This window comes from Meiothermus sp. QL-1, assembly GCF_003351145.1.
Classification (GTDB): domain Bacteria; phylum Deinococcota; class Deinococci; order Deinococcales; family Thermaceae; genus Meiothermus.
Window position 1 is genome coordinate 52,569 of record NZ_QQSV01000002.1, and the last position, 53,864, is coordinate 106,432.

57 protein-coding genes, 1 tRNA gene and 1 pseudogene (2 of these 59 cut by a window edge) are annotated in these 53,864 nt (G+C 65.4%); 28 read left to right on the plus strand and 31 right to left on the minus strand.

All coding sequences use genetic code 11. The annotated features are described in order from the left end of the window. Positions 1–238: the 5' end (the start) of an acyl-CoA dehydrogenase family protein gene (locus DV704_RS02960; RefSeq protein ID WP_114798413.1), read on the minus strand. The gene continues 947 nt to the left of window position 1, outside the view; only the first 238 of its 1,185 coding nucleotides appear in the window; it begins with the start codon at positions 236–238; its stop codon lies beyond the left edge, outside the window. A gap of 155 nt (positions 239–393) precedes the next feature. Between DV704_RS02960 and DV704_RS02965 the strand changes: the two genes are divergently transcribed. After that, entirely contained in the window at positions 394–771 is a 378-nt protein-coding gene (locus tag DV704_RS02965) for a S1 RNA-binding domain-containing protein (protein ID WP_114798085.1), read from the plus strand. Positions 772–774: 3 nt separating this feature from the next. Here DV704_RS02965 and DV704_RS02970 read toward each other — a convergent pair whose 3' ends face one another. Next, entirely contained in the window at positions 775–1,563 is a 789-nt protein-coding gene (locus DV704_RS02970; RefSeq protein WP_114798086.1) for an enoyl-ACP reductase, read from the minus strand. A gap of 130 nt (positions 1,564–1,693) precedes the next feature. Between DV704_RS02970 and DV704_RS02975 the strand changes: the two genes are divergently transcribed. From DV704_RS02975 to surE, 3 genes are all read left to right on the plus strand, one after another. Then, a complete protein-coding gene (locus DV704_RS02975; protein ID WP_114798087.1) occupies positions 1,694–1,912 on the plus strand; it encodes a hypothetical protein in 219 nt (72 codons plus the stop codon). Positions 1,913–1,988: 76 nt separating this feature from the next. Beyond that, positions 1,989–2,195 (plus strand): cold-shock protein, encoded by a 207-nt coding sequence (locus tag DV704_RS02980; protein ID WP_114798088.1) that lies wholly within the window; start codon positions 1,989–1,991, stop codon positions 2,193–2,195. A gap of 277 nt (positions 2,196–2,472) precedes the next feature. Then, the gene (gene surE, locus DV704_RS02985; RefSeq protein ID WP_114798089.1) at positions 2,473–3,237 is read left to right on the plus strand and encodes a 5'/3'-nucleotidase SurE; all 765 of its coding nucleotides are present in this window, start codon (positions 2,473–2,475) and stop codon (positions 3,235–3,237) included. Here surE and DV704_RS02990 read toward each other — a convergent pair. Continuing rightward, positions 3,229–4,650 (minus strand): cell wall metabolism sensor histidine kinase WalK, encoded by a 1,422-nt coding sequence (locus DV704_RS02990; RefSeq protein WP_114798090.1) that lies wholly within the window; start codon positions 4,648–4,650, stop codon positions 3,229–3,231. The two genes, surE and DV704_RS02990, sit on opposite strands and share 9 nt — an antisense overlap. Before the next feature lie 41 nt (positions 4,651–4,691). On the opposite strand from DV704_RS02990, the gene cbiB reads away from it, so the two are divergent. After that, entirely contained in the window at positions 4,692–5,585 is an 894-nt protein-coding gene (cbiB, locus tag DV704_RS02995) for an adenosylcobinamide-phosphate synthase CbiB (protein WP_114798091.1), read from the plus strand. A gap of 24 nt (positions 5,586–5,609) precedes the next feature. Further along, on the plus strand, positions 5,610–6,599 hold the full coding sequence (locus tag DV704_RS03000) for a histidinol-phosphate transaminase (RefSeq protein WP_114798092.1): 990 nt from the start codon (positions 5,610–5,612) through the stop codon (positions 6,597–6,599). On the opposite strand, the gene lon is transcribed toward DV704_RS03000, so the two are convergent. The 7 genes from lon to DV704_RS03030 all read right to left on the minus strand — a co-directional run bounded on the left by lon (position 6,596) and on the right by DV704_RS03030 (position 12,095). Next, positions 6,596–8,974, minus strand: a complete 2,379-nt coding sequence (gene lon, locus DV704_RS03005) for an endopeptidase La (protein WP_114798093.1) — start codon at positions 8,972–8,974, stop codon at positions 6,596–6,598. The genes DV704_RS03000 and lon overlap by 4 nt on opposite strands. A 154-nt stretch (positions 8,975–9,128) precedes the next feature. Continuing rightward, the gene (locus DV704_RS12140; RefSeq protein WP_158539591.1) at positions 9,129–9,269 is read right to left on the minus strand and encodes a hypothetical protein; all 141 of its coding nucleotides are present in this window, start codon (positions 9,267–9,269) and stop codon (positions 9,129–9,131) included. Between the two features lie 96 nt (positions 9,270–9,365). Beyond that, the gene (rplI, locus tag DV704_RS03010; protein WP_114798094.1) at positions 9,366–9,809 is read right to left on the minus strand and encodes a 50S ribosomal protein L9; all 444 of its coding nucleotides are present in this window, start codon (positions 9,807–9,809) and stop codon (positions 9,366–9,368) included. 10 nt (positions 9,810–9,819) lie between these two features. Continuing rightward, complete coding sequence (rpsR, locus tag DV704_RS03015) at positions 9,820–10,101, minus strand: 30S ribosomal protein S18 (RefSeq protein WP_114798095.1); 282 nt, start codon at positions 10,099–10,101, stop codon at positions 9,820–9,822. Further along, positions 10,098–10,919 carry a single-stranded DNA-binding protein gene (locus DV704_RS03020; RefSeq protein ID WP_114798096.1) on the minus strand — a complete coding sequence of 274 codons (822 nt, stop codon included), beginning with the start codon at positions 10,917–10,919 and terminating at the stop codon, positions 10,098–10,100. Before DV704_RS03020 ends, rpsR begins: the two co-directional genes overlap by 4 nt. A 73-nt stretch (positions 10,920–10,992) precedes the next feature. Then, positions 10,993–11,304, minus strand: a complete 312-nt coding sequence (rpsF, locus tag DV704_RS03025; protein WP_114798097.1) for a 30S ribosomal protein S6 — start codon at positions 11,302–11,304, stop codon at positions 10,993–10,995. 116 nt (positions 11,305–11,420) lie between these two features. Beyond that, positions 11,421–12,095 carry a molybdenum cofactor biosynthesis protein MoaE gene (locus DV704_RS03030; protein ID WP_114798098.1) on the minus strand — a complete coding sequence of 225 codons (675 nt, stop codon included), beginning with the start codon at positions 12,093–12,095 and terminating at the stop codon, positions 11,421–11,423. 1,355 nt (positions 12,096–13,450) lie between these two features. Here DV704_RS03030 and DV704_RS12485 point away from each other — a divergent pair. From DV704_RS12485 to DV704_RS03065, 4 genes and pseudogenes are all read left to right on the plus strand, one after another. Continuing rightward, positions 13,451–13,833 (plus strand): annotated as a pseudogene (locus DV704_RS12485) (transposase); the annotation flags it as partial. Between the two features lie 355 nt (positions 13,834–14,188). Then, positions 14,189–15,997, plus strand: a complete 1,809-nt coding sequence (locus DV704_RS03055) for a YCF48-related protein (protein ID WP_147279582.1) — start codon at positions 14,189–14,191, stop codon at positions 15,995–15,997. Between the two features lie 10 nt (positions 15,998–16,007). Further along, complete coding sequence (locus DV704_RS03060; RefSeq protein ID WP_114798101.1) at positions 16,008–16,922, plus strand: tetratricopeptide repeat protein; 915 nt, start codon at positions 16,008–16,010, stop codon at positions 16,920–16,922. 44 nt (positions 16,923–16,966) lie between these two features. Further along, positions 16,967–17,890: a type I phosphomannose isomerase catalytic subunit gene (locus DV704_RS03065; protein WP_233498223.1), complete on the plus strand. Its 924-nt coding sequence runs from the start codon at positions 16,967–16,969 to the stop codon at positions 17,888–17,890. Here DV704_RS03065 and lgt read toward each other — a convergent pair. From lgt to DV704_RS03125, 12 genes are all read right to left on the minus strand, one after another. Next, entirely contained in the window at positions 17,858–18,727 is an 870-nt protein-coding gene (gene lgt / locus DV704_RS03070) for a prolipoprotein diacylglyceryl transferase (protein ID WP_199489936.1), read from the minus strand. The two genes, DV704_RS03065 and lgt, sit on opposite strands and share 33 nt — an antisense overlap. Next, positions 18,720–18,962 carry a glutaredoxin family protein gene (locus DV704_RS03075; RefSeq protein ID WP_114798104.1) on the minus strand — a complete coding sequence of 81 codons (243 nt, stop codon included), beginning with the start codon at positions 18,960–18,962 and terminating at the stop codon, positions 18,720–18,722. Before DV704_RS03075 ends, lgt begins: the two co-directional genes overlap by 8 nt. A 19-nt stretch (positions 18,963–18,981) precedes the next feature. Next, positions 18,982–19,461, minus strand: coding sequence for a DUF456 domain-containing protein (locus tag DV704_RS03080; protein ID WP_114798105.1), 480 nt, complete (start codon positions 19,459–19,461; stop codon positions 18,982–18,984). 23 nt (positions 19,462–19,484) lie between these two features. Further along, complete coding sequence (locus DV704_RS03085; RefSeq protein ID WP_114798106.1) at positions 19,485–20,657, minus strand: DUF1501 domain-containing protein; 1,173 nt, start codon at positions 20,655–20,657, stop codon at positions 19,485–19,487. Positions 20,658–20,664: 7 nt separating this feature from the next. Then, positions 20,665–21,864 (minus strand): DUF1800 family protein, encoded by a 1,200-nt coding sequence (locus tag DV704_RS03090; RefSeq protein ID WP_114798107.1) that lies wholly within the window; start codon positions 21,862–21,864, stop codon positions 20,665–20,667. A 64-nt stretch (positions 21,865–21,928) separates the two neighbouring features. Continuing rightward, positions 21,929–22,005, minus strand: a tRNA-Ile gene (locus tag DV704_RS03095). Between the two features lie 36 nt (positions 22,006–22,041). Beyond that, the gene (locus DV704_RS03100; protein ID WP_114798108.1) at positions 22,042–22,545 is read right to left on the minus strand and encodes a DNA cytosine methyltransferase; all 504 of its coding nucleotides are present in this window, start codon (positions 22,543–22,545) and stop codon (positions 22,042–22,044) included. Positions 22,546–22,555: 10 nt separating this feature from the next. Beyond that, positions 22,556–23,308, minus strand: coding sequence for an ABC transporter ATP-binding protein (locus tag DV704_RS03105; RefSeq protein ID WP_114798109.1), 753 nt, complete (start codon positions 23,306–23,308; stop codon positions 22,556–22,558). Next, complete coding sequence (locus DV704_RS03110; protein WP_114798110.1) at positions 23,309–24,622, minus strand: S41 family peptidase; 1,314 nt, start codon at positions 24,620–24,622, stop codon at positions 23,309–23,311. 91 nt (positions 24,623–24,713) lie between these two features. Continuing rightward, entirely contained in the window at positions 24,714–25,484 is a 771-nt protein-coding gene (locus DV704_RS03115; protein WP_114798111.1) for a succinate dehydrogenase/fumarate reductase iron-sulfur subunit, read from the minus strand. Positions 25,485–25,486: 2 nt separating this feature from the next. Then, a complete protein-coding gene (locus tag DV704_RS03120; RefSeq protein ID WP_114798112.1) occupies positions 25,487–27,316 on the minus strand; it encodes a fumarate reductase/succinate dehydrogenase flavoprotein subunit in 1,830 nt (609 codons plus the stop codon). Between the two features lie 10 nt (positions 27,317–27,326). Next, on the minus strand, positions 27,327–28,079 hold the full coding sequence (locus DV704_RS03125) for a succinate dehydrogenase (protein WP_114798113.1): 753 nt from the start codon (positions 28,077–28,079) through the stop codon (positions 27,327–27,329). A gap of 236 nt (positions 28,080–28,315) precedes the next feature. Between DV704_RS03125 and speD the strand changes: the two genes are divergently transcribed. Beyond that, complete coding sequence (gene speD / locus DV704_RS03130) at positions 28,316–28,756, plus strand: adenosylmethionine decarboxylase (RefSeq protein ID WP_199489924.1); 441 nt, start codon at positions 28,316–28,318, stop codon at positions 28,754–28,756. On the opposite strand, the gene DV704_RS03135 is transcribed toward speD, so the two are convergent. Further along, the gene (locus DV704_RS03135; protein ID WP_114798115.1) at positions 28,753–29,559 is read right to left on the minus strand and encodes an IclR family transcriptional regulator; all 807 of its coding nucleotides are present in this window, start codon (positions 29,557–29,559) and stop codon (positions 28,753–28,755) included. The genes speD and DV704_RS03135 overlap by 4 nt on opposite strands. Before the next feature lie 115 nt (positions 29,560–29,674). On the opposite strand from DV704_RS03135, the gene aceB reads away from it, so the two are divergent. The 5 genes from aceB to rnhA all read left to right on the plus strand — a co-directional run bounded on the left by aceB (position 29,675) and on the right by rnhA (position 34,841). Beyond that, entirely contained in the window at positions 29,675–31,249 is a 1,575-nt protein-coding gene (gene aceB / locus DV704_RS03140; RefSeq protein ID WP_114798116.1) for a malate synthase A, read from the plus strand. 149 nt (positions 31,250–31,398) lie between these two features. Further along, positions 31,399–32,946: a polysaccharide biosynthesis tyrosine autokinase gene (locus DV704_RS03145; RefSeq protein ID WP_114798117.1), complete on the plus strand. Its 1,548-nt coding sequence runs from the start codon at positions 31,399–31,401 to the stop codon at positions 32,944–32,946. A 39-nt stretch (positions 32,947–32,985) separates the two neighbouring features. Next, a complete protein-coding gene (locus tag DV704_RS03150) occupies positions 32,986–33,765 on the plus strand; it encodes a PaaX family transcriptional regulator C-terminal domain-containing protein (protein WP_114798118.1) in 780 nt (259 codons plus the stop codon). 57 nt (positions 33,766–33,822) lie between these two features. Continuing rightward, positions 33,823–34,365, plus strand: coding sequence for a peptide-methionine (S)-S-oxide reductase MsrA (gene msrA / locus DV704_RS03155; RefSeq protein WP_199489925.1), 543 nt, complete (start codon positions 33,823–33,825; stop codon positions 34,363–34,365). An 8-nt stretch (positions 34,366–34,373) separates the two neighbouring features. Continuing rightward, a complete protein-coding gene (gene rnhA, locus DV704_RS03160; RefSeq protein WP_114798120.1) occupies positions 34,374–34,841 on the plus strand; it encodes a ribonuclease HI in 468 nt (155 codons plus the stop codon). On the opposite strand, the gene DV704_RS03165 is transcribed toward rnhA, so the two are convergent. The 3 genes from DV704_RS03165 to DV704_RS03175 form a co-directional block, all read right to left on the minus strand. Then, entirely contained in the window at positions 34,838–35,107 is a 270-nt protein-coding gene (locus DV704_RS03165) for a hypothetical protein (protein ID WP_114798121.1), read from the minus strand. The genes rnhA and DV704_RS03165 overlap by 4 nt on opposite strands. Further along, positions 35,107–37,104, minus strand: a complete 1,998-nt coding sequence (locus tag DV704_RS03170; protein WP_114798122.1) for a GGDEF domain-containing phosphodiesterase — start codon at positions 37,102–37,104, stop codon at positions 35,107–35,109. The genes DV704_RS03165 and DV704_RS03170 overlap by 1 nt, the downstream gene beginning before the upstream one ends. Positions 37,105–37,179: 75 nt before the next feature. Then, positions 37,180–38,064: a diacylglycerol kinase family protein gene (locus DV704_RS03175; RefSeq protein WP_114798123.1), complete on the minus strand. Its 885-nt coding sequence runs from the start codon at positions 38,062–38,064 to the stop codon at positions 37,180–37,182. A gap of 61 nt (positions 38,065–38,125) precedes the next feature. Between DV704_RS03175 and DV704_RS03180 the strand changes: the two genes are divergently transcribed. Continuing rightward, positions 38,126–38,989 carry a GNAT family N-acetyltransferase gene (locus tag DV704_RS03180; protein ID WP_114798124.1) on the plus strand — a complete coding sequence of 288 codons (864 nt, stop codon included), beginning with the start codon at positions 38,126–38,128 and terminating at the stop codon, positions 38,987–38,989. On the opposite strand, the gene DV704_RS03185 is transcribed toward DV704_RS03180, so the two are convergent. Then, positions 38,986–40,062 carry an enolase C-terminal domain-like protein gene (locus DV704_RS03185; protein WP_114798125.1) on the minus strand — a complete coding sequence of 359 codons (1,077 nt, stop codon included), beginning with the start codon at positions 40,060–40,062 and terminating at the stop codon, positions 38,986–38,988. The two genes, DV704_RS03180 and DV704_RS03185, sit on opposite strands and share 4 nt — an antisense overlap. A 1-nt stretch (position 40,063) precedes the next feature. After that, a complete protein-coding gene (locus DV704_RS03190) occupies positions 40,064–40,813 on the minus strand; it encodes a hypothetical protein (RefSeq protein ID WP_114798126.1) in 750 nt (249 codons plus the stop codon). A 183-nt stretch (positions 40,814–40,996) separates the two neighbouring features. Between DV704_RS03190 and DV704_RS03195 the strand changes: the two genes are divergently transcribed. Genes DV704_RS03195 through lysX form a run of 6 tightly spaced genes read left to right on the plus strand, consistent with a single transcriptional unit; the run spans position 40,997 to position 45,387 of the window. Beyond that, entirely contained in the window at positions 40,997–42,220 is a 1,224-nt protein-coding gene (locus DV704_RS03195; RefSeq protein WP_114798414.1) for a LeuA family protein, read from the plus strand. Positions 42,221–42,245: 25 nt separating this feature from the next. Then, a complete protein-coding gene (locus tag DV704_RS03200) occupies positions 42,246–43,496 on the plus strand; it encodes a 3-isopropylmalate dehydratase large subunit (RefSeq protein WP_114798127.1) in 1,251 nt (416 codons plus the stop codon). Beyond that, positions 43,489–43,980 (plus strand): homoaconitate hydratase, encoded by a 492-nt coding sequence (locus DV704_RS03205; RefSeq protein WP_114798128.1) that lies wholly within the window; start codon positions 43,489–43,491, stop codon positions 43,978–43,980. Before DV704_RS03200 ends, DV704_RS03205 begins: the two co-directional genes overlap by 8 nt. A gap of 21 nt (positions 43,981–44,001) precedes the next feature. Next, positions 44,002–44,313, plus strand: a complete 312-nt coding sequence (locus DV704_RS03210; protein ID WP_114798129.1) for a paraquat-inducible protein A — start codon at positions 44,002–44,004, stop codon at positions 44,311–44,313. A 12-nt stretch (positions 44,314–44,325) separates the two neighbouring features. Beyond that, a complete protein-coding gene (lysW, locus tag DV704_RS03215) occupies positions 44,326–44,490 on the plus strand; it encodes a lysine biosynthesis protein LysW (RefSeq protein ID WP_114798130.1) in 165 nt (54 codons plus the stop codon). 12 nt (positions 44,491–44,502) lie between these two features. Next, the gene (gene lysX / locus DV704_RS03220; RefSeq protein ID WP_114798131.1) at positions 44,503–45,387 is read left to right on the plus strand and encodes a lysine biosynthesis protein LysX; all 885 of its coding nucleotides are present in this window, start codon (positions 44,503–44,505) and stop codon (positions 45,385–45,387) included. Here the strand turns inward: lysX and DV704_RS03225 are convergent. Continuing rightward, complete coding sequence (locus DV704_RS03225; protein ID WP_114798132.1) at positions 45,340–45,906, minus strand: DUF99 family protein; 567 nt, start codon at positions 45,904–45,906, stop codon at positions 45,340–45,342. The two genes, lysX and DV704_RS03225, sit on opposite strands and share 48 nt — an antisense overlap. Before the next feature lie 36 nt (positions 45,907–45,942). On the opposite strand from DV704_RS03225, the gene argC reads away from it, so the two are divergent. Genes argC through DV704_RS03250 form a run of 5 tightly spaced genes read left to right on the plus strand, consistent with a single transcriptional unit; the run spans position 45,943 to position 50,058 of the window. Further along, positions 45,943–46,980: an N-acetyl-gamma-glutamyl-phosphate reductase gene (argC, locus tag DV704_RS03230; RefSeq protein WP_114798133.1), complete on the plus strand. Its 1,038-nt coding sequence runs from the start codon at positions 45,943–45,945 to the stop codon at positions 46,978–46,980. Positions 46,981–47,024: 44 nt separating this feature from the next. Beyond that, a complete protein-coding gene (panB, locus tag DV704_RS03235) occupies positions 47,025–47,858 on the plus strand; it encodes a 3-methyl-2-oxobutanoate hydroxymethyltransferase (RefSeq protein ID WP_114798134.1) in 834 nt (277 codons plus the stop codon). After that, positions 47,859–48,704, plus strand: coding sequence for a pantoate--beta-alanine ligase (gene panC / locus DV704_RS03240; protein WP_114798135.1), 846 nt, complete (start codon positions 47,859–47,861; stop codon positions 48,702–48,704). A gap of 1 nt (position 48,705) precedes the next feature. Beyond that, positions 48,706–49,224 carry an inosine/xanthosine triphosphatase gene (gene yjjX / locus DV704_RS03245; protein ID WP_114798136.1) on the plus strand — a complete coding sequence of 173 codons (519 nt, stop codon included), beginning with the start codon at positions 48,706–48,708 and terminating at the stop codon, positions 49,222–49,224. 24 nt (positions 49,225–49,248) lie between these two features. Beyond that, the gene (locus DV704_RS03250; protein ID WP_114798137.1) at positions 49,249–50,058 is read left to right on the plus strand and encodes a [LysW]-aminoadipate kinase; all 810 of its coding nucleotides are present in this window, start codon (positions 49,249–49,251) and stop codon (positions 50,056–50,058) included. Here the strand turns inward: DV704_RS03250 and metK are convergent. After that, a complete protein-coding gene (metK, locus tag DV704_RS03255; RefSeq protein WP_114798415.1) occupies positions 50,055–51,227 on the minus strand; it encodes a methionine adenosyltransferase in 1,173 nt (390 codons plus the stop codon). The two genes, DV704_RS03250 and metK, sit on opposite strands and share 4 nt — an antisense overlap. A gap of 80 nt (positions 51,228–51,307) precedes the next feature. Beyond that, positions 51,308–53,864, minus strand: the 3' portion of a protein-coding gene (locus DV704_RS03260; RefSeq protein ID WP_114798138.1) for a GAF domain-containing protein. Its footprint extends 23 nt past the window's final position; the window shows 2,557 of its 2,580 coding nt (coding positions 24–2,580); its start codon lies off the right edge, out of view — the gene reads right to left on this strand; the stop codon is at positions 51,308–51,310.

Consider the following 53,864-nt stretch of genomic DNA (forward strand, 5'->3'; position numbering starts at 1 on the left):
TGCGGGCGAAAGTGCGGGTAGAGAGGCCAGCCCCTCCGTAAGCCTCGGGCACCTGGGCCCCCATAACCCCCAGGTGCCCCAGCCGGCGTACCAGGTCGAAGGGGAATTGGCCGCTTTCATCCCGCTCGGCGGCGGTGGGGGCCACCTCAGCCTGCAGGAATTCGCGCAGAGTGCCAATGATCTGGCGCTCCTCACGGTCGGGTTCGAACCAAAGCTCCCGGGGCCGTTCGGCAATCATGCGTTTTTCCTCCCAAAGCAAGTGTATCACTTTTTTTCCTGGGTGATGTAAATGCGTAACAAAATTGCCGCGCCTCCTCGCCTGGGGGGAAGGGAGTGGTATAGTGAGGGCATCGTGAATCCCCCACAGGGAGTTCGCGCAGCCTCGGAGGTTTAATGGAGTTGCAAGCAGGAGCAGTGGTAGAAGGTCGGGTGACCCGGATTACCGATTTCGGGGCCTTTGTGGAGCTCCCTGGTGGGGAGTCGGGGCTGGTGCACATCTCCCAGATTGCCCATGAGTTCGTGCGCAACGTTCGCGACCATCTGCAGGAAGGGGATGTGGTCTCGGTGCTGGTGCTGGGCCGGGACGAGAAGGGCCGCCTCGACCTATCCATCAAGGAGCTGACCCCAGCACCAGCAGAACCCCCCCGGCCCAAGCGCCTGCCGCGCCAGGCGCCCGAGTTTGAGAACAAGCTCAAGAGCTTTTTGCGCAGCTCCGGTGGGGCGGGCGGAGGAAGGAAGGCGGGTGGCCGCGGAGGGCGCAGGCGCCGCTAGGGCTCAGGCCTCATCGAGGCTCATGCCCATGATGCTGTAGCCCGCGTCCACGTACACCGTCTGGCCGGTGGTGCCGCTGGCCAGAGGGGAGAGTAGGTAAAGCCCCAGGTTGCCCACCTCCTCGTGGGTGATCATGCGCCCAAGGGGGGCAACAGCGCCGTACCTGGCCGTCATCTTGCGGAAGCCGGGGATGCTCATGGCGGCCACCGTGCGCACCGCTCCTGCGCTGATGGCGTTGACCCGGACGTTTTTCTTGCCAAGCTCGTAGGCCAGGTAGCGCACGCTGGCCTCGAGGGCTGCCTTGGCGATGCCCATCACGTTGTAGCGGGGCACCACCTTCTCCGCGGCGTAGTAGGTGAGGGTGACCAGGCTGCCCCCTTCCCGCAGCAAGGGCTCTGCCTCACGCGCCACCGCGACCAGCGAGTAGGCCGATACCTGCAGGGCCGTGTTCCAGTCGGCGGCGGTGGTCTCGATGAAGCGCCCTTCCATGGCGGCCCGGGGGGCGAAGGCGATGGCGTGCACCACGTAGTCGAGCCCACCCCACACCTGGGCCAGGTCGGTAAACATAGCCTTGAGCGCGGCCTCGTCGGTGACGTCCACCTGGTATAGACGGCGGTGGGGCTGGTCGGCGGTGAGCTTCTCCAGCTTCTCCCTAAGGCGCTCGCTTTGGTAGCTGTAGGCCACCTCTGCCCCAGCGGCGTGCAGCTTTTGGGCGATGGCCCAGCCCAGGCTGTGCTCGTTGGTCACGCCCATGACCAGGGCCTTCTTGCCGGATAGGTCGATGGCAACCATGACCCTTGTATCTTACCGGTTGGCCTCGAGGCTCTGCACCGCTTTCTCGGCAAAAGAGCTCTGCAGCGCAGGACATTCCTCCTCTTTACAAGCTTTGTCAGTCAAATGAAACTGGGTAAAGGAGGGGGTTATGCAAACGCTGGAAGGGGTGCGGACGGTGGGCATCCAGTGCGAGTGGGTTCCCGGCACCATGGACCGGGTTTGGGTACACCTGCCCGAGGGCGATGTGCAGGTCTCGCTGGAGCAGCTCCAGAGAATTGCTGGGACGGACGCGGTGCACGAGCTTTACCTGAAGGGCCTGGTGCTGCTCCCCTCAGAGTACCTCGAGTCCTTCACCCGGCTCTATTGACGGAATGCCCGGGCCGTGCTACCTTTGGGTGTCCCCCTAAAACCTACGGGTTTCGGTCGGACGTTGGGAGTAGTGGATGAACAAGGGTACGGTCAAGTGGTTTAACGCGGAAAAGGGCTACGGTTTTATTGCGCAGGACAACGGCCCGGATGTGTTCGTGCATTTTACGGCCATCCAGGGGCAGGGCTACAGGACCCTGCACGAGGGCGACCGGGTCGAGTTCGAGATTGAGCCGGGCCGCAACGGCAAGGGCCCCCAGGCCAAGAACGTGCGCCTGGCCTAGCCGGGTGTGGCTTGCAAGGCCCCCCGAACTGGGGGGCCTTCTTCAGGTCTGAAGAGCGGCACCTGCGCGGGTGCGCCCGCATCTTCAAAGCCCACCTGCCCCGCTGCGTTTTCAAACCGCTTGCTGCCTTGGGCTTTTGGGCCCACGGGGTTGGTGGTCAGCGGAAACCCCCTCCTCCACCTCTATCGCGACCAGCGCAGCCTAGTCTAGCCCACCACCGGCGGCTGGATGAGCTGGTTTGACGGAACTGGTGGGGCCCGGCGTAGTCTGGGGACGTATGCGCATTTTGGTTGCCAACGACGACGGGATATTCTCTCCCGGTATCAAGGCCCTGGCCTTTGCCCTGCGCGAGTTGGGGGAGGTCAGGGTGGTGGCCCCCGATGTGGAGCAGTCTGGGGTGGGGCACAGCATCACCTTTCGCCGGCCGCTGCGCTTCAAGCACACCGCTGCAGCGGGCTTCGGCGAGATTCCAGCCTATCGCGTGGACGGTACCCCAGCGGACTGCGTGGTGCTGGGAAGCCAGCTTTTGGGCCGGCCGGATGTGGTGGTCTCGGGTATCAACATAGGGGTCAACATGGGCCTTGACCTGACCCATTCGGGCACGGTGGCCGCAGCGCTGGAGGGCACTTCGCTGGGCATTCCCTCCATCGCTTTCAGCCTGGACGCCTCAGGGGAGGAGCTGCGTTTCGAGGAGGCGGCCCGTTACGCGGTGCCACTGGTGCGCTGGGTGCTGGAGCACGGGCTGCCGCCCAAGACCCTGCTCAACGTGAACTTCCCTAACCGTACGCCCCTGGGGCTGCGCATCACCCGGCTTTCCACCCACCGCTACGAGGACCAGGTGGTGGCGCGCACCGACCCCGAGGGGCGGCCCTATTACTGGTTGGCCGGTCAGCCCACCGCCGAGATGGAGGAGGGGACCGACTTTTGGGCGGTGCAGCAGGGCTACATATCGGTGACCCCCATCACCCTGGACTACACCGACTACGCCTTTGCCGCCTTGCTCGAGGGCCGGCTCACCCTGGAGGGGCTGTGCTCAGGCTAGCTGGGGGTAGGGTGCGGGGGCCCGCCGAAGCGATACGCTGAAGACCGAGCCCTGGCCCAGCTCGCTTTCCACCCAGACGCTGCCCCCATGGGCCTCCACAATCGAGCGCACGATGGCCAGGCCCAGCCCGCTGCCTCCGCGCTCGCGGTCGCGCGCCTTGTCTACCCGGTAGAAGCGCTCGAAGAGGTGGGGAAGGTGTTCCTTAGGGATGCCCTCGCCGTTGTCCTCCACCCGGAGCACCACCCGTTCTGCCAGGTCGTGCGCCACCAGCCGTATCCGGGTGGCCCGGGCCTTTATGGCGTTGGAGACCAGGTTGGCCAGCACCTGGTGCAGCCGCTCGGCGTCGCCCAGCACCCACAGATTCTCCGGAACCTCCACCTCGATCTGCCCCTCGAAGCTCTTGCTGTACTCCTCCTCGATTTCGTAGAGGACGGTGGGCAGGTGCACCGCCCCCAGCTCCACCCGCCAGCCCCCCCCGGTCTTGGAGAGCTCGAGCAGGTCCCCCACCAGCTTTTGCATCCGCTCAGCCTCCCGCTTGATGATCTCCAGGCTCTCCTTCTGCTGCTCGGAGACCTGGGTGCGCCGGAGGAGGTAGTTGATGTGGCCCAGAATGGCGGTAATGGGGGTGCGCAGCTCGTGGGAAGCGTCGGCCAGAAAGCGGCCCTGGGTTTCCCAGGCGGCCTCGAGCCGGGCGAGCATCCGGTTCAGCGACTTCACCAGCGAGGCCACCTCGTCGTGGCCTACCGGCTCGGGCAGCTTTTCCGGCTTGGTGCTCACCTGCTCGGCCTTTCGGGCCACCCATGCCAGGGGCTCCAGGGTCTGGCGCACCAGCCGAAAAGCCAGGACGCCGCCAAAAATGGTGACCAGCAGGGCGGTGACGAGGTAGGTGCGGGCAAAGTCGGTCAGAATGCTCTGGAGGCCCTCGGTAGATTTGGCCACCAGCAGGATGACCAACTGGGGGCCTTGGGAAATACCGGCGATCTCGGTTTGTAGCCGCTCGACCCGCGCCCGCAAGGGTATCTGGCTGCCGTCGGGGCGGGCGAGGGAAGTCTCGGTGTAGACCCCGCCGGAGCGCAGCACCTCCTCCAGGCTGCTTTCCGAGAGGTTCAGGCTGGCCTCGCCCAGGGCCAGCGACTTGGCGATGGGGATGGCTGCCCCTTGCAGGATGTCGCTGGCGGTGGGGTTGGGAAAGGGCACCCAGAGGGCCTGGCCGTAGACCGTAAGCGGGAGGCCCTCCAGGTTGCCCTGCTCGCGGATTTGGCGCTGTGCAGCCTGCGCGCTTTCCATGAGCTCGCGCCGCAGGTTTTCGTAGAGGGTGAACTGCAGGGTGCCGTAGACTGAGGCCCCGATGAGGGCCTGCGACAGGGCGAGAACCAGCAGGAGGAGGGAGGTGATGCGGGTGCGGAGGGTCATCTATCTGAATGATACGCGGGCTTCTGGTAGCCTTGGGCAGGATGGCGGTGCTGCTCGCGCTGTGGCTGGACTGGCGCTTCGGCGAGCCCCCGACTGCCTTGCACCCGGTGGTCTGGATGGGCCGCTACCTGGGGTGGGTGGGGCGGGGGTTGACGCGCCTTCCTCCGCGCTCTGCCTTTGCGCTGGGGGCAGTGTACTGGTGCCTGGGGGCGGGGCTTTTTGCGGGGGCCTATGGCCTTATGGCCTGGGGGTTAGGCTTCTTACCCGGGTGGCTCGAGCCCCTTTTAGCAGCCTTTTTCCTGAAGCCGCTCTTCGCCTTCCGCATGCTTTTGGACGAAGCCTGGGCGGTGGAGGCTGCGCTGGGCGAGGGCCTGGAGGCCGGGCGGGCCCGCCTGCGCCACCTGGTCAGCCGCAACACCGCTGAGCTTTCTGAGAGCGAGGTGCGGGAGGGTCTTCTGGAGTCGGCGGCTGAGAACCTCTCGGACTCGGTGGTGGCCCCCCTCTTCTGGTTTGTGCTGCTGGGCCTGCCCGGGGCGGCCCTCTACCGCTTCGCCAACACCGCCGACGCCATGTGGGGGTATATGGGGGCCTGGGCCTGGGCGGGTCGGTGGGCGGCCCGGGCCGACGACCTGCTGAACTGGGTCCCAGCCCGGCTGACCGCCGGACTCCTCTGGCTCGGGGTGCGGGGCCCCACCTGGCGGGACCTGGCCCGCGAAGCCCGCAAGACCCCTTCCCCCAACGCGGGCTGGCCCATGGCCGCGCTGGCCCTGGCCTTGGGCCTGCGCCTGGGCAAGCCTGGGGTGTACGTCCTAAACCCCCGGGGCCGGCCCCCCGGACAGGCCGAGGTGGCCGCCGGGCTGGCCCGGGTGGCCCGCGCTGGCTGGCTGGGTGCTGTGCTCCTGGCCGGAATAGAAGCCTGGCGCCATTTTTTGTAGCCTCTCTAACCTGAGACTTAGGCGATGATTGACGATGTTCTGAAGCCCATCCACGGCGGGACCGACAGCGGCCCCCCGCCCCGTTACGATTTCTCCACCAATGCCAACGGCCTGGGGCCCAACCCTCACGCCCTGCGGGCCATTCAGCAGGCCGACCCCAGCCGCTACCCCGACCCCCTTTACACCGCCACCCATGCCGCCTTGGCCTGCCACCACGGGGTGGCCCCTGAGCAGGTGGCGGTGGGTGGGGGCACCAGCGAGCTCATCCACCGGCTGACCCGGCTGCGCTACCTGCGGGGGCCCATGCTGATCCTACCCCCCACCTTCTCGGAGTACGCCCGCGCGGCCCAGCCCGCCGAGCTGCCCTTGCTCAAGGCCGAGGACGGTTCCCAGTTTCTGCGGCTTTTGCCCCAGGCCACCCTGGCCTTCCTGTGCGTGCCCAACAACCCCACCGGGGAGGTCTACGACTTTCTCTTCGAGGCGGCCGAGATAGCCGACCAGCGGCAGGTGGTGCTGGTGCTCGACCTGGCCTACTACGCCCTCTGCCAAAACCCCCCGCCCCTTCCCCCCACGGCCTGGCGGCTATACAGCCCCAACAAGGCCCACGGCCTGACCGGGGTGCGGGCTGGCTACCTGGTGGCGCCGCAGGACCTCACCTATTTCCGCCACATAGCCCCCTCCTGGGTGCTGGGGGTGCACGGGGAGGCCTTCTTGCGGGCAGCGCTCGAGCCCCCCTCCCAGGCCTGGTTGGCCGAGACCCGGCAGAGGCTCTGGCAGCTCCGGGCCGAGCTGGCCCAGGGTTTGCGCGCGCTGGGCCTCGAGGTCCAGGAAAGCCCGGCCAACTTCCTTCTGGTCCGGGTGGGGCAGGCCACCCAGGTGGCCCTGGCCCTCAGGGCCCGGGGCCTGCGGGTGCGCGACTGCACCAGCTTTGGTCTGCCCGAGTGGCTGCGCCTTTCAGCTCAGGTGCCGGAGGCCCAGCAGGCCCTGCTGGAGGCTTTGGCAGAGGTGCTTTAGGCGCCGGCCCCGGGCTGCTGCCGGTTTTCGCCGGGCTGGACGGGGGGCATCACCGGTTCGGGCAGCAAAAGGTAGCGCAGCACCTCGCCCACATCCTCCACCAGCTTGATCTCTAGCCCTTCCAGCACCTCCTTGGGCAACTCCTGGAGCTGGGGTTCGTTGTCCTTGGGCAGCACCACCTTGTGAATACCAGCCTGGTGGGCGGCCAGAAGTTTTTCCTTGACCCCCCCAATCGGCAGCACCTTGCCCCTCAGGCTCACCTCGCCGGTCATGGCCACGTCCATGCGGGCCGGGCGGCGGGTGAGGGCGCTGGCGATGGCGGTGGCCATGGTGATCCCCGCGCTGGGGCCATCCTTGGGGGTGGCCCCGTCGGGCACGTGCACGTGCAGGTCGTATTTGCTGTGGAACTCCTCGGGCAGGCCCCACTCGGCGCTGTGGGCCCGGAGGTAGGTGAGGGCGGCCTGGGCCGACTCCTTCATCACCTCGCCAAGCTGCCCGGTGAGGTTGAGTTTTCCACTGCCCGGTACCGCGGCCACCTCGATGGTGAGGAGGGTGCCGCCCACCGGCGTCCAGGCCAGGCCCTGGGCGGTGCCCACCTGGGGTTCGGTCTCGGCCCTGTCGGGGCGGAAACGGGGGATGCCCAGGTAGGCGGGTAGGTCAGGGGCGTCCACCGTCCGCACCCCTTCCCAGGCGCCCTCCAGCCAAAGCTTGGCCCCTTTGCGGGCAATCTTGCCCAGCTCGCGCTCCAGCCCCCGCACCCCGGCCTCCCGGGTGTACTCGGTGATGACCCGCATGATTGCGGCGTCGGTCACCTCCATTTTCCCCTCCATGCCCGACTCCTTGCGCTGCTTGGGCCAGAGGTACTGCCGCGCGATGGCTTGTTTTTCCAGGTTGGTGTAGCCGGGAATCTCGATGACCTCCATGCGGTCTAGGAGGGGCCGCGGGATGGTTTGGAGGTTGTTGGCGGTGGTGATGAAGAAGACCCGCGAGAGGTCGTAGGGCACGTCCAGGTAGTGGTCGGTGAAGGTGTTGTTCTGCTCGGGGTCCAGCACCTCGAGCATGGCGCTCGCAGGGTCGCCCCGCCAGTCGGAGCTCATCTTATCGATTTCGTCGAGCAGGATAACCGGGTTCACCACTCCGACCTGCTTCATGGCGTGGATGATCTTGCCCGGCATGGCCCCGATGTAGGTGCGGCGGTGCCCCCTTATCTCGGCCTCGTCGCGCACCCCGCCCAGGCTGATGCGGTGGAATTTGCGGTTCATGCTGCGGGCAATGCTCCGGCCCAGCGAGGTCTTGCCCACCCCGGGCGGCCCCACCAGCAGCAGGATGGGGGCGCGGTTGCGCACCTCCTGGCCCTGGGTGAGCTGGCGCACCGCCAGGTACTCCAGGATGCGCTCTTTGACGTCCTTGAGCCCGTAGTGGTCCTCGTCCAGGATGGCCCGGGTGTGGTTGATGTCCAGCACCTCGGGGTCGGCCTTGGTCCAGGGAACCTCGGTGAGCCAGTCGAGGTAGGTGCGGGCCACGGTGGCCTCGGGGCTGCCCTGTTGCATGCGCTCGAGCCGGTCCAGCTCCTTCAAGGCCTTGGCCTTGACCGCCTCGGGCATCCCCACCTCTTCGATTTTCTTGCGCAGGGCCTCCAGGTCGTTGTAGGCATCCTCTCCGCCCAGCTCCTTCTGGATGGCCTTCATTTGCTCGCGCAGGTAGTACTCGCGCTGGTTGGTGTCCATCTGCTCCTTGACCCGCTGGGCCACCCGCTTGTCGAGCTCAAAGCGCTCGAGGTCGCGGGTCAGGAGGGCGAGTACCCGCCGGAGCCGGGCTTCTAGGTCCAGCAGCTCCAGAATCTCCTGCTTTTCGGCCACCGTCCAGGTGGCGTGGTAGGCGATGGTGTCGGCCAGAACAGCCGGGTCGGTGGTGGCCCGCACGGCCTCGAGCTGGTAGCGGTCGAGCCTGAGGGATTTGTGGTTGGCCACGTACTTGTCGAAGGCGTCCTTGATCTCTTCTACCAGCACCCGGGTCACGGTTTCATCCGTGGTGAAGAGCTCGGCGTGGATCTCGCCTCGAGCCCTCAGATAGGGGCCTGGGATGTAGTCCTTGACCTCGGCCCGGGCCCGGGCCTCCACCATGACCTGCAGGGTGCCGTCGGGCAGGCGCATGGCCTGCTTGACCACGGCCTGTACGCCCCAATGGTAGAGGTCGCCTGGGGTGGGGTCGTCCACCTCCGGGTCACGCTGGGTCACCAGGAAGATGAGCCGATCCGCCCCCATGGCTTCTTCTACGGCGCGCTTGCTTTTAGCCCGCCCCACGTCCACCGGGGTGGTGGTATGGGGCAGGATGACCGTGTTGCGAAGAGGAATGACTGGTAGTTCTAGGCGCATAGGCTATTCATCTCCTGGGTTCCGCCTGGGGGGTGCATCGCTCGCTCGGCGGGTAGGAGCGATATGTACTTTAGATTTTACCGGGCCATGACCCTGGGATAGGGCCAAATCTTACACTTAATCTAGTTGAGCATAGAAGACTCAGATTTGACCCTCAGGCGCTGGGGGCCAGCAGGGCCGAGGCCAGGATGAGCAGGCCGGCCAGGATTCCGGTGATGGTGTCCAGGAGCAGGTCGCGGGCCCAGTTTTCGGCAGGACGCTTGGCGTTGTGGGGCATGGGATATGTATATAACATAAAAAACGGCCTGTCAATGCATAAGAATAGTTTTGTTTTTAGCGCCAAAACGAACACCCCGCGGGGCGGGGTGCTCCGAGCGAGGGATTCTGGGTTTTATTCGGCCACCACCGAGACCTTGAGCTGGATGGGTACCTCGGGGTGGGGTTTGTAGGGGATGGTGTAGCTGCCCAGCTCTTTGATGGGCTTTTCCAGGGCCAGCTTTTTGGGGTCGATGTGGATTTGGTGCTGGGCCTCGAGGGCCGCGGCAATCTCGCGGCTGGTGACCGAGCCGTAAATCTTCTGTTCGCCAGCCTTCACCCTGAGCACCAGGGTGATGGGCTCCAAAAGCTCCCGCAGCCGCTCGGCCTCGGCCTTGCGCTCGGCCGCCTTCTTGGCCTGTGCCCGGATTTTGGCCTCCAGGGTCTTTAGGTTGCTCTCGGTGGCCAAAACCGCGAGCCCACGGGGCAGAAGGTAGTTGCGGGCGTAGCCGGGCTTCACGCTCACCACTGCCCCCACATCGCCCAGGTTTTCCATGGGTTCAAGCAGGATTACCTTCATCCACAACCTCCTACTTGCGGACCAGCTTCTCGGTGAAGGGCAGCAGGCCGAGCACGCGGGCGCGCTTGATGGTGCGGGCCAGTTTGCGCTGCTCCTTGGCCGAAAGGCCGGTCCGGCGGCGGGGCAGGATCTTCCCCGTTTCCGAGAGGAAGCGCTTGAGAATCTCGACGTTCTTCACGTCGGTGAGGTCAAACGAGCCTACTGCAGCGGCCACTTTGGGCTTGCGGCTGCGGCGAACAATCTTTTCCTGCCGCTCGGTTTTGGCGGTACGGTTAGAAGCTTTCTTGCTCAAAACGGTAACTCCTCCTCAGGTGGAAAATCCTCCAGGCCTTCGTCGATGTCTACCTTGCCCGCACGGCCATCGGCTTTCGCACTCTGGGAACCGCCCCCACCTGATCTGGCGGTTCCGCGGGCAAGGCGCTCGAGGCGGGAGAGCTCTACCCGGGTAACGTAGCGCTTGCTCCCGTCCTGAGCCGTCCAGGAGTCGTTCACCAGGCGCCCCAGGAAGAATACCCCTTCCCCTTCTTTGAGTTCGGACGCGTACTCGGCCAGCTCCCGCCAGGCCTGGGCCTCGATGAAATGGGTCTTCTCCTGTTCGCCACCCTGGCGCGTGCTGTAGCGTTCGTTGACCGCCAGGCCCAGCCGGGCAACAGCGATGCCCTGGGGGGTGTAGCGCAGCTCGGCGTCGCGGGTCAGGTTGCCCACCAGCATTACCATGTTGAGCCCTTCCCTGAGCCGTTCCTGCCCCCGGGCGTCGGTGAGGGTGGGGTTGGGCTTGCCCTCCAGGTTGAGCGCCTCCACCCGCTCAGCCCGGATCTCCAGGCTGCTCCGCTTCTGCCCTTCCTGCTCCCAGGTGCGGTACTCTAGCCGGCCGTCCACGAAGACGGCCATGCCGGCCTTCAGGCCCTCGTTCCAGAATTCGGCCATCCTGCCCAGGAGCTTGACCCGGTGGTACCAGGGCACCTCGCGGGGTTGGCCCTGCTCGTCGGTGAAGAGGTCGTTGCCGGCCAGGTTCAGTTCCAGCACCGCCAGCCCCCCGGGGGTGTAGCGCAGCTCGGGGGTTTGGGTCAGGGCACCGATCAGGGTAACGCGGTTGAGGCCTCGAGCCATGGTTCTTGGTCCTTTCCGTCTGGGGCTTGCCGAGTTCCGCGCCGCTTTGCTCGAGGCTCAGAACTCACAGGGCTCACTTCTTCTGGCTGTTGCGCCACTCAGGGCGGTCGCGGAAGATGGCTACGCGACGCACGTGGTCGCGCAGGCGCAGCTCGCGCTCCAGCGCAGCGTTCTGGTTGCCGGCCATCTCCACAGTGTAGAAGACCACCCGGCCATCGGGGTCCTTCTGGATGGGGTAGGCCAGCTTGCGGTTGCCCCAGTCGTCCACATTTTTGATCTGGGCCCCGTGGCGCTCGAGGGTAGCCTTGATGCTCTCTAGCTCCTGCGCGGCCTGCGCCCCGTCCAGGTTGGGGTTGAGGACCAGGCTTACTTCGTACTGCGGCATGTTCACCTCCTCTCGCCAAGACTCCCCAGCTAAGCTGGGGGCACAAGGAAAATGAGCGACCCGCCTGGGTCACTAAGCCCTGAGTATAGCAGAAGCCCCTCTGCTGAGCCAGCGGGCTAGAGCTTGTGGCCCTCGGGGGCCTGGCCCTCGACCCAGTAGCCGCCGTCGGGGAGAAACTCTTTCTTCCACACCGGCAGGATCTGCTTGACCCGTTCGATGGCGTAGCGGCAGGCCTCAAAGGCCTCGGGCCGGTGGGGGGCCGAGACCACGATGAGAATAGAGGCCTCGCCGGGGTCAACCCGGCCCAAACGATGCCAAAGGGCAACGCGGCCCAGGCTCCAGCGCTCGCGCATCTCGGCCACAATCTGCCGCATTACCCGCTCGGCCATGCTGGGGTAGGCCTCGTACTCCAGGTGGGTGACGGGGAGGCCCTTGTTGGGGCTGCGGGTGGTGCCCAGAAAGCTCACCACTGCCCCATAGGGGGGGGCTGAGGCCCAGTCCACCCAGCGCCCCACCTCCAGGGGTTCATAGGTTAGGCCCAGGCTTTCCAAGTCGTCTCCTCCCGAGACGGGCGGTAAGAAGGCCAGCTCGTCGCCCTCCTGAAGGGGATCGTGGGGCTGGGCCAGGGTCTCATTGATAGCGGCCAGCCCCCCGCTGAGCCGGAGGGGGTAGGTTTGCTCCAAAAGGGCCTTGGCATCGGCCACGGTGGCTCCTGGAGGGAGGTTGAGCTCGAGGCGGGCTTCACCTACCTGTTCCCGATAGAGCCCAAACAGTAACACAGCCACGCGCATGCTGGAATTCTAAATGGAACTGGGTGTCCAGATGTTCGTGCTTTGCTTGATTTGTGGCCCCGAGATGTGAAGGGCGCCATGCCTCCAGACTGCAAGCACCGCTCTCTCTGACGTTCCGCCAAACGGGGTTCAGGAGAAGGCACGCGCCCTGGAGCAGCTCCTGCGGGACAACTCCAGACCTAGTCCAGATCCCGCTTCCCAGCTGGGAAAGACAGGGACCGCCCCTGCTGGTCGCACAGGTAGGGGCGGAGGAGCGCCTTGTGGTGCCGGTGGGCCGGGGAATTGCCTTCTCCGACGGCAGCAGCCTCAACCTGTCGTACCGCATACGGTTTGAGTTTGAGAAAGAGGGGACCCTGGTCCCTAATCTGGATCCTCAGGGCACGGTTGCCGCCTATATGGACAGGACCACCTCCTCTCGAATCTCAGGGGAAGAGGGTCCCCCTGGCAGACGGTGGGCTTAATGGACGGGGGTAGGGCCCCGTGACCTGATTCCGCCGGTTCGGTGCAGAGGGGCTTTGAAGGCTACTGAGCTCAAGGCGCGAGCTGAGTTGGTATCTCAGGTGAGGTTCGACGGTCTGTTCGAGCAACGCTGGAAGAGTGAGACGGTGATATCTGTGCTCAAACGCAAGTTCGGCGAGGGGGTGCGTTTTCACAAACCCCGCCTGCAGATGCGGGAGTGCCGGGTCAAGGCGTTGGTTTACAACGCCTACTGTTAGTCGGCTTGCTACATCTACGAGGCGTTGAGCCTCCCGTGGTGCGCCAGGGGGAAGTGGTCCTCAAGGCTCGGCGGGAGGTGGGCCTCAAGGCCCTGCGGAGCCGGCTCTAGAGCCAGGTTCCCTTCCCCGGAGAAGAGGAGGAACGCCAGGCTAGGGAGGAGGCGTGGAGCCGGGAGGCGTTTCCGGCCGGACATCAGCCTCATCGACCCTCCCCATCTGGCCAAGGAAGCCCTGAGGGTCTTCCAGGGGGCTGAGGAGGGGCGCTATCTCTATTGGAACCCCCTGTTGGCACCCATGGAACACGTAGACATCCCCCCCAGGCAGGATGTGAGCATCCTGCGAGCGGTTCCTCGGTCCCCCTAGGGATTGGGACCCCACGGCGGCGGCAGGTTCGGATGCCCCAACGGACGCATCCAAATAATTCCCTGGAGGCTGCTTTGCCCTCACTCTCGGGCCCCAGCCCCAGCGTGCAGGGAGGCCCAGGTCTCCCCGCGCTCGAAGAGGGGAAGCCCCCTGACCCTGGGTCAGGTGGAGGCCAGAATCTACAAACCACACTTACCCAAAATCAGGCACTGCGGTTATGTTTAGAGCAAGAACCGCCGTGCTTACCCATCGGACGTCCGTGATGAGGAATGGGCCCTGGTGCTGCCCTATTTGACCCTCGCCCCGCTGGAAGCACCCCAGCGCAAGTACGACCTGCGTGAAGTGTTCAACGCCCTGCGCTGGATGGTCCGAACCGGTCGCCCCACGACTTCCCACCCCCCATATCGTTCAGGCGCAAGCCTACCGCTGGATGAACCGGGGGTTCTTCCACGACCTGCGCATGCTCCAGGGCAAAGCCGCCCATCCCAGCGCTGCCATTACGATGCTCGCACCCTACAGTCCACCCTGCAAAGTGGGGGCGGGCCAGATACGATGGGCACAAGCGACGCAAGGGAAGCAAAGTTCACCTGGCGGTAGATACCCTGGGGCATCTGCTGGCCCTGGTAGTGACGGCGGCCAGTGAACAGGAACGGGCCCGGGAGCGCTCAGTCAACAGAGGTTAGCACCGGTTGGCTTTTTCGATTCTGATGACGGCGAAAACTGTGGGGCTCTTACGAACAGCTAGTTAGCAGGCTCTAGGGCAGCCGCCGCCTGATGGGCAGCAAAGCAGACCCAGGCATGGTCTCCTAGGCCCAGGCTCCCTTCTGCGTGCCGAAGGTTCCCCCGCTCTAGCCAGTTCTGGGCGCGGTTCACATTTCTGTTGTATTTCAATCCTCACTCCTAACTCAGACCGAAGCTTGGGTGCGACTCAAAAGAGCAGCGTAGTAAGCTATCGGCCCAGGAGGTCGAAAATCACCGGGGACTTAGAACTTCTTGTTGTTATATATTTAAAACGTGAGAAAAGCTGTTCCGGCTTCTCTTGCAGGCTTTCTTTTGGTTCTTTTGGGTGCTTGCGCTCCACAGCAGCAGTTTTCTTTGCAACAACAGTCTGCCCGAGGGGGCACGCCCGGCGAACCGGCTGCCCAGCAAGCCGTCTCGGTTCGTTGGAAGTGGTCAACCGTAGATCTTTCGGTTTCGGCTAGGCTCACGTCCATGGGTTATGGGAATAACCGCTTTGTTGCAGTAGGCTACCGGGGTTCCATTCTCTACTCCATTGATGGGCAAAGCTGGACTGCTACTACCAGCGGTGTATCAGCAGATTTGTCTGCTCTAGCCTATGGGGCAGGCCGTTTTGTGGTCGTGGGCGATGGGGGAAGGATTCTGGTCTCTACCGATGGGGTGAGATGGGAGGGGGCGTCCTCCGAAACTACCCTTCGCCTGCGGGACGTTGCTTTCGCGGATGGCGTGTTTGTTGCAGTTGGCAATCAAGGGGTGACCTTAATTTCCGCCGACGGGAGGACGTGGAGGCGGTTGAGTTACACCAATGCGGACCTATACGGTGTAGCTCGAGGTGGTGGTCTCTTTGTGGCTGTGGGTCAGGACGGAGAGATATATGTTTCTTCCAGGGGAGAAGTTTGGGAGAAGGTCGCCTCGCCTGCACGGGCTACCCTGAATGCTGTGGCGCATGGCAACAATCGTTTTGTTGCGGTCGGGGATAACGGTACGATTTTCGTATCTCAGGATGGGCGGCAGTGGTCCTTGGTTTCCTTGAGTGGTGCCCAGCGGCTAGTAAAGGTGAGCTTCGGAAATCAGAGATTTTTGGCGCTCAGCTCAGAAGGAAGGCTCTTTACATCCAGGGATGGCTCTAACTGGAGGCAAGAGGGCAGTGAAGAGGTGGCGGAAGTAGAGTCTATAACTTTTGCCCGCGAGCGCTTTTGGGCGGTAGGCCGGGACACCTTTATCGCGACTTCTGTAAACGGTGAAGTTTGGTCTGTGGTTTCTTGGATACCGAGGGATGTTTCTTTGAGCGGTGTGGGCACATATGGGAATGGGGTTTTAGCGGTGGGTAGACAAACCAGCTCCGGCAACGCGCTGGTCATGGCCTCGATGGATGGTTTTTCCTGGCGCAGGGTTTTCGTGGGGGAACGCGGCGCGCTTCGTGCTTTACAGGCCGAGGGAAACCGAGTCATAGCGGTAGGCGATGATGGACTCATTCTGCTCTCTGTCGATGGTAGGACATGGAGGAAGGTGTCCTCGGGTACCACTCAGAGGCTTAATGCTGTCGCCTATGGGAGCGGCTTGTTTGTGGCGGTAGGAAATAAAGGCCTTGTACTCACCTCACCGAATGGCGACATCTGGACACCTTCCTCCTCGGGCGTGACTCAGGACCTCCATGGCGTTGCTTACGGGGCCGGGCGTTTTGTTGCAGTTGGTGTGGGGGGCGTAGTGCTCAGCTCTACCGATGGGTTGGTTTGGAAACAGCTTTCTTCTTTGCCCTCAGGAGTGGGAAATTTCTACGGGGTGGCTTTCGGGGAAAACCGCTTTATAGCAGTGGGCCAGCGGGGGACCATTTTTACCTCAACAGATGGGGAAAACTGGTCGAGGCTTCGCCTTTCGGGGGTTTTCAGGGATCTGAGCCGAATTATCTACGGTGGTTATCGTTTTTTAGTCGCGGGGGAAGATGGTACGACACTTAACTTCGTGCCTGGGGCGACGTGGGAGCTTGTTTTGGGCATGCCCATTAGGAGGATAGTGGGGATGGCTTATGCTCCAGGCAGGTTCATTTTCGTTGGAGACAAGGAGGTAGCAGTTGCTTCGCCTTAGGGGGTGAGGTATGCGGAGATTCTTCTTGCTGGTCTTGTTTTTGATTTTCCCGCTTCCTGTGGTTTTCGCGGCAGAGGTTAGAAAGGCAGAGCCAGGGCAAGATTTGGCCCAACCCTACATCCCTTTGTGGGAACAGCAGATGAGGGAACAGCAGAATTGGCAAAGACTTGAGGAACAGAGGAGGCGTGAATGGGATTTTGAGCAGAAAAGACGGATAGAGGAAAATCTTTCTAGGGAAGAATGGCAAAGATGGTATAACGATTACCGAAATAATAATAATAGCGAGCAATGGCCAATATGGAATAACAACAGTGAGGGAAGGCAAAGTGGGCGGAGCCAGCAAAACGAGCAAAGGGTTAACCCCGCTGCTGCCTACGTCAGCAGCGGCAATGCCCATGTAAGGCAAGGCAACTACGATGCGGCGATACGGGACTACAACCGGGCGATAGAGCTGGATGGGCGGTACAAGGAGGCCTACTACAACCGCGGTATTGCTTACGCGGGAAAGGGTGACTACGATGCGGCGATACGGGACTACAACCGGGCGATAGAGCTGGATGGGCGGTACAAGGAGGCCTACTACAACCGCGGTATTGCTTACGCGAGAAAGGGCAACTACGATGCGGCGATACGGGACTACAACCGGGCGATAGAGCTGGATGGGCGGTACAAGGAGGCCTACTACAACCGCGGTATTGCTTACGCGAGAAAGGGCAACTACGATGCGGCGATACGTGATTACAGCCGCGCTATAGAAGTAGACCCAGCTTATGCGGAGGCTTACTTGCAGCGTGGGCGTGAATTCTACAACCGCGGAGATTTACAGCGGGCAGCGGAGGATCTGCGCCGCTTTTTGTCGCTGGCACCCCACCACCCTGAATTCGCCGAGGCGCAGCGGCTCCTGCAGCGGATTGCGGTGCGCTGAGCTTGGAGGCAAAGAGCACCACGCTTGCTTTAGAAGCCCGGGCAGTGCCGCGGGTTTGGGGAGGGCGTACCTTGGCCCAAAGGCTGGGCCTAGATTGCGCGGAGCCGGTGGGCGAGGTCTGGTTAGCCTACGATGAAAACCTCATACGCACGGGGCCGCTGGCAGGGATACCCCTTGCCGAAGCTTTGAAGATGCTTGGGCCTAGGTTCATAGGCCGGGTTCCCTACGAAAAGTACGGCCTCGAGCTGCCCCTTTTGGTGAAGTTCCTGGATGCGGCCGAGTGGCTTTCAGTGCAGGTGCACCCCGACGATGCCTACGCCCATACCAACGAGGCTGGAAGCGGATTCCACGGCAAGACCGAGGCCTGGTATGTGCTGGCTGGGGAGGGGGAGGTGGTCTATGGTTTGCGGGAGCCGCTGGAACAAGACACGTTGCGCCGTGCAGCCGAGGACGGTTCCATTTGGGACCTTTTGAGACGCGAACGGGTGGGGCCCGGCCAGGTGGTGGGGGTGCCCGCGGGCACCATCCACGCCATAGGGCCCGGGCTTTTGCTCTACGAGGTGCAGCAGCGCTCCGACCTTACCTACCGGCTCTATGACTACGGGCGGCCCCGCGAGCTGCACCTGGAGAAGGCCCTGGCCGTGGCCTGCCTGGAGCCCACCCCCCTTGTCCGGCCCACACCGCTGCCGGGCCATCAGAAGGAGGTGCTGCTGGCTGCGGAGGCCTTTGTGCTCGAGCGCCACTTTCTTCAGGGTCGCCGCAGTTTCAAAGCCCCCGAGACCAGCTTTCTTCTGCTCACCCTGGTGGAGGGCGGGGCGGCCTGGGCGGAGGGGCCTCTGGGTTGGGGCGATACCCTGCTGGTTGGGGCCGGTGAGCAGGTGGAGGTGGCGGGTGAGGGCATCTTCCTTGCGGCCTTCATGCCCTCCCCAGAGGTGCTAGCCGCCTGCCCTCCGGGCCTGCGGATGTGAGGCCTCGCGGGGTTTGCGGAAGCGGGGGAGGAGGAAGAGGGCCAACAGAACGAGCGGGAGGGAGATGAGCTGGGTGGCGGTGAAAAGCCCGATGCCAGCCTCCTCGTTCAGGTAGACCGGGAGCCAGAGCGGGTTGAGGCGGAAGGTTTCTTCGAAAACCGAGCGCAGCACGCTGTACCAGAGCACGAACTGCCAGAAGACATACCCATAGGCCTGCTTCTGCCGCAGCCAGTGGAAGGCAAGCAGGAGGAGCACCAGGCCGATGATGACCCCATAGAGCTGGGTGAAGTGCACTGGGCCCCGCACCAAAGCCTCCGGGGCGCAGCGGCCTATTTCGCTGATGTCATGGATGCCGGGGCAGACCCCGGGGAAGCCGCTGGCCCAGGTGGGCCAGGTGAAGCCGATGGGCCAGTTGGTGAGGCGGCCCACGGTGTCCGAGCCGTTCATGATGTTCCCTAGCCGCCCTGCCGCTACCCCCAGGGCAACGCCTGGAATGCTGGCGTCCAGGTAGGCCCAAACGGGGATTTTGTAGCGGTAGTGGTGGTAGATGAAGGGGATAAGCCCCCCCACGATAGCCCCATGAAAGGAGAGCCCCCCCTGCCAGATGTAGAGGGCGGCTATGGGGTTGGCGCTGAACTCATTCGGGCTGGTAACCACGTAGCCCACCCGGGCCCCCACCACCCCCCATACCACCGCCCAGAAGGCGATCTGCTCGAAGCGGTTGGGGTCCAGGCCCCAGCCCTGCAGCAGCCGCTTGGCGATCTCAAAGGCGGCGAAGATGGCCAGCACCAGGAAAAGCCCGTACCAGCGGATTTGCAGCGAGCCGATTTCAATCAGAACCGGATCCACACCCTTCCTCCAGTCTTTTTTTGAGCCGCTCGAGGGTGAACTTGCCCTCCAGCAGCACCTCTTCTCCCCGCAAAAGCACCGGTACCCGGAAGGTGTAGAGCTTTTGCAGCTCCGAATCGGTGTCCACGTCCAAAAGGCGGTAGGCTAGACCCAGGGCCTTGAGCAGCTCTTCGGCCTCCTGGCACAGATGGCACCCCTGGCGGCCTATGAGGAGAAGCTCCATCTGGAATCCAAGTATAGCCTCAGAAGATGGCCTGAATCACAAGTAGGCCCATGAGCAGGTGAATCAGAAACTTGCCCAGAAGCCCCCCCAGAAGCCCCAGCACGGCTCCCCAGGCCCCCCGCAGAGCAGCCTCGAGGGGACGCCCGGCCACCAACTCTCCTGCTAAAGCCCCTGCCCAGGGCAGCACGAAAAGGCCCCAAGGAGGAAGGACGAAGAGACCGGCCAGCCCTCCTAGGAAGGCGCCCCAAACCCCCTGCCGGCTGCCGCCGTAGCGGCGAGCGCCCAGGACCGCGGCGATGTTGTCCACCAGCGAGGAAAGCAGCGTGAGGACCCCCAGGACCCCCAAAAGCGGGAGCGAGAGCTCGCGGAAGCCGGTGAGGGCCTGGTGGAGGAGGGCTGCGCCCAGGATGATGAACCCGGCGGGCACCACAGGGATGAAGGTGGCCAAAAGGGCCCCCACCCAGACCCCCACGAACAGCCAGTCCAGCAGCCCTTCCACCGGCCCGAGTCTAGCACCCGCCCTCAGATGAGGGCCAGAGGGCGGAAGTCGGCCCCCAGGACCTCTTTGGGGCTCGCTGCAATCCAGTGCAGGGCCGTGGCGTAGACGTTGCGGAAGTCGGTCTGGTATTTGATGGCGTTGAGCTCGAGGTTCTCCAGGTCTGGCTCCTCCCCATAGAGCCCGCCTTTAACCCCGCCCCCCAGCACCAGCATCAGCCCTCCCTCGCCGTGGTCGGTGCCCAAGGAGGCGTTCTCGGCCACCTGGCGCCCGAACTCGCTGAAGACCATAATCAATACGTCCTTATAGCGGCCTATGGCCTTCAAGTCGGCTTGAAAGGCGGCCAACCCCTGGGCCAGATGGCCCAGAAGCTCGGCGTGGCGGGGCGGCTGGGCGGCATGGGTGTCCCAACCACCCAAGGTGGTGTAGTAGACGCTGCTGCCTAGTCCCCCAGCGATCATACGGGCGATATCGGCCAGGCCTTTTCCAAAAGCGTTCTCGGGGTACTGGGCCTGGTTTTTGACGCTTCTGAGCTGCCCGACCCGTTCCAGGGCAAGGCGCAGCGCGCGCATGGCCTGGCGCACCTCCTCGGCAGTGCCCTGGCGTATTCGGCGGGACTCCTCCTCGAAGGCGGCTTCCAGGGCTTTGGGCAGACGGATGCTGAAGGCATCGATGCTGCTTACTGCAGGGGCCGTGCGTTTCTGCCCCACTTGAGCCAGAGGAGTAGCCCCGCCCAAGAAGGTCTCGCAGAAGGGGTCTTCCTGTAGGTCCCCCCAGCGACCCAGCCAACCGGTCTCGCTCTTGCGGCTGGGGTCGGCGGTGTGCCAGATGGCGGTGGAGATGAAGTGGCTGCGATTGGGGTTTGGATAGCCTACTTGGGGGATAAGGGCCAGCGTGCCTGCCTCCCACAGGGGGAGCAAAGGGCGGAGGGCGGGGTGCAAGCCCAGCTTCTTGCCCCCCATTCCCAGGTCTAGGACCTCCCGCCGCGGTATGGCGATCTGGGGGCGCAGGCGGTAGTAGAGCTCGTTTCGGTAGGGTACAAGGGTGTTGAGCTGGTCGTTGCCACCGAACAGGTTGACCACTACCAGGATTTTGTCGGGCGATTGGGCAGCCAGAGCGGTTTTGGAGAGCAGGGAGGGGGCTCCCTGACCCAGGGCCAGGGTGAGCAGGGTTTTCTGGATGAAGGCGCGTCGGTTCATGAGGACCTCACAGGAGCTGGGCCTCGGGCTTGACCAGGGCAAGGGGGGTGTGGCCCCCGTCCATGAAAACCGAGAGATCGAGGCGGCTTTCCCGCCCCACGAAGGCCGCCAGCAGGTTGAGCCGGGCCAGGAAGGGCGACTCGGCCAGCCAGCCCAGTCCCCCCTCCCAGCCGGCCACGCTAGGGGGATCGAAGGGAATCTGCCCCATGGCCGCCAGGGCCTGGTACGCCTGCCGGCCCCCCGGAGTTTCTAGGTCGACCTGGCTGATTCCGGCTGCATACCAAAGCCCCACTAGGTACTCTATGGGGCTTTTGATCAGGCTGTTGCGGTGGGTGGGGCGGTAAAAGGCCTCGTGGGTAAAAAGCCAGTGTAAGAACCCCCGGGTCCCCTCGGTCTTCAGCACCTTAGCCCCCTCCTCCACCAGGCCCTCGGGGGGGTCGGGCGAGAGGTAGAAGCGAAGCAGCTTGCGACCCAAAAAGCGGTAGGTCTGGGGGTGGGCGGCCAGGATTTCCAGCACCTCCTCGCCCCTATGCACCCTCTTTCCCAAAAAATTTTTTGGGCCGCTATCGTGCCATGCTGGGCGGAAGACGAACTCGAAGGGCACGTTGGCGCTGGCCTCACGCGGTCGCAGGCCGCCCCGGAGCCGCACCGTCCAGCCGGTGAAGGCCCGGGCTGCTTCCAGGATGTCCTCCTCGCTGTAGTGACCAGGCCCCAGGGTGTAAAGCTCCAGCAGCTCGCGGGCCCAGTTTTGGTTGGGGTGCTCCTTGCGGCTTTCGGCGTTGTTGAGGTAGAGGAGCATCACCGGGTCTTGGGCGATAGCGGCGAGAAGCTCACCGTAGGGCCCGTAGCCCAAGCGGCGGAAGGTGGCGAACTGGTTCCAGAAGTCGATGCCCTGGGCCCCCATGGTCTCGCGGAACTCCGAGGTCAGGTGCCCATGCCAAAAAAGCACCAGCCGCTCGGCGGCTGGGGTAGGGGTAGTGAGCCAGTGCTGGAGCCAGAGCTGGGTGATCTCGCGGTGCTGCTGGGCCCGCTGGTTGCGGCTGGCAGCGGTCTGGTAGAGGGGGGCGGGGGCCGGGTCCTGCAGGAGGTGTTCTACAGCCGCCTCGAGGCCCATCTCCACCAGCTGCTCTGCTTCCGCCCTGCGCCCCCGGGCCGCGGCCCGCCTAAGCAGGTGCACTGCATCGGCATAGCTGAAGCTTGTGGCCATTGGCTCCCAATTTACCTGGATTCCCTTAAGAGCAGTCTGCCTGGGCCCCCAGGCAGATTTGGTCTGGTGGGCCGTGCAGGACTCGAACCCGCGACCTGGCGATTATGAGTCGCTTGCTCTAACCGACTGAGCTAACGGCCCAGGCGTCGCTTAGTTTAACGGGTTTTCGCTGTTTGCTCAACGTGGAGGCGGGTGTCGGTCCTGGCCGGTGAGCTGGTCCTCCAGCTCGCCGATGTAGGCGGCCAGGGTATTGCCGGCCCGTTCGATGTCCTCCCGGAGTTCCTGCTCGACCCGGTCTATGCGGGCCAGCACCTCCTGCAGGCGGGCCTCGAGCCCCGCTGGGCTTTGCGCCTTCAGGGTGGAAAGCTCCCCCTCGAGCCACTTCTTGAGCTCCGAAAAGCGGCTGGCCTCGGCCTCGTCGGCCAGCTTACGGGCTGCTAGGAGTTCACGGGCATACTTCTTGATTTCCAGCAGGGCGGCTGCCTCCAGGCCCACGGTGTAGAGGAAGTAAATCAGCACCAGCACCGCCATGATGCTGAGCATCAGGAGGCCGAAGGGCGCTGTTATCTGGGTGAAGAACAGGGAGAGGGATTTCTCCTCGCTGAAGACGGCCCAGTTGCGCCAGGCAAAAAGCCCCATCCCGGCGACGAGCAGCAGCAGGAATATGTTGCGCCCCCGCATTCCTATGGGATTATACTCCGGCCTTTTGGATGGGCTGGGAGCTCTCGGCGTCCTCGGTCAGGCGCAGAAAGAACTCTTCCAGGTCTTTGCTTTGGTGATGGCGCAAGAGCTCCTTGGGGGGGCCCAGGGCCAGCAGGCGCCCCTGGTGGACCAGGGCCACCCGGTCGGCCACCTGTTCGGCCAGGTGGAGCTGGTGGGTGGCGAAGAGCACCGCCCGCCCCTCCCTGGGGTATTCGCGCAAAAGCTCGCGCACCAGCCGGGTGGCGTGGGGGTCCAGCCCCACCATGGGCTCGTCCAGGATCAGGGCCGGGGGGGCGTGCAGCAGGGCCAGAGCTAGTGAGAGTTTTTGCCGCATGCCATGCGAGTAGGTCTCGATAAGGGAGCTGGCAAAGCGCTCGAGGCGGAGCTGGGCCAGGAGCGCTTCGATGCGCTGCTCGGCCTGCGCCCTGGGCAAGCGGTAGACCCCGGCGGCGAAGCGCAGGAGCTCCACCCCGCTTAGCTTGCCGTAGAGGTAGGGGCGGTCGGGCACGTAGCCGAACTGGGCCTTGGCCCGCACCGGCTCCCGCCATACGTCGACCCCGTTGATCAGCGCCCGCCCCCGGCTGGGCCTGAGAAGGCCCACCAGGGCCTTGATGGTGGTGCTCTTGCCTGCCCCGTTGGGGCCCAGAAGGGCCAGGGTCTCCCCCGGAGGCACCTCCAGGGAGAGGCCCTCCAGAGCCACAAAGCGGCCGTAGCTCTTGCCCAGCCCCTCGAGCCGGATCACCTAGCGCAGCTCCTCCAGAGCCCGGCGCAGGATGGCGTCCTTGTTCAGGTCCACCTCAGCCTGCCCCCGCTCGGCGGGCAGGGTCACCGCGGGGCGGGGCTGGCTGAAGCTGAACTTCCCCTGGGCGTCGGCCTTGGTGGTGAAGGTTTGGTTGCCGATGGTGAGGGTCACGGTCTCCCCCGGCTTGGCCCCGGCCCCCTCGAAGGCCACCGGGACCTCGAAGCGGGTGTCCTTGACCTCGATGTCGGGCTTGACCCCCTCTTTGTTGATGGCCCGCCGCTTGGGGGTCAGCCACTCAAAGGTGACCAGGGTCAGGCCGCCGCCGTTGGCCAGGTCGATCACGTTCTGACCCACCCCCTTGCCAAAGGAGGTCTCGCCGATCACCTTGGCCCGCCCGGTATCCTGCATGGCGCCGGCCACAATCTCCGAGGCCGAGGCTGAGTTGCCGTTGATGAGCACCACCATGGGCCCGGTCCAGCTCACCTGGCCGGTGGCCTCGCAGTAAAGCCGGGTCTCGCTGCGGGTGCGAACGTAAACGATGGGCCCCTCGCGGATGAAAGCCCGGGCCACCTGGCAGCCCTGGTCCAGGAGGCCGCCCCCGTTGTCGCGCAGGTCGAAGATGAGCTTTTGCACCCCCCGCTGTTTCATCTCGTTGAGGGCGGCGTTGAGCTGGTCAATCACCCGCACGTTGCCGAAGGTTTCCAGAGCAATATAGCCCACATTGCCGGGCAGGATGGTGCGGGAGACGGAGATGATTTCCACCCGCTGGCGGATCATCTCGAAGCGCAGGATGGCGTTGGTGCCTTCCCGGCGAATGCCCACCGTGACCTTGGTGTTCTGGGGGCCCCGGATCTGGGCCACAATCTCGTCCAGCTCGAGCTTGGTTACGTCCTGCCCGTTGACCTCCACGATGATGTCGCCCGCACGGATGCCCGCGTTGAAGGCCGGCAGGCCGCGGATGACCCCCTGCACCCGGGCCCCGCCCCCGTTCTCGTTGGGGGCCAGGGTGGCGCCGATGCCGAAGAACTCGCCCTGGATGTCCTGGTTGCGCAGGCTGGCCCGCCGGGGCGGGGTGTAGGTGGTGAAGGGGTCGTCCAGAGCGCTGAGCATGCCCCGGATGCCGCCCTCGAGCACCTTGTTGAGCTGGTCGGCCTCGAGGCGGTTCAGGTACTGGCTTTGCAGGAGCTGGTAGGTCTGCATCAGGGCTTGGGCGTTGGGGTTGCGGGCAAAGCTCTCCCCGCTTCCCGAAAGCTGGGCATAGACTAAGGCGGCCAGAACACCGCCCACCACAAGAATCCAGGCTCTGCGCTTCATCCTTGGAATAGTCTAGCAGTTTGCCATGAGAGGGAAGTGTTGCCCCACATAAAAAGGCCCCCCGACTCGGGGGGCCCCAATGAGGGTGGGCTCAGTCGTCGGCGGCCGACTGGGCGGCCTCGGGGCGCTTCTTGCTGCTGAAAAGACGGCGGAAAAAGCTCAGCACTGGGTCGTAGTACTCATCCACCACCCGCTCCTTGAGGGGGATGATGGCGTTGTCGGTGATGCGGATGTGTTCGGGGCATACCTCGGTGCAGCACTTGGTGATGTTGCAGTAGCCGATGCCCCCCTCGTTCTTGAGCATATCCAGGCGGTTCTCTACATCTAAAGGGTGCATCTCCAGGCTGGCGGTGCGCACCAGGAAGCGCGGGCCGATGAAACCGGTTTTTTCGTTGTGCTCCCGCAGCACGTGGCAGACGTTTTGGCACAGGAAGCACTCGATGCACTTCCTGAACTCCTGCACCCGGTCCACATCCTCCTGGTACATGATCCAGTCGGTGTTGGGGGCAGGGGTGAAGGGCTTGATCTTCTTGTTGACCTCGTAGTTCCACTTCACGTCGGTGACCAGATCGCGGATCACCGGGAAGGTCTTGAGGGGCCGCACGGTCACGGGCTTGCTGGTGTCCAGGGTATCCAGCCGGGTCATGCACATCAGGGTGGGCTTGCCGTTGACCTCGGCCCCGCAGGAACCGCACTTGCCCGCCTTGCAGTTCCAGCGGCAGGCCAGGTCGGGGGCCTGCTCGGCCTGGATCTTGTGGATCACGTCCAGCACCACCATGCCCTCTTGTACTTCCACGCTGTAGTCCTTCAGCTCGCCGCCCTGGCGGTCCCCCCGGAAGACTCGAAAGGTGACGTTCGGCATCTTCAGGCTCCTACTTTTTCACTCAGCTCGCTTAGGTCCTTAGCCTCAGCAATCCGGCGCAGATCCTCCGGCATCTCGGGGAGGGGCTCGGCCACCACGCTCAGGCTGCCATCAGGGTTGCGCCTGATCACGTGGTTAATGCGGGCAAAGTTGGGGTCAGGGTCGGGGTAGTCGAGCCGGGCGTGGCCTCCGCGGCTCTCCTTGCGGGCCAAAGCCGCCAGCACCACCGCCTCGGAGACCTCCACCATAAGCCGGATGTCGAGGGCGGTGTGCCAGCCTGGGTTGTAGGCCCGGCTGCCCGAGACCGAGGTGTTCCAGGCCCGCCGCTTGAGGTCGGCCAGGATATCGAGCTGGGCTTTCAGCTCGCTTTCTTCCCGCATAATCCCGGCGTTCTTTTGCATGCTGGCGCGCAGCTCCTTCATCAGGGCAAAGGGGTTTTCTCCCTGGGGGTTGTTGAAGGGTTGCAGGGCCTCGGCGATGTAGGCCCGTATCTGGGCCTCGTCCACCTGGAAGGGGCCGGTTTGCTGGGCAGCGTACTCAGCGGCGGCCATCCCGGCCCGCCGGCCGAAGACCACCAGGTCAGAGAGGGAGTTGCCCCCGAGCCGGTTGGCCCCGTGCAGCCCCCCCGCCACCTCGCCTGCGGCGTAGAGGCCCGGCACGTTGGTGGCCTGGGTGTCGGGGTCCACCCGCACCCCGCCCATCACGTAGTGGCAGGTGGGGCCCACTTCCATGGGCTCCTTGGTGATGTCCAGGTTCCCCAGCTTCATGAACTGGTGGTACATGCTGGGGAGCTTTTTCTTGATGTAGTCGGCCGGACGGCGGCTGGCGATGTCCAGGTAGACCCCCCCGTGGGGGCTGCCTCGGCCCTCGTTGACCTCCTTGCGGATGGCTCGGGCCACCACGTCGCGGGTCAGAAGCTCAGGCGGACGCCGGGCGCTGCGGTCGCCCTGCAGCCAGCGCTCGGCTTCCTCCTCGGTCTCGGCAAACTCGCCCTTGTAGCGCTCGGGGATGTTGTCGAACATGAAGCGGCGGCCCAGGCTGTTCTTGAGCACCCCGCCTTCCCCCCGCACCCCTTCAGTGACCAGGATGCCCATCACGCTGGGGGGCCAGACCATGCCGGTGGGGTGGAACTGGATGAATTCCATGTCGATGAGGTCCGCCCCCACCATGCTGGCCAGGGAAAACCCATCCCCGGTGCACTCCCAGGAGTTGGAGGTGATCTGGTAGATTCGGCCCAGCCCCCCCGTGGCCAGCACCACCGCCCGGGCCCGGAAGACCAAGAACTCCCCGGTCTGGCGGCTGAACCCTAAGGCGCCCACCACCCGGCCTGCATCGGTCAAGAGGCGATAGATGGTGGTCTCCATGTGGGCGTGGATGCCGAGCTTCACCGCGTGGTCCTGCAGGGTGCGGATTAACTCCAGGCCGGTGCGGTCGCCCACGTGGGCCAGGCGGGGGTAGGAGTGGCCGCCGAAGTTGCGCTGGTTAATCCGGCCGTCTGGGGTGCGGTCGAAGACTGCGCCCCACCGCTCCAGCTCCCGCACCCGTTCGGGGGCCTCCTTGGTGTAGTTGAGCACCATCTTCCAGTTGTTGAGCATGCCGCCGCCCTTGAGGGTGTCGCGGAAGTGCACCTTCCAGTTGTCTTCCGGGCGCACGTTGCCCAGCGCGGCGGCCATGCCCCCTTCGGCCATCACGGTGTGGGCCTTGCCCAGGAGGCTCTTGGTGACCACCCCCACCCGGGCTCCCTTCTCGATGGCCGCGATGGCTGCCCTGAGTCCAGCCCCGCCCGCGCCGATTACCAGCACATCGTAGTCGTGAACAGTGTAGGATTCCATTCTTTGCCCCCTAGAACAGGCGGATGTCGGTGATGGTTCCCATCGAGCAAAGCCGGATGTAGACGTCGGTGAACCACACCGAGAGCATGCTCGTAACAGCCCAGAAGCCGTGGCTTTCGTTGATCCGGGTGATGCGCTGCCAGAGGGTGTAGCGGGCCTTGTGCTTGGAGAAGCAGTTGAGGCAGCCCCCAGCGATGTGCCGCCAGGCGTGGCAGGAGAAGGTGTAGTAGGAGAGCAGGATAACGTTGCCCAGCATGATTAGGCTACCCAACCCCACCCCGAAACCGTCCTCGAAGAAGAAGGCCTTGATGGCGTCGTACCAAAGGAAGGCCACCACCGGAATCGAGAGGTACCAGAAGTAGCGGTGCAGGTTGTTGAGCACAAAGGGAAAGGCCCGCTCGCCCTTGTAGGCCTTGCGCAGTTCGGGCACCGCGCAGGCCGGCGGGTCCCAGAAGAAGGCCCGGTAGTAGGCCTTGCGGTAGTAGTAGCAGGTCGCCCGGAAGCCCAAGGGAATCCAGAGCACCAGCACGGCCGGGGAGATGGGCAGCCAGTCGAGGTCCTTGGCGTGCACCCCCGGCAAGGGAATGGAGTAGAAGGGAGAGAGGTAGGGCCCGTACTCGAAGTGTTGTCGGTTGAGGGCCACCCAGAGCGCATACACCCCGAACAAGCCCAGGCTCAGCACCGTGAACAGGGGCTCGATCCACCAGGCGTCCTGCCGGTCGGTCTGTCTGCTTTCTGAACTGGTTACAGGCTTCATGCTCATCCAGCTCACTATATATGTTGTAGGGGCGATTTGGAAACCTGAAGGGCCTACAATACCATCTTTGATGGGGCGGTGTAATTAATAACACCCGGGCCATGGCTCTCCGGGGACCGGGGTGTTTTCGTTGTTGACACCACCCCCCCCCTACCCCATAATGGGGGCCTGTCAAGAGGCCCCTCGGTGGCCGTCTGACAAGAGCAGCGGGGAATGCCGCTGGCTTTTGGGAGGTTACGAGGTTGGAACTGTTCGGTTTTGGCCCGCACCTGATGATTGACGGCTACCACGCGAATGCGGAAAAACTGGCGGACCTCGAGCTGGTGCGTAAAACGCTCGACGAGCTTCCTGAGGAGATGGCCATGACCAAGGTGCTGCCCCCTGTGGTGCAGCGCTACCCGGCCTTGCCTGGGCAGGCGGAGGGGATTACCGGGGTGGTGATCATCGCCGAAAGCCACATCGCCATCCACACCTTCCCCCTCCAGCGCTTCATCAGCGTGGACATCTTCTCCTGCAAGGAGTTTGACCTGGGCAAGGCCCTGCGCTACGTGGTGGAGCGCTTCGAGATTGGCCGCTACGAGACCTACCTGATCAATCGGGGCAAGGAGTACCCCAAGGACCTGGAGCTTGCCCGCCGGATTGTGGCGGGGGAGCGGGAGTACCTGGAGGCCCGGATCGGCTAGGTCTCTACCGGCGACCAGCCCAGCCGGGCAGAGACCGCGTCGGCTGCCTGGCGGATGCGCCGGCCCAGCTCGGGAAGCCGCTCGTCGGGTACCCGGGTGGCTGGGGCCGAGAGGGACATGGAGGCCACCACCTTGCCCCGGTTGTCGTGGATGGGGGCTGCCACACAGCGCACCCCGTCCTCGCGCTCCTCGTCGTCCACCACGTAGCGCTTGCGTCTGGCCTCCTTGAGGGCCTCGAGCAGTTGTTCCAGGCGGGTGATGGTCTTGGCGGTGTAGGGCTTGAAGGGCCCCGCCCCCACGATTCGCCTTACCTCGGCCTCGGTGTGCTCCAGCAAGAGCGCCTTGCCCACCCCGGTGCAGTAGATGGGGGCCCGGGCCCCGATGCGGGTGAACATGCGGATGAGCTGCCGGCCCTCCACCTGGGCGATGTAGACCACCTCGTGGCCGTCCAGCACCGCCAGGTTCACGGTTTCGTTGAGCTCGTCTACCAGCCTTTCCATCTCTGGCATGGCTGCCTCGATGAGTCCACCCCGGGTTAGGAAGGCCGAGCCCACCTGGTAGGCCCTGAGCCCCACCTTCCAAAGGCCTCTAGACTCGTCCCAGTCCACGAAGCCCCGTCGCCGCAGGGTTTCCAAAAGCCGATAGGCTGTGCTGGGGGAGAGCTCGGTCCTGCGGGCCAGCTCTGAGAGAGAAAGGGTTTCGAATTCGGAAAGGACCTCAAGAAGGTGCAGGCCGCGCTCGAGGGTGCGCACCTCGCCCACCTCGGTCTTGCGGCTGCGCCCTGGGCGCCGCGGGGTTTTCATGCCCCTAAGCTACGCCAGAACCCGATGTTTTTCAATAGATGCAAAAACGTGTCATTTGTTGACAAACCTGGCAGAGGAGGCTAGGCTTGAACGGCGAACAGGCGAGGAGGATTCTATGAGACTACCCCGTGGTGTGGAGATCCGAGGCCCCGAGCTGCCCGCTTCTGAAGCGGTGCTCACGCCCGAGGCGCTGGCCTTTCTAGCCGGGTTGCAGCGCGAGTTTGGTGCGGTGCGCAAGGGTCTGCTGCAGCGGCGGGCCGAGGTGGCCAGGCGGATAGCCGCAGGCGAGAAACCGGGCTTCCTAGAGCATACCCGCTTCATCCGGGAGGGCGACTGGCAGGTGGCCCCGGCCCCCCCTGACCTCACCGACCGGCGGGTGGAGATTACCGGCCCTACCGATCGCAAGATGATGATCAACGCGCTCAACTCGGGGGCCAGGGTCTTTATGGCCGACTGCGAGGACGCCCTTTCGCCCACCTGGGAGAACGTGGTGCAAGGCCAGCAAAACCTGATGGACGCGGTGCGCCGTACCATCAACCTGGTGACCCCGGAGAAGGAGTACCGGCTAAACGAAAAGACGGCCACTTTGGTGGTGCGCCCTAGGGGCTGGCACCTCCTGGAGCGCCACCTTTGGGTGGACGGGGAGCCCATCTCGGCCAGCCTCTTCGATTTTGGACTCTACTTCTTCCACAACGCCCACGAGCTTTTGAAGCGGGGGAGCGGGCCCTACTTCTACCTGCCCAAGCTGGAGAACCACCTGGAGGCCCGGCTCTGGAACGAGGTCTTCAAGTTTGCCCAAAGCTACCTGGGCATTCCCCAGGGCACCATCCGGGCCACGGTGCTCATAGAGACCATTCTGGCCGCCTTTGAGATGGAGGAGATTCTCTACGAATTGCGCGAGCATGCGGCCGGTCTCAACGCTGGGCGCTGGGACTACATCTTTAGCTGTATCAAGAAGTTCGCCACCCACGAGGTTCTCTTCCCCGACCGGGCCCAGGTGACCATGACCGTGCCCTTCATGCGGGCCTACACCGAGCTCCTGGTGCGCACCTGCCACAAGCGGGGGGCCCACGCCATCGGGGGGATGTCGGCCTTCATACCGAGCCGCAAGGACCCCGAGGTCAACGCCCGGGCCATCGAGCAGGTGACCAAAGACAAGGAGCGGGAGGCGAACGACGGTTTCGATGGCACCTGGGTGGCCCATCCTGATCTGGTGCCGGTGGCCATGGCCGTCTTTGACCGGGTGTTGGGAGAGAAGCCCCACCAGAAAGACCGTCTGCGCGAGGATGTGGATGGCAAGGTGAGGGCAGAGGACCTGCTCAACTTTGAAGTGCCCGGAGGGCGGATTACCGAGGCCGGGGCGCGCAACAACATCAGCGTGAGCCTGCAGTACATCGCGGCCTGGCTCGGGGGGGTGGGGGCGGTGGCCATCTTCAACCTGATGGAGGACGCCGCTACGGCTGAGATTTCGCGCTCGCAGCTTTGGCAGTGGCTGCGCAAGGGGGCCCGGCTCGAGGACGGGCGTACCTTCACCCCTGAGCTTTACCAGGCCTTGAAGCAGGAGGAGATGGCCAAATTGGAAGGGCTCAAAAACCTGCACGAGGCCGCTGCCTTGCTGGACGAGCTGGTTTTGCAGCCCGAGTTCAAGGAGTTCCTCACCCTTCCAGCCTACGAGCGGCTGCAGCCCTAGGGCGCAACGTCTGCCGTTAAGGCCGGGTAACCGCATTTTAGGGCCGGGCGGGCCGTGGGGCTTAGGGCAGCCTCCAGGCGTAAAGCGGAATGTAATGGCAGTTTTTTCGATGGGAAAGGCCATTCGTCCGTAGTAAAATCCTCTTGCGCATGAGAGAGCTGCCCGGTCTTATTAAGGTAGACCTCGCCGAGTTTACCCACCGGCTCTGGCGCTATGCCTGGCTGCTGATCCTGCTTTCTTTGGGGGTGATGGGGGCGGTCTATCTGCTCTCCCGTTTGCAGACCCCGGTCTACCAGGCCACGGCCCGGCTTTTAGCCGCACAGCCCACCGCCTTTCCGGGCAGCGGTGCCAGCAGCGTGCCCACGGCCAGCCCCCTGGACAGCCAGGCCTACCGGGAGGCGGCTTTGAGCAGCCAGGTGCTCAAGGACACCCTGGGGGTGCAGAGCCAGCAGGCCCTCGAGGTCTTTCGACGCAAACTGCGGGTGCGCACGGTGGACGGGCGCCAGTCGAGCATTGTGATCCTGAGCGTGCGGGACAACGACCCGGCCCAAGCGGCCCGCCTGGCCAACGAGTGGGCCGACGCCCTGCGCCGCTGGGACGACCAGCGGGTGCGGGGCAGCTTCAGTCGCTACCGGGTCTCGCTCGAGGCCCAGCTTCGCACCGTTCAAGCCGACCTGGCCCGCAGCGCCAACTCCCCCGAACGCCTGGAGGGTTTGCGGAGCCTGCAGGGGAGCTTGCTGCGGGACCTGGATTTGGTGCGGGCCCTGGAGCAAGGGGCCACCGGCCAGCTCAGCCTTTTGGACCTGGCCGAGCCCCCCCTCCGGCCTGTGGCCCCCAGGCCCCTGCTCAACGCGCTGCTGGCCGGAATGCTGACCCTGGTTCTGGGGGCTTTGTTCATCCTCCTGCGCGAGGCCACCGTGCGCACCGTGCGGAGCAGCGAGGACGCGGCCGCGCTGGCCGGCTTGCAGGTGTTGGGGGAGTTCCCCCGGCTTCCTGCACCCAGCCGAGAGCTGCCCCGGGAGGCGGCCAGCTACCTGCGCACCTACGTGAACCGGGGCCTGATGGGGGAGGCCGATCCAAAGATTGTGGCGGTAACCAGCCCAGAGGCCAAGGAAGGGAAGAGCAGCGTGGCCATCGCCCTGGCCCGGGCCTATGCCCGCACCGGCAAGCGTGTCCTGCTCCTCGATCTGGACCTCCACCGTCCTGTTTTGCACACGGAGTTCAACATAAAAAGCGGCCCTGACATCATTTCGGTATTGCGGGACCCTCTTTTCGGCATCGCGGTTCACAAGGTTGAGCGCGGTCTGGCCCTGCTGCCCTGTTTGCAGACCGTAGACGACCCCTCGGGCCTGCTCTCCCAGCAGTTGCGCCCCTTTTTGAGCCGTCTTAGGGAGTCCAGGGAATGGGACGTGATTGTGGTGGACACCCCGCCGGTGCTGGCGGCCACCGATACTCTGGTGATAGCCCCACAGGTCTCGGGGGTGCTGGTGGTGGCGAGCGTGGGGCTTACCAGCCGGCGCGGTTTGGCGGTGGCGGTGGACAGCCTCAAGCGTATTGGGGCCCAGGTGCTGGGCTTGGTGGTCAACCAGCTCCGCCCGGGCGAGGGCATGTTGGTGACCTCCAGGGGCTACTTTGGCGCTTACGACCCTCCCCGGCTTCCCCAAACCCAGGAGGACCCGCTGCGCACCCAGGGGTAGCGCTGGCGGGGTCGCAGGGTTGTGGGTAAACTAGCTCCGATGCGGGCGCGGTCGTACCTGTTCACCCTATACATGGAGTATCTGTACCCGGAGAACCGGGCCTGGGTGGGGGACCTGATCCGCTGGATGGAAGTCTTGAAATTCAGCGAACCCGCGGTGCGGGCCGCGGTGTCGCGCAGCGTGAAGCGCGGCTGGATTATCCCCGAGAAGGTGGGTCGGCGGGCCTACTACCGCCTCTCGCCCCGGGTGGCCTGGCAGGTGGAGCGGGTGCGGGAGCGGCTTTATGGGTATGGGGCCCCCTGGGATGGTCGCTGGCGCGTGCTGGTTTACGCGGTACCCGAGGCCAAGCGCACGGTGCGCGACCGCTTTCGCAACGAGCTGATCCTCTTAGGCTTTGGTACCCCGGCCCCTGGGGTTTGGATAAGCCCCACCGCCTCGCTCGAGGCTGCCCGCGACCTGGTGGGCTTTTACGGGCTGCAGAGCTACGTGGAGCTCTTCGAGGCCGAGCGTTTTTCCAGCACCTCCTCGGCCGAGCTCATAGATAAGGCCTTCAACCTGAAGGAAGCCCAGGCCCGCTACCGGACCTTTCTGGGGCAGGCCTTCAAGCAGCCGCGCAGCCCTGAGGAGGCCTTCGCGTGGCTGACCCACCTGATTCACCAGGCCCGCAAGAACCTCTTTTTGGACCCCGGGCTGCCGCCCGAGCTTACCCCTGCGGGGTTTTTAGGCCAGGAGGCCAAGGAGCGCTTCCTGGAGCTGAGGGCCCGTTTGATGCAGCAGGCCCAGCCCCTTCTTCCACCCCGTTCAGCAGCAGCCGACTGAGGCGGGGTGTGCTCTGGCTTACCCCGCAGGGCATGGGCAGGATTTAGACTCTCCGGGGTGGAGACGGCAACGCTGGGGGGAGGCTGTTTTTGGTGTCTAGAGGCGGTTTTTGAGGAGGTGGCGGGGGTGACCCGGGTGGTACCGGGCTACGCCGGTGGCCACCTGCCCAACCCTACCTACGCCCAGGTCTGCACCCAGGAGACCGGCCACGCCGAGGTGGTGCAGCTCACCTTCGACCCCGGGGTGGTCTCGTACCGGGAGCTTTTGGAGATTTTCTTCGCCGTCCACGACCCCACCACCAAGGACCGTCAGGGCGCTGACGTGGGGCCGCAGTACCGCTCGATTATCCTTTATCATTCTCCAGCGCAGCGGACCGTGGCCGAGGCGGTCATACGGGAGCAGGAGAGGTTTTGGGGCCGGCCCATCGTGACCGAGCTGGTGCCCTTCGAGGTTTTTTATCCCGCCGAGGCTTACCATCAGGGGTATTTTCGCCGCAACCCCGAGCAGCCCTACTGCCGCTATGTGATTGCCCCCAAGCTGGCCAAGTTTCGCCGGCAGTTTGCCCAATATTTGTCCAATAAAGGAGGGAAGACTGCCTGAGGAGGCCCATGGACCTGAAGAGGGTGGAGATGTACGCCGACGGCGCTTGCCTGGGCAACCCCGGCCCTGGAGGCTGGGCGGCCTTGCTCCGCTATGGCGAGCGGGAAAAGCTGGTCTCCGGTGGGGAGGACCACACCACCAACAACCGCATGGAGTTGTTGGCGGTGATCAGCGGGCTGAAAGCCTTGAAGGAGCCCTGTCGTGTGGATGTGTTTACCGACAGCCGGTACCTGCAGGGGGCTTTTGCCAAGGGGTGGCTGGAGAACTGGCGGACCAACGGTTGGCGACGTGCTGACCGGCGCCCAGTGGAGAACCAGGACCTCTGGCAGGCCCTTTTGCAGGCCCTGGGGACCCATCAGGTGGAGTTCCACTGGGTGAAGGGGCATGCCGGCCATCCGGAAAACGAGCGGGTGGACCGGGAGGCGAGGAGGCAGGCGAGTCTGAGAAAGAGAGGCCTGGGCGAAAACAGAACCTAGCGCCGCCAGGTTTTGATGCGCTCTTCCAGCTCACGGGCATAGCGGGCGTTGCGGCCGCCCCCTAGCCCCGCCAGCCCACCTACCAGCAAAAAGCCCAGCCCCACCGGAAAGGGTTTTACCACAAAGGCCGCAAACAAGGCCGCGGCCAGCAGCCCCAGCGCTACCCGGGTGCGCCCCGCCAGGAAGCTGCGGACGCAAAGGAAGGCCAGCAGCCCGGGCAGCAGCCAGAGCAGGAGCCTCAGAACTAGCCAGGCACCTTCGGTCATCAGGTTCCAATTCCCCAAACCAGAAGGGCCCCCAGGTCCTCGGTGGGGACCGGCCAGCCCAGGATGTGGCCCTGGCCATAGTCGGCCCCCAGCTCTTTCATGCGGGTGAGCTGGGACTGCTCTTCCAGCCCCTTGGCCACCACCTTGGCCCCTACTGCGTGCACCATCTCGATGGTGGCCTTGGCCAGGGGAGCGTTTTCCGAGATGGAGAGGGCTGGGTTGAGTTTGATCCAGTCCAGAGGCAGCCGTTTGAGCTGGGTGAGGGGCAGAGGGTTGGTGCCGAAGTTGTCCAAAGCGATGGCCACCCCCAGGTGCTTGAGGATCTCCAGGCTTCGACCAGCGGCCTCCAGATCGCTCAGAAGAGCCTCCTCCCGCAGCTCGAGGATCAGAATGTCGGCGGGCAAATCCTTGGCCGAGAGCATCTCCTGGAGGAAGCTGGGAAAGTTGGGGTCTATGAGGGTCTCGGCGGAGATGTTCACGCTGAAGCGGGCGTTGACCCCGGAGGGTTTCCACAGAGCAGCCTGCTCCAGGACCTTTTCTAAGGCCCAGCGGTCCTGGGCGCTTAGAAGGCCTACCTGCTCGGCCAGGGGCAGGAACTCCCCTGCCTGGTGCAGGCCCCTGGGCTTGGGCCAGCGGGCTAGGGCCTCCACGGCCACCAGCTCGAGGTCAGTCAAGCTGAAGACCGGTTGGAAGTGCAGGGTCAGGCTTTTCCGGTCGAGCGCCTCCTGCAGCTCGCTAGCACCCGGGGTCAAAAGCCGGATTCCCCCGCCGGTTTCCAAAGCCTTGGCGCAGGCCTGCTCGGCCTGGGCCCAAAGCCCCTCGACGCTGGTGGCATCCTGGGGGTACATGGCGATGCCAATACCAATTTTGAGCCCGGCCAGCGCGGCCCGCAGCCGCCCCAGGAGCCGGTGCGCCACCCGGCTGGCCCCAGCGGTCCAGCGCACCTCGGAGAGAAGCAGGGCAAAGCCCTGCTCCCCCAGGTAGGCCAGGGAGTCGCTTTGCCGTAGGGTGTAGGCGATTTCGCGGGCGGCCTGTTCGGTCTGGGGTCGGGTCATGCCCTCTACCCGGATGCGCATCAGGGCCATGGAGCGCCCGTGCCGCTGGGCCAGCGAGAGGGCCTGGGCCAGGTTGATCTCGAACTCGCTGCGCCGCACTGCGAGGGAGCGGCGCTCGGGCGCCTGTATTTTGAGCTCGTCCTTGAGGGGGCGAAGGATACGCTCGATTACCTGGGTCACCGCCAAAGCCAGGGTCTCGTCGCTGGGGGCCCAGCGGCGGGGCTGGGCGCTCTCCAGCCAGAGCACCCCCCTCAGGCCGGCCTCGCTGTGGAGGACGGCCTGCAGCACCGCACCTGTCCCCCGGCCCAGCAGCAGCTCGCGCAGCTCGTTGAGCCGGGCATCCTGGCGGATGTCTTCAGCCGCGATGAGCAGGTTGCGCTCCAGCACCTGGAAGTAGACCGGGTGCCGCTCGGAGGAGAGTTCGCCCGGCAGGGCGGTTTCGGGGTACTGGCCGGCGGGCTTCAGGAGGGGTTCGTTGCTTTCCTTCAGCCAAAGACACAGGCCCTTGAAGCCCAGCCCGATGAGAATCTCCCCCAGCTTGGGGATGGCCTCCTCCAAACCGGTGAAGCGCTGGCGGCTTACCTCGAGCAAGGCCCTCTGCCAGGTCTCCCTGGGCATGGGGTTGATGGCCGTTCCCTGGGCCTCCACCAAAAGCGCCTGCAGGGCCTCGATCAGAGCAAGCTTAGCCCGCTCGTTGAGGTTATAGCCCCTGGGGCCGATGTGGAGCCGGGGTGCGGCCCAGACCAGGCGGCTGCTCACCCAGGACTCCCCGGTGAGCAGGTTGAGCAGAAGCTCCTGGGCTTCCTGGGGCTTGAGCACCACCCCAGCCGCCCCCCCCAGGCGTATGACCATGCCCGAGGGTAGGTCTTGGTGCTCGATCAGGAGGGTGGCCCCTTCAATCGAGAGCGGTGCGAATAGTTTCCAGCTAGCCTCGTTTACCAATGCCGTCCTCTCCCGAGGGCGCTGGCCCCTGTGTTCTTACTGTACCAAGTTACCCCATGGGGGGTAGGTCATGCATCACCGGGGCCGGACCACCCGCAGCCCCCCGGGCACCACCCGCACCCGGTACTCGGCCGCTGGGGTCACCAGCTCGCCGTCGGCGTGGGCGGGTACGGGCCGGTCGAAGCGGACCAGGAACTCGGTGCCCTGGAAGAAGCGCAGCCTGGGGTGGTGCACGTGCCGGCCGGTGAGCAGACGGGGCAGAATGCCCACCACCCCCAGCCGGCTGAACTCCCCTGCCACCGCCACCGAGAGCAGGCCGTCGTTGGGCCTGGCTGTGGGGACGATGGGGATGCCCCCCCCGTAGGTGGCGGCGTTCATCAGGGCCACCAGCAGGCTCGGGCCTTGGTAGAGCATCTGCTGGCCCTGGTAAAGCTCCAGCCGGGGCAGCTCGAGCTCCTTCAGCACCCCGAAGATGGAGTAGAGGTAGCGCGGCATCCCCCGCAGGAAGGTAGGGGCCTCCAGGGCCTTGCGGGCCACCGCGGCGTCGAAGCCGATGCCCAGGCTGGCCCCGTAGGGCTGGTCGTTGACCAGCCCCAGATCCACCGTGTCGGCCGGGCCCTCCAGGGCGGTTCTGAGGGCGGCCTCCAGCCCAAGCCGGTGCAGCCCCACCATGCGGGCGAAGTCGTTGCCGCTGCCGATGGGCACCACCCCTAGGGTCTTGGTCGACCCCGCCAGGCCCCGCAGCACCTCGTGCACGGTGCCGTCGCCGCCCACGGCTATGACCCGGCTTTCCGGGGGGGCCTGCTGGGCCAGCAGGGTGGCGTGGCCGGGCTTCTCGGTGATAACCAGCTCGGCCTTGGGGGCCCAGTACTGGATGGCGCTTTGCAGCCGGTCCAACATCCGACCAACCTTGCCCCGCCCGGCGGCGGGGTTGATGACAAAGAGAACGGGACGGCTCATTCTGTGTGGCCCGATTCTAGCACGTAGTACAATTACCCAAAGCCGTCCGCAGGGGGAGCCCATGCACCGGCCCGTGGCCCAGCACCACCTTTCCCAGCTCGCCGAGCTGCTGACCTGGATGGACCAGGCCCCCGAGCGGCGCGCGCTGGCTCCCGAGGCCCGCACCCCGGAGGGGCTTTGGTGGGAGCTTTTGGCTGGAGAGGGGGAGCAGGCCTGGGTCTGGTTGGAAGGAGGGCGGGTGCAGGGGTATGGGGCCCTGGTGCCCTTCTGGGGCGGGGCGGCCCTCGAGGGTCCCATCGTTCGCGAGGGGGACGGCCGGGCGCTGCTGCGCCACCTGCTTAGGAAGGCCAGGCAGCAGGGCTACACCACCCTCTACGCCTTCCCCGAGGCCTGCAACCGGCAGGCCCGCCGCCTCCTCGAGCAGGCGGGCTTTGCCGCCCAGCACACCACCTACTTCTACCGGATTGGCCGCGCCGACCTGGCCTACCCCCCTCCTTCGGGGTACCGGATTGAGCGGGAGGCGGCGTGCGACCCCTGGGTCTACCGCGAGCTATACAGCCGGGCCGAGGACGGCTGGAGCCTGCGGTTGGGTTGGACCGACGAGGAGCTTCGCCAGCACTTCTTGCAGGCCGGGGTGGAGCTTTTGGTGGCCCGCGACCCTGCCGGCCAGCCGGTGGGCATGGCCGAGCTCGAGCTGGGCGAGGCCGAGGCCGAGGTGGCCTACCTCGGGGTGGTGCCTGAGGCCCGGGGCCGGGGGCTGGGCCGGGCCTTGCTGGGGGCCGCGGCCGAAGCGGCTTTTGGTCATCCAGCTATCCGCAGCCTTCGGGTGCGGGCCCACGACCACGAGAAGGCTGCGCAGGCCCTGTACCAGCGGCTCGGCTTCCAGCAGGAAAGCGCGGTGGTGACCTACGCCCTGGAACTCTAGCCAGCGTAGGCTTGAAAGGCCTCCGGATCGAAGCGGCAGGCCTTCAGGTCCTCCCAGTAAAGCCAGCCCTCGCGAAAAGGCGGGAAGGGGCAGAAGCCCCCCTGGGCCTTGAGGTGGAAGGCCAGCTCGCAGGGTTCGCTCACTCCGGCCTGGAAGGCCAGCAGGGCGGTCTGGTAGGCCCCGAAGCTGGACAGGGCCTGCGAGCCCACCATGACCCGCTTGCCCTCGCTGCGGGCCAGGGCCAGCATCTTCAGGCTTTGGGTGTAGCCGCTGCGGGCCGGCTTGATGTTCAGCACATCGAAGGTGTTGAGCTGAATTTCGCGCCACAGGTCGGCCAGGGTGAAGGCCGAATCATCGGCGATGATGGGCAGCAGCCCCAGGCTGCGCAGCCGCTTGCGGGCCAGCACCTCGGCCACCGGTAGGGGCTCCTCCACGTACAGAAGCCCAGCTTGGGCCAGGGCTTCCAGGTACGGCTCGGCGTTTTCGGGCGAGAGGGTCTCGTTGGCATCGGCATAGAGCCTTGCCCCGGGCAGGCGCTCTTGCAGGAGGGCGATGCGCCGCAGGTCGCCCTCCAGGTCGCGCCCTACCTTGACCTTGAGCACCCGCACCCCGGCTGCGTAGGCCGCCTCGGCATCCGCAAGCATCTCGGCTTCGTCGGCAATACCCAGGATGTAGCTGACCTGGACGCGGGGCTGGGCCGGCTCCAGCACCTCCCAAAGCTCCTGCCCCTCGCTTCTGGCCCAGGCCTCCCACAGCGCGATGTCCAGCGCGCCCTTGGTGGTAAGGTGGCAGGGGAAACCGCTCAGCACCTGCTGGATGGCCTCGGTGTCCTCGACCTCGAGGCCCAGCAGCTGCGGGGTCAGGTACTCCAGGGCTGCTCGGACGGTGGCGGGGGTCTCGCCGTAGATGGTGGGCCGGGGGGGAATCTCGGCGCGGCCTATGGCCCCGTCGGAAAGCTCCACCTCCAGCAGCAGGTGCTCCAGGGCCGAAAGCTCGGAGGCCCTGCCCCAGCGCAGGCTGCTGCGCAGGGGCAGGCGGAAAGGGTGGAGGGCGATGCGCTTGATGGTGGGCACCCTAGGCCTCCGCTGCCTGCCTCACGAAGGCCTGTACCGCCTGGACCTCCTCCTCGAGGGAGAGCCGTTCGGTGTCGAGGAACAAAGCCCTGGGAGAGCCCTCCAGCACGGCCTTGGCCCCTTGCGGGTCGTAGTTCTTGCGCTCCTCGGCCACAATCCTGAGCTTGCTCAGAAGCTCGGCCGGGGGCACATTCCAGGAGAGGGCCTCCTCCAGTTCGGCCTCGCTCAGCACCCCCCGGGCCAGGTTTTGGAGCTGGACCCAATCGGCCTCGTCCAGCGCTACCCGGTCGAAGGCGTCGCCCCGCTGCAGAAGGCGGGCCAGCCGGGTCAGGTCACGCGCCTCCAGCACCACAAAGTAGCTCCTGGGCAGGTGCTGCAGGGCGAACCTCACCTCCTCCGCACCGCGCAGCCCGTCCATCACCAGCGGCCAGATGGGGTGGGCCCGGCTTTGGGCCAGAATCTCCGCCACCCCTCCCGGGTATTCCTGGCGAAAGCGCCGGGTGAGGGCGAAGCGCTCGGCCCGGTCGAGCTGGCTCGCGGGGCTGTGCCCATAGCGAGGCAGCACGAAGCGGTCCACCACCTCGCGCCGGTCGGGCAGGGTGGGGTAGCCCAGGCGCTCTATGAGGCTGCTCTTGCCCACCCCGGTCAGCCCGACCAGGATCAGCAGGGGCAGTTCGGCTAGGGGGCGGGCCTCAGGGGGGGCCTTCTCGGTGGGCAGAAAAAGGGGGGCTTTGGGGATGCTCGCCTTCATCCTGCCCCCAACATTACAACAATTCGGGCCAGGCGGTTGACAGCATCGGTATACCACGCTTACACTTGGCCCTGATGGTCTGCTGGCTGAAAAAACCTCGTGCCGGGGGGCTGGCCGCTCGCTAGTCTGCGCCGCCATGTAGCCCGGCCCGCCGAAAAGCGGGCGGTTTTTTTTGGGTTCCCTATGCAAAGGCGTATCGAGATCATAGACACCACCTTTCGCGACGGACAGCAGTCGCCGCTTCTTTTCGACACCGAGAAGTACCGCTTCACCCTGGAAGAAAAGAAGCTCCTCCTAGCGGGTCTCCTCGAGCTCGGGGTAACCCACTTCGAGTTCTTCTCGCCGGTGGTGGGGGAGGCCGAGGCCGAGGACGTGCGGGCGCTCATCGCGTACGCCAGGAGCCTGACTGATAAGCCCCTTTACTTTCTGGGCCACTGCCGCGCCAACCCCTTGGACATCGAGAAGGCCCTCGAGGCGGGCTGCAACGGGCTCAACCTCTACCTGGGGGTTTCCCCCCTGGCCCAGCGGCACAACGCCCAAAAACCCCTGGAGGAGGCGGTGGCCCTGGTGGAGGGGGTGGTGCGGGAGACCCGAAGGGCCCACCCCGACCTCTACCTCCGTTTTAGCGCCGAAGACGCCTTCCGCACCCCCCTGGAGGACATCTTCCGCCTGTACGATGCGGTCTACCCCTACGTGAACACCCTGGGCCTCCCCGATACAGTAGGGGTGGCCGAGCCGGAGGACGTGACCGAGGTGGTCACCCAGCTTCGCCAGCGCTACCCCCGGGTGGCGCTGGAGTGCCATTTCCACAACGACCGGGGCCTGGCCCTGGCCAACGTGCTGGCCGCGGTGCGGGCCGGGGTGCGCTATGTGGATGCCTCCATCTGGGGCCTGGCCGAACGCTCGGGGATTCCCTCGGTCACCGGGGCGCTCTTCAACCTCTCCAAGCGCTATCCCGAGCTGAAAACCCAGTACAACCTGAGCCAGTGCTACCCGCTGAACGTGCTGATGGCCTCGATTCTCGGCACGCTCGTTCCCTATACCGAGCCGGTCTCGCTTACCAACCGCACCCACACCGCTGGCGTGCACCAGAAGGCCGTCCTCAACGAAAAAAAGGTGTACGAGGCCCACAACCTGCACGAGTTTGGGGTGGAGAAGAACCAGCTTCTGCTGGGCCCTCTTTCGGGCTGGAACCTGATCTACTACTATCTGAAGGAGGTCGAGGCGTTGGAGATCACCAAGGAGCAGGCCAAGAGCATCGCCCAGGAGTTCAAGAGCCGAACTGGCGAGATTGGCCGCAGGAAAAAGCCCGAGGAGCTTCTGCTGGAGATAGCCATGGCCCACGGCTTGCGCCGCCACCCCATACCAGAGGAGGTGCCCACGGCGCGCCTGGAGAACCTGGACTGAGCTGCAGCGGTTGTAGGGGGTCGGGATGGGGCTGACGTTAGCGGAAAAGATTCTTTCTAGACGGGCGGGCCGTGAGGTGCGGGCAGGCGAGCTGGTGGTGGTGGAGGTGGACCAGGTGATGGTGGTGGACTCCATCGCTGGGAGTTTCTTCAGGCGCCTGGAGCAGCTCGGGGCTGCTCCGCGCTATCCCGAGAAGGTGACCATCGTCATCGACCATGTGGCCCCGGCGGCCAACGTGGAGGTGGCCAAGGCGCAGAAGGAGATTCGCGAGTGGGGCAGGCGCCATGGCTGCCGGGTCTTCGACGTGGGGCGGGGTGTTTGCCACCAGGTCCTTATCGAGGAACGGCTGGCCCTGCCGGGGGGGATTGTGCTGGGCTCGGACTCGCACTCCACCACCTATGGGGGCATCGGCTGCTTTGGTACCGGGATGGGGGCCACCGATATTGCGCTGGCCGCGGCCTCGGGGCGTACCTGGCTTAGGGTGCCCGAGACGGTCAAGGTAACCTTCCGGGGCAGGCTGGCCCCCGGCGCCACGGCCAAGGACGCGGCTTTGGAGATGGTGCGGGTCCTCACCGCCGACGGGGCTACCTACATGAGCGTGGAGATTCACCTGGCGGATGGGGCCGAATCCCTTACCCGCAGCCAGCGCCTCACCCTGGCCAACCTCACGGTGGAGGCCGGGGCCAAGTGCGGCCTGGTGGTGCCGAGCGGGGAGGTTCTGGAGCTTTACCAGGTGCCCGGGTGGCTCTACCCCGACCCGGACGCGGTCTACGCCAGGGAGGTCGAAATTGACCTCAGCACCCTTACCCCTCGAGTCTCGGTGCCCTTCTACGTAGACAACGTGGAGGAGGTCGCGCGGGTGAAGGGCAAGCGGGTGGACCAGGTCTTCGTGGGGACCTGCACCAACGGGCGGCTCGATGACCTGCACCAGGTGGCCGAGGTCCTCAAAGGGCGCAGGGTGGCCCCTGGGGTGCGGATGCTCATCATCCCGGCTTCCTCGGAGGTGCTCGAGGCCGCTGCCGCCGACGGCACCCTGCTCACTTTGTTGCAGGCCGGGGCCACCATTGGCACCCCGGGCTGCGGGCCCTGCATGGGGCGGCACCAGGGGGTGCTGGCGCCGGGGGAGGTCTGCGTCAGCACCTCCAACCGCAACTTCCGGGGCCGCATGGGAGCGCCGGATGCCGAAATCTACCTAGCCAGCCCGCGGGTGGCGGCGGCCACGGCGGTGGCGGGGTACATCACCACCCCGGAGGAGCTGGAGGGGGTACATGCCTAGGGTCTGGAAGTTTGGCGATTCCATCAACACCGACGATATCTTGCCCGGTAAGTACGCGCCTTTTATGGTGGGGGAGGACCGCTTCCACACCTATGCCTTTGCCCACCTGAGGCCGGAGTTCGCCGCGGGCTTCAGGCCTGGCGACCTTCTGGTGCTGGGCCGCAACGCGGGCCTGGGCTCCTCCCGCGAGTACGCCCCAGAGGCTCTGCGCAGGCTGGGGCTGGAGGCCATCGTGGCCAAGAGCTACGCCCGCATCTTCTACCGCAACCTGGTCAACTTAGGCATCGTGCCCTTCGAGGCCCCTGAGGTGGTGGACGTTTTGCAGGATGGCGACCAGGTGGAGCTGGACATAGCCCAGGGCATTCTGCGGCGGGGGGCGGAAACGTACCGGCTCAGGCCGCCGCCCGCTTTCTTGCTCGAGGCCTTGAGGGAGGGGAGTATTCTGGCCTATTACCGCAAGCACGGCCGCTTTCCGGGGGAGTAAACTGGGGGGGTTGAGGTTGGTATGGACGAGCTAGAGGTGGTCTGCCCTGTATGCCGCGAGCCCAACTTTATCCCGCCAGAAGACCTGGAGGAGCTTACCCCTGAGGACTATTTTGAGTGCGAGTTCTGCGGGGCTTACCTGCAGATCCTTTCCACAGACCCCTTGGAAGTGGCGGTCATAGAGGACGGCGAGGAGGGGCTTTTTGTGGACTGCCCGGCCTGCGGCCTCACTTTTGAGCTGGAGGGCGACGAGGAGGAGGCCCTTTGCCCGGAGTGCGGCCACCGCTTTGTGCCCGACTGGTCCGAGATTGAATCCGAGGAAGAAGAGGAGTGAAGGAGGAAAACCATGACGGCTGAGTGTGTGGAGTGCGGCAGCGAGCTGGAGCTGGCAAACCCTGAGCTGGGCGAGCTGGTGGTCTGCGAGACCTGTGGGGCAGAGCTGGAGGTGGTGGGGCTGGAGCCCTTGCGGCTCGAGGCCGCCCCGGAAGAGGCGGAGGATTGGGGCGAGTAGGTCCCCTGAAGGATGCTGGCCATTCTCTACGACCGCATCCGCCCCGACGAAGAGATGCTCTTCAAGGCGGCGGAGGCCATGGGGATTCCCTTCCGCAAGGTCTACGCCCGGCAGCTTCCCATGCCCCTAGGGGAGCGCCCTTCGGAGCTCGAGGGGGTTACCTGTGCGGTAGAGCGCCTGGTCTCGCAAAGCAAGGGCCTGGCCGTTGCGCGCTACCTTACGAGCCTGGGGATTCCGGTGGTGAACCGGCCCGAGGTAATCGAGGTCTGCGGCGACAAGTGGGCCACGAGCTGCGCCCTGGCCGCCCACGGGGTGCCCCAGCCCAGAACCGCCCTGGCCACCGAGGCCGAGGAGGCCCTGGAGCTGATCGAGGCGATGGGCTATCCGGTGGTCATGAAGCCGGTGGTGGGGAGCTGGGGTCGGCTTTTGGCCAAGGTCAACGACCGCGACGCGGCCGAGGCCCTTTTGGAGCACAAGGAGGTGCTGGGCGGCTACCAGCACCAGCTTTACTACCTGCAGGAGCTGGTGCCGAAGCCGGGGCGTGACATACGGGCCTTTGTGGTGGGGGATACCTGCATCGCGGCCATCTACCGCAGCTCCGAGCACTGGATTACCAACACCGCCCGTGGGGGCAGGGCTTCCAACTGCCCGGTGACCCCTGAGCTGGCCGACATAGCGGTGAGGGCCGCCCGGGCGGTGGGCGGTGGGGTGGTGGCCATCGACCTGTTCGAGAGCGAGCGGGGGCTTTTGGTGAACGAGGTCAACCACACCATGGAGTTCAAGAACTCAGTGCACACCACCGGGGTGGACATCCCCGGCAAGATTCTGGAATACGCCTGGGGGATGCGCCTAGGGGCGGGCCCGGCTCTCTCCACGGCCAATGCCCCCGGCGATTAGGTGGGCGGTGCGCAGGGGCTCGGGGATGCGGGAGTGCACCGCAAAGCGCCGCAGGGTCTGCTCGGCCTGCTGCAAGCTCAGCCCGACCCGCTGGATGTAGACCCCGGCCACCGCTTCTAAGGTGCCTGCCCTTTGGATCAGGCCCCACTTGCGCGCTCCGCCCCGCACCCTTTGCAGCGCAGCCTCAACGGCGGCCAGGTTGGGCCTGCGCCGGGCCACCACCAGCACCGGCAGCCCCAGGCTCCTGGAGAGTCCTTGGACATCCACCACGTTGAAGCCGGCCAGGGCAATTCCCTGCAGCATCACCAGCTCGAGGCCCGGGTAGAACTTGGAACCCTGGATGAGCTGGACCAGCACCCGGGTGCTGTTTTGGCCGTCGCGCCGCACCTGCCCGGAGAGCACCCCTTCCAGCCGCAGGCCGTTGTACACCACCCCTACGACCCGCACGTTGCCGCGGTGGCTGCGCTCGAAGGGGAAATCGTCGAAGCCGATGACACGGGAAAAACCGCCGGTTCTCATACCCAGTCTTATCGGGTATTCTAGGGCGCTGGGGGTATGGAGAAGAAAACCGTTTCCATCGTGGGGGCTTCAGGCTACGCGGGAGGGGAGTTCCTGCGGTTGGCGCTGCAGCACCCCTACCTCGAGGTCAAGCAGGCCACCAGCCGGCGCTACCTGGGCGATCCGGTGGGCCTGGTGCACCCCAACCTGCGGGGGCGCACCCACCTGAAGTTCACAGACCCTGCGAACCTCGAGCCCTGCGATGTCCTGGTGCTGGCTATGCCCCACGGGGTGGCCGCTCGGGAGTTCGAGAAGTACCAGGCGCTGGCCCCCGTCATCCTAGACCTTTCGGCGGATTTTCGCCTGAAGAACCTGGAGCTCTACAAAAAGTACTACGGCGAGGACCATCCCCGCCCCGATCTTCTGGACGCATGGGTCTACGGCAACCCCGAGCTCTACCGCGAAGCCCTAAAGACGGCCGACCGCATCGCCTGCTGTGGCTGCAACGCCACGGCGGTCATCCTGGGGCTTTATCCCCTTCTGAAGGAGGGCCTTTTGGCCCCGGGGCCCCTTTTCTCCACCGTCTTGATCTCCACCAGCGCGGCCGGGGCCGAGCCCAGCCTGGCCTCGCACCACCCCGAGCGGGCCGGGAGCCTCAGGGCCTACAAGCCCACCGGCCACCGCCACACCGCCGAGGTGCGCGAGCACCTGCCGGGGCACCCCGAGGTGCACCTTACCGCCATCGCCACCGACCGGGTGCGGGGCATACTGGCCACCACCCAGACCTTTTTGCGCCCCGGGCTGGGCGAGAAGGAGGTGTGGGCGGCCTACCGCAAGGTCTACGGCGCAGAGCCTTTCATCCGGCTGGTCAAGCTGAAAAAGGGCATTCACCGCTACCCCGACCCCAACGTGGTGGAGGGCACCAACTACTGCGACGTGGGCTTTGAGCTGGAGGAGGACACCGGGCGGCTGGTGGTAATCTCGGCCCTCGACAACCTGGTCAAGGGCACGGCCGGCCATGCCGTCCAAAGCCTCAACATCCGCATGGGCTGGCCCGAGACAGCGGGGCTGGAGTTTAGCGGGCTTCACCCTTGAAAGAGCGCTGCTCCTGGGGCAAGGCCGGTTGAGGGGCCATCCAGATGGTCAGGGTTACCGATTTCGCAGAGGCCAAGCGGCGCGGGCGCAAGCTGAAGATGCTCACCGCCTACGACTACCCCACGGCGCGCATCCTCGATGCTGCGGGGATAGACGCCATCCTGGTAGGGGACTCGCTGGGGATGGTGGTGCTGGGCTATGAGGACACCACCCGGGTTACCCTCGAGGACATGCTGCACCACACCAGGGCGGTGGTCCGGGGGGCTCGGCGGGCCATGGTGATTGCCGACATGCCCTTTTTGAGTTACCACCTGGGGGTGTACGAAAGCGTGCGGGCCGCGGGCCGGCTGGTGCAGGAAGGGGGCTGCAAGGCGGTGAAGCTGGAGGGAGGGATGGAGGTGCTGAGGAGTGTGCGGGCTATTCGGGCGGCCGGGATTCCGGTGATGGGGCACCTGGGCTACACCCCTCAGTCGGTCCATCTTTTTGGAGGGCACCGGGCCCAGGGCCGCACCCTGGAAAGCGCCCGCCAGATTGTGCGAAGCGCGCTGGCGCTGCAGGAGGCCGGCGTGTTCGCGCTGGTGCTGGAGCTGGTGCCCCACCGGCTTGCCACCTGGCTCAGCCAGCGGCTCGATATACCCACCATCGGGATTGGCTCAGGGCCGGGGTGCGACGGCCAGGTGCTGGTGACCCAGGACATGCTGGGGCTTTTCCCTGACTTCAACCCCCGCCACGTGCGCAAGTACCAGGACCTGCACGGGCTTTGCCTGGAAGCGGTACGCAACTATGCCCGCGATGTGGAGAGTGGGGCTTTCCCCACAGCAGAGCACTCCTTCAGCCTGGATGAAGGGGTGCTCGAGGCCCTGGAGAAGGAGTTCTGAATGCGCCTGGTTCGAACCATCGCCGAGCTGCGGGAGGTGCTGGCCAAGGAGCGCCAGGCTGGGAGCATAGGCCTGGTGCCCACCATGGGCTATTTGCACCAGGGCCACCTCTCGCTGGTGGAAGCCTCGCGCGCTCGTGACCGCTATACGGTCATGAGCATCTTCGTCAACCCCATTCAGTTCGGCCCCAACGAGGATTTTGCCCGTTATCCCCGCGACCTGGAGCGCGATTGCGCCATGGCCGAGGCGGCAGGGGTAGACCTTTTGTTTTATCCCGGGGCCGACGAGATGTACCCCACGGGCTATTGCACCTACGTGACGGTGGAGGGGCTTTCCGAACGCCTGTGTGGCCGTTTCCGCCCCGGCCACTTTCGGGGCGTGACCACCGTGGTCAGCAAGCTTTTCCACCTGGTGCAGCCCCAGCGGGCCTATTTTGGCCAGAAGGACGCCCAGCAGGTTGCAGTGCTGCGCAAGATGGTGCGCGACCTCAACTTCGACCTTGAAATTGTCGTCTGCCCGACGGTGCGCGAGCCCGACGGCCTGGCTCTGAGCTCGCGCAACGTTTACCTAAGCCCCGCTGAGCGGCAGGCAGCCACGGTGCTCTCGCGGGCCTTGTTCTGGGCCAGGGACCAGGTGCAAGCAGGGGAGCGCCGGGCTGCGGTGTTGCTGGAGGGGATGCGGCGGATGATTGAGGCCGAGCCTCTGTGCCGGATTGAGTACCTTGAAATCGTGGACGCCGAGAGCCTCGAGCCCCTCGACCGCCTAAGCGGCAGCGTGCTCATAGCCCTGGCGGCCTACTTCGGCAAGACCCGGCTGATCGACAACGTCCTGCTGGAAGGGGTGTGAGATGATCCTCGTGGGCAGCACCAACCCGGCCAAGCTCGAGCCGGCCCGGCAGGTTTTCGCCGAGGTCTTTCCGGGGCTGGGGGTGCAGGGGGTGGAGGTGGCGAGCGGGGTGCGTGACCAGCCCATCGGCTACGAGGAGACCCTTCTGGGGGCGCTAAACCGGGCGCGGGCTGCCTTGGCCTGGCCGGGGGCGGTCTTTGGGGTGGGGCTCGAGGCGGGGGTGGAGTTTGACGCGGAAGGGGCCTGGCTTTTCAATGTGGCGGTAATCCTGCGGGTTGATGGAAGGAAGGGCCTGGCGCGGGGGGGCTCGGTTCTGCTGCCCCCCAGGGTGGCAGAGCGGGTGCGGGGAGGGGAGGAGCTGGGCCGGGTGATGGACGAGCTGGTGGGACAGAAGGACACCAAAAAGGGCCTCGGGGCGGTGGGCGTCCTTACCCTGGCCCGCCTCGAGCGCATGGAGTTCTGGCGGCATACCCTGGAGCTGGCCCTGCCGCCTTTTCTGCGCCCCGAGCTGTACCCCTAGCAACGGGTTTGCGAGGTTTGGACCATGATTGTGGTGAAGGTAGGCGGTGCTGAGGGCATCAACTACGAGGCAGTGGCCAAGGACGCTGCGACGCTGTGGAATGAGGGCCAGCGGCTCATCCTGGTGCACGGGGGCAGCAGCGAGACCAACCGGATTGCGGAGGCCCTGGGCCATCCCCCGCAGTTCCTTACCCATCCCGGCGGCCTCACCAGCCGCCTCACCGACCGCAAGACCTTGGAGATATTCGAGATGGTCTACTGCGGTCTGGTCAACAAGCGCATAGTGGAGCTGTTGCAGCGCGAGGGGGTGAACGCCGTAGGCCTTTCAGGGCTGGACGGGCGAATCTTCGAGGGCAGGCGCAAGGATGCGGTCAAGTACATCGAAAACGGGAAGATCAAGATTCACCGGGGCGACTACACGGGTACGGTGGAGAGGGTGAACACCGCCCTGCTGGGCCTGCTTCTGGACGCGGGCTACCTGCCGGTGCTCACCCCACCGGCCATCTCCTACCAGGGCGAGGCCATCAACACCGATGGCGATACGGCTGCGGCCATGCTGGCCAGGGCTCTTGGCGCCGAGGCGCTGCTGCTTCTTTCCAACGTGCCGGGCCTGCTGGCCAACTTCCCCGATGAGTCGAGCCTAATCCGGGAGATTCCCGCCGAGCGGGCCGGCGACCCGCAGTACCTGGCCGTGGCCCAGGGCCGGATGAAGAAAAAGGTGCTGGGCGCGGTGGAGGCGGTTCGGGGCGGGGTGGGCCGGGTGGTCTTTGGCGATGCCCGCATCGAACGCCCCATCCGGGCGGCCCTGGAGGGCCAGGGCACGGTGGTGCGCTAAAGGGCGCGCTGCAGCGCCTCGATTCGGTCGGTTCGTTCCCAGGGGAAGCCTTCGCGGCCAAAGTGCCCGTAGGCCGAGGTGGGGGTGTAGATGGGGCGCCGCAGCTCGAGCTGCTCGATAATGGCCCGCGGGCGGGCGTCGAAGACCTTCTGGGCCGCTTCGGTTAGCTTCTCATCCGAGACTGTGCCTGTGCCGAAGGTCTCCACCCGCATGCCCACCGGGCGGGCCTTGCCGATGGCGTAGGCCAGCTCCACCAGGGCTCGCTTGGCCAGCCCGGCGGCCACGATGTTCTTGGCCATATAGCGCGCGTAGTAGGCCGCCGAGCGGTCCACCTTGGTGGGGTCCTTGCCGCTGAAGGCCCCCCCGCCGTGGGGCACCGCCCCGCCATAAGTGTCCACGATGATCTTGCGCCCGGTGAGGCCGGTGTCGCCGTGAGGGCCGCCGATTACAAACTTGCCCGAAGGGTTGACCAGGTAGAGGGTCTCCTTGCTCAGGTACTGCTCGGGAATGGCCCGCTCGATCACCTTGGTGCGGATGTCGTGGGCGATCTGGTCGGCCTCCACCTCCTCGGAGTGCTGCGCCGAAACCAGGGCGGTGCCCACGTACAGGGGCTTCTGGCCTTCGTAGACCACCGTTACCTGGGCCTTGCCGTCGGGGCGCAGATAGGGAATCTCGCCGGTCTTGCGGGCCTCGGCCAGGCGCCGGGTCAGGCGGTGGGCCAGCGAGATGGGCAGGGGCATCAGCTCAGGGGTTTCGTCGGTGGCGTAGCCGAACATCAGCCCCTGGTCGCCAGCCCCAATGCGGTCGAGCTCGTCCCGGGAGCCCAGCACCCGCCACTCCCAAGACTCGTTGACCCCTCCGGCGATATCGGGCGACTGCTCGTCAATGGCGGTGAGCACCGCGCAGGTATCCCCGTCAAAACCGTACTTGGCCCGGGTATAGCCCACCTCGAGCACGGTCTGGCGTACCAACCGGGGGATGTCCACGTAGGCCTGGGTGGTGATCTCCCCGGCCACCATCACCAGCCCGGTGGTCACCAGGGTTTCGCAGGCCACCCGGGCCTCCGGGTCTTTGGCTAGGATTGCGTCCAGAATCGCATCGGAGATGCGGTCGGCCAGCTTGTCGGGGTGCCCCTCCGTCACCGATTCCGAAGTCACCAGTCGTCGCAACTTTCTCCTCCTCTCGCGGGGTAGCCGCGTCAACCGCAAAAGTATAGCACCCCCCGGGCCGCATGTTGAGGGGCGGGCTTTCAGGGATGCTTGCGGATGCGGGTGGGCGCGGTAACCAGCCGGATGAAGGTCCGCACCACCCCAGCGTCCAGCGTGCGCCCAGCCTGGCGCTCCAGCTCCTCCAGGGCCTCGGCCTGGCTCCAGGCCGGCTTGTAGGGGCGCTCGTGCATCAGGGCGTCGTAGACGTCCACCACCGCGAATAGACGGGCCTCTAAGGGGATTTCCTCCCCTTTGAGGCCAAAAGGATAGCCCGAGCCATCCATCCGCTCGTGATGGTAGCGCACGATGTTGCGCGCGGTCTGGGAGAGAAATCCCAGGCTTTCCAGCATGCCAAAGCCTATGTCGCAATGGCTTTGCATGGTGCGCCACTCGGCCTCGGTGAGGGGGCCTGGTTTGAGCAGGATGGCGTCAGGGATGGCCAGCTTGCCCAGGTCGTGTAGGTAGGCCCCCAGGCGCAGCCCTTCCAGGTCGGGAAAACCCAGGGCTCTTCCCAAGGCCTCGCTCAGGGCCACCACCCGCTCGGTGTGCCCCCTGGTCTCCAGGTCGCGCAGCTCCAGCCCAAGCCCCAAGGCCCTCAGGGCGTCCTCGCGGGTACGGTGGATCTCCTCCAGGTGAGCAGCCCGCTCCAGGGCCCGCTCGAGCCGCCGGGCCACCGCTTCTAATAGGGCTTTATCTTCTTCCGAAACCTCGGTCCTGCGGTCGAAGCTGGCCAAGGTCAGGGCCCCGTAGGGTGCCCCGCGCAGAAACAGCGGCGCGGTAAGCAGGGTGCGCAGGTTGTGGGGTTTGAGCGCAGGCCAGGCTCCCTCCCAGGTTTGGTAGTCCTCGATGTGCTGCACCCGGCCGGTGGCCAGGGCCAGGCCCATGAAGCCCTGCCCCAGCACCACCGGCAGCTTGGCGAAGTGACCGAGGCGCTTTTGGCCCGTCTCTTCATGCCCCACGATGAGCTGCACCAGCCCTTGTTCCTGCTTTAGCTGGTAGAACCCCCCCGCCGAAAACCCGGTCAGCTCGATCAGGGTCTCCAGGGCCCGCCGGGCCATGGAGGCCGGCTCCTCCAGGCTCTCCAGCTCGGCCGACATCTGCACCAGCCGGCGGTAGCGCGTGGTCTCCTGCCAGGCCTTTTCCAGCGCCCTCAGCCGGGAGTAGACCACCCCGGTGACCTCGGCCAGGGCCTCCATCACGTACCGGTCGTGGGGCTGGAGGTCGCCCCCTACCCCTGCGGTGTCCACCGAGAGTACCCCCATCAGCCGGCCCTCAGGGTCGCTCAGGGGTACCCCCAGGTAGCTCCCCCGCGTTCGCCGTCCGGAGAGGTAGACGGCCTCGGGATGGGAGGAGGCATCGGGCAGGTAGAGGGGTTGGCGCGACTCCAGCACCCGCCAGGCCAATCCCTGGCCCCGCCCAAAGCGGGCCCCTGGGGCGTTTTCCGCAGCGTAGCCTGCTGCAGCGGCTATTTCGAGCAGGTCCTCGTCCGGCCGGTAGAGGCAGAGCAGGCTGGTGGAGGCTCGGGTTTGCTCGAGGGCCACCGTCACCACCCGCCGCAAGAGCTCTTCGGTGGAGCACAGGCTGCTTAGCTGGGAGCTGATCTGGGCTAGGGTCTTGAGCCGGGTAAGCTCGCGGGCCTGGGCAGCCTGGGCCAAAAGCCGGGCCAGGGCCTGCCCCACGCCCTGGCCGAAGGCTTCCAGCACCGCTATGTCCTCCGCCCCGAAGGGCCCCTGGGCGTAAGCGGCCACCACCCCGAAGTCCTGTTGGCCTCCGTCGTGTAGGGGTACGTACACGGCGTAGTGGTCGCGCAGCGCTTCCGGCCTCAGGTAGACCCGGGGGTCGTCCCAGGCGATCATCTCCACCCTACGCCTCTCCAAAGCGCCCCAGGCGATGCCTTTCCCCCGGGGAATGCGGTGGCCAAGGGGAGCCTCCCAGTTGGCTGCGAAGGCCACCACGAGTTCGTCCCCCTCTCGCTGTAGCACCACCGCGCTTTCCGCGCCCAGGACCTCCAGCATAAGCTGGGGCAGGGCCTGCCACAGCTCCTTGGCTTCCTGGAAAGCCCCCAGGGCGGCCAGTGCCCGCGCCAGGCGTTCTTCCCGCTCGAGCCGGGCCTGGGTGTTTTGCCGCTCCTTGAGGGCTAGCAGCGCGACCACCAGGCTCTGGCCCAGCTCCTTTGCGTAGGCGAGGGTTTCTTGGGGAAAGGGTGCGGCCTCAAAGCGGTCCAGGCAAAGCCAGGCCTCCACCCGGTTGAGAATGGGCAGGGGGATGTTGAGGGACCAGTTAATGGGTTGCAGGCTTCGTCGGTCCTGGGGGGCAAGGCCGCTCAGGTCGGGGCTGGCCCGCGTGATTCGGGGCCTGGCCTCGAGGGCTTCCTCCAGGCTGCCGCCGTACCAGCGGAGCTGGGCCTCCAGGCTGATGGGGTAGTCGGGCAGGGGTATGGCATGGCCCTGCAGGGCCGCAAAACGATAGCGGGGGCCTTCCCTCAGCAGGGCCGAGCCGGCTTGGGCGCCCGGGATAAGCCGCAGAGCCCGCTCCAGCGCCACCCGCAGCAGCGCCTCGGGGCTGGGGCTGTCCACCAGCTCCCGTAATAGCGCCAGC

What these genes read in the sequence shown, in the direction of transcription:
- DV704_RS03190 (WP_114798126.1), bottom strand. Translation starts at nt 40,813, where the DNA reads ATGAAGGCGAGCATCCCCAAAGCCCCCCTTTTTCTGCCCACCGAGAAG.
- DV704_RS02970 (WP_114798086.1), bottom strand. Translation starts at nt 1,563, where the DNA reads ATGGTTGCCATCGACCTATCCGGCAAGAAGGCCCTGGTCATGGGCGTG.
- panC (WP_114798135.1), top strand. Translation starts at nt 47,859, where the DNA reads ATGCGCCTGGTTCGAACCATCGCCGAGCTGCGGGAGGTGCTGGCCAAG.
- DV704_RS03030 (WP_114798098.1), bottom strand. Translation starts at nt 12,095, where the DNA reads ATGCGCGTGGCTGTGTTACTGTTTGGGCTCTATCGGGAACAGGTAGGT.
- DV704_RS03250 (WP_114798137.1), top strand. Translation starts at nt 49,249, where the DNA reads ATGATTGTGGTGAAGGTAGGCGGTGCTGAGGGCATCAACTACGAGGCA.
- DV704_RS03075 (WP_114798104.1), bottom strand. Translation starts at nt 18,962, where the DNA reads ATGGAGCTTCTCCTCATAGGCCGCCAGGGGTGCCATCTGTGCCAGGAG.
- rnhA (WP_114798120.1), top strand. Translation starts at nt 34,374, where the DNA reads ATGGACCTGAAGAGGGTGGAGATGTACGCCGACGGCGCTTGCCTGGGC.
- DV704_RS03145 (WP_114798117.1), top strand. Translation starts at nt 31,399, where the DNA reads ATGAGAGAGCTGCCCGGTCTTATTAAGGTAGACCTCGCCGAGTTTACC.
- lysX (WP_114798131.1), top strand. Translation starts at nt 44,503, where the DNA reads ATGCTGGCCATTCTCTACGACCGCATCCGCCCCGACGAAGAGATGCTC.
- DV704_RS12140 (WP_158539591.1), bottom strand. Translation starts at nt 9,269, where the DNA reads ATGTTATATACATATCCCATGCCCCACAACGCCAAGCGTCCTGCCGAA.
- DV704_RS03060 (WP_114798101.1), top strand. Translation starts at nt 16,008, where the DNA reads ATGCGGAGATTCTTCTTGCTGGTCTTGTTTTTGATTTTCCCGCTTCCT.
- DV704_RS02975 (WP_114798087.1), top strand. Translation starts at nt 1,694, where the DNA reads ATGCAAACGCTGGAAGGGGTGCGGACGGTGGGCATCCAGTGCGAGTGG.
- DV704_RS03200 (WP_114798127.1), top strand. Translation starts at nt 42,246, where the DNA reads ATGGGGCTGACGTTAGCGGAAAAGATTCTTTCTAGACGGGCGGGCCGT.
- surE (WP_114798089.1), top strand. Translation starts at nt 2,473, where the DNA reads ATGCGCATTTTGGTTGCCAACGACGACGGGATATTCTCTCCCGGTATC.
- DV704_RS03205 (WP_114798128.1), top strand. Translation starts at nt 43,489, where the DNA reads ATGCCTAGGGTCTGGAAGTTTGGCGATTCCATCAACACCGACGATATC.
- DV704_RS02965 (WP_114798085.1), top strand. Translation starts at nt 394, where the DNA reads ATGGAGTTGCAAGCAGGAGCAGTGGTAGAAGGTCGGGTGACCCGGATT.
- DV704_RS02990 (WP_114798090.1), bottom strand. Translation starts at nt 4,650, where the DNA reads ATGACCCTCCGCACCCGCATCACCTCCCTCCTCCTGCTGGTTCTCGCC.
- DV704_RS03180 (WP_114798124.1), top strand. Translation starts at nt 38,126, where the DNA reads ATGCACCGGCCCGTGGCCCAGCACCACCTTTCCCAGCTCGCCGAGCTG.
- DV704_RS03175 (WP_114798123.1), bottom strand. Translation starts at nt 38,064, where the DNA reads ATGAGCCGTCCCGTTCTCTTTGTCATCAACCCCGCCGCCGGGCGGGGC.
- DV704_RS03165 (WP_114798121.1), bottom strand. Translation starts at nt 35,107, where the DNA reads ATGACCGAAGGTGCCTGGCTAGTTCTGAGGCTCCTGCTCTGGCTGCTG.
- DV704_RS03150 (WP_114798118.1), top strand. Translation starts at nt 32,986, where the DNA reads ATGCGGGCGCGGTCGTACCTGTTCACCCTATACATGGAGTATCTGTAC.
- argC (WP_114798133.1), top strand. Translation starts at nt 45,943, where the DNA reads ATGGAGAAGAAAACCGTTTCCATCGTGGGGGCTTCAGGCTACGCGGGA.
- DV704_RS03195 (WP_114798414.1), top strand. Translation starts at nt 40,997, where the DNA reads ATGCAAAGGCGTATCGAGATCATAGACACCACCTTTCGCGACGGACAG.
- DV704_RS03000 (WP_114798092.1), top strand. Translation starts at nt 5,610, where the DNA reads ATGATTGACGATGTTCTGAAGCCCATCCACGGCGGGACCGACAGCGGC.
- DV704_RS02980 (WP_114798088.1), top strand. Translation starts at nt 1,989, where the DNA reads ATGAACAAGGGTACGGTCAAGTGGTTTAACGCGGAAAAGGGCTACGGT.
- DV704_RS03020 (WP_114798096.1), bottom strand. Translation starts at nt 10,919, where the DNA reads ATGGCTCGAGGCCTCAACCGCGTTACCCTGATCGGTGCCCTGACCCAA.
- DV704_RS03125 (WP_114798113.1), bottom strand. Translation starts at nt 28,079, where the DNA reads ATGAGCATGAAGCCTGTAACCAGTTCAGAAAGCAGACAGACCGACCGG.
- DV704_RS03085 (WP_114798106.1), bottom strand. Translation starts at nt 20,657, where the DNA reads ATGAACCGACGCGCCTTCATCCAGAAAACCCTGCTCACCCTGGCCCTG.
- DV704_RS03110 (WP_114798110.1), bottom strand. Translation starts at nt 24,622, where the DNA reads ATGAAGCGCAGAGCCTGGATTCTTGTGGTGGGCGGTGTTCTGGCCGCC.
- lysW (WP_114798130.1), top strand. Translation starts at nt 44,326, where the DNA reads ATGACGGCTGAGTGTGTGGAGTGCGGCAGCGAGCTGGAGCTGGCAAAC.
- DV704_RS03100 (WP_114798108.1), bottom strand. Translation starts at nt 22,545, where the DNA reads ATGCGGGGGCGCAACATATTCCTGCTGCTGCTCGTCGCCGGGATGGGG.
- yjjX (WP_114798136.1), top strand. Translation starts at nt 48,706, where the DNA reads ATGATCCTCGTGGGCAGCACCAACCCGGCCAAGCTCGAGCCGGCCCGG.
- DV704_RS03120 (WP_114798112.1), bottom strand. Translation starts at nt 27,316, where the DNA reads ATGGAATCCTACACTGTTCACGACTACGATGTGCTGGTAATCGGCGCG.
- aceB (WP_114798116.1), top strand. Translation starts at nt 29,675, where the DNA reads ATGAGACTACCCCGTGGTGTGGAGATCCGAGGCCCCGAGCTGCCCGCT.
- rpsF (WP_114798097.1), bottom strand. Translation starts at nt 11,304, where the DNA reads ATGCCGCAGTACGAAGTAAGCCTGGTCCTCAACCCCAACCTGGACGGG.
- DV704_RS03115 (WP_114798111.1), bottom strand. Translation starts at nt 25,484, where the DNA reads ATGCCGAACGTCACCTTTCGAGTCTTCCGGGGGGACCGCCAGGGCGGC.
- DV704_RS03225 (WP_114798132.1), bottom strand. Translation starts at nt 45,906, where the DNA reads ATGAGAACCGGCGGTTTTTCCCGTGTCATCGGCTTCGACGATTTCCCC.
- DV704_RS03135 (WP_114798115.1), bottom strand. Translation starts at nt 29,559, where the DNA reads ATGAAAACCCCGCGGCGCCCAGGGCGCAGCCGCAAGACCGAGGTGGGC.
- cbiB (WP_114798091.1), top strand. Translation starts at nt 4,692, where the DNA reads ATGGCGGTGCTGCTCGCGCTGTGGCTGGACTGGCGCTTCGGCGAGCCC.
- DV704_RS03090 (WP_114798107.1), bottom strand. Translation starts at nt 21,864, where the DNA reads ATGGCCACAAGCTTCAGCTATGCCGATGCAGTGCACCTGCTTAGGCGG.
- panB (WP_114798134.1), top strand. Translation starts at nt 47,025, where the DNA reads ATGGTCAGGGTTACCGATTTCGCAGAGGCCAAGCGGCGCGGGCGCAAG.
- rplI (WP_114798094.1), bottom strand. Translation starts at nt 9,809, where the DNA reads ATGAAGGTAATCCTGCTTGAACCCATGGAAAACCTGGGCGATGTGGGG.
- DV704_RS03210 (WP_114798129.1), top strand. Translation starts at nt 44,002, where the DNA reads ATGGACGAGCTAGAGGTGGTCTGCCCTGTATGCCGCGAGCCCAACTTT.
- lon (WP_114798093.1), bottom strand. Translation starts at nt 8,974, where the DNA reads ATGCGCCTAGAACTACCAGTCATTCCTCTTCGCAACACGGTCATCCTG.